The organism is Desulfurivibrio modestus, from assembly GCF_044068625.1.
Taxonomy (GTDB): domain Bacteria; phylum Desulfobacterota; class Desulfobulbia; order Desulfobulbales; family Desulfurivibrionaceae; genus Desulfurivibrio.
Genome location: NZ_JBIPKH010000004.1, coordinates 1 through 56,284 on the forward strand (window position 1 = coordinate 1; position 56,284 = coordinate 56,284).

50 protein-coding genes (1 of these 50 cut by a window edge) are annotated in these 56,284 nt (G+C 63.5%); 26 read left to right on the forward strand and 24 right to left on the reverse strand.

The window, feature by feature from the left end; genetic code table 11:
* Positions 1-19: 19 nt before the first annotated feature.
* From ACHHRT_RS03800 to ACHHRT_RS03820, 5 genes are all read left to right on the forward strand, one after another.
* Complete coding sequence (locus ACHHRT_RS03800) at positions 20-1,066, forward strand: polyamine ABC transporter substrate-binding protein (protein ID WP_395498161.1); 1,047 nt, start codon at positions 20-22, stop codon at positions 1,064-1,066.
* 7 nt (positions 1,067-1,073) lie between these two features.
* Positions 1,074-3,527, forward strand: a complete 2,454-nt coding sequence (locus ACHHRT_RS03805) for a bifunctional diguanylate cyclase/phosphodiesterase (protein ID WP_395497858.1) — start codon at positions 1,074-1,076, stop codon at positions 3,525-3,527.
* 164 nt (positions 3,528-3,691) lie between these two features.
* Positions 3,692-5,887 carry a catalase/peroxidase HPI gene (gene katG, locus ACHHRT_RS03810; protein WP_395497860.1) on the forward strand — a complete coding sequence of 732 codons (2,196 nt, stop codon included), beginning with the start codon at positions 3,692-3,694 and terminating at the stop codon, positions 5,885-5,887.
* A 384-nt stretch (positions 5,888-6,271) separates the two neighbouring features.
* On the forward strand, positions 6,272-6,415 hold the full coding sequence (locus tag ACHHRT_RS03815; protein ID WP_395497862.1) for a hypothetical protein: 144 nt from the start codon (positions 6,272-6,274) through the stop codon (positions 6,413-6,415).
* Between the two features lie 231 nt (positions 6,416-6,646).
* A complete protein-coding gene (locus ACHHRT_RS03820; RefSeq protein ID WP_395497864.1) occupies positions 6,647-7,096 on the forward strand; it encodes a YaiI/YqxD family protein in 450 nt (149 codons plus the stop codon).
* 59 nt (positions 7,097-7,155) lie between these two features.
* Here the strand turns inward: ACHHRT_RS03820 and ACHHRT_RS03825 are convergent, their stop codons facing one another.
* On the reverse strand, positions 7,156-7,386 hold the full coding sequence (locus tag ACHHRT_RS03825) for a hypothetical protein (RefSeq protein WP_395497866.1): 231 nt from the start codon (positions 7,384-7,386) through the stop codon (positions 7,156-7,158).
* Positions 7,387-7,719: 333 nt separating this feature from the next.
* On the opposite strand from ACHHRT_RS03825, the gene ACHHRT_RS03830 reads away from it, so the two are divergent.
* Positions 7,720-7,923, forward strand: coding sequence for a DUF3299 domain-containing protein (locus ACHHRT_RS03830; RefSeq protein WP_395498163.1), 204 nt, complete (start codon positions 7,720-7,722; stop codon positions 7,921-7,923).
* On the opposite strand, the gene ACHHRT_RS03835 is transcribed toward ACHHRT_RS03830, so the two are convergent.
* The 6 genes from ACHHRT_RS03835 to ACHHRT_RS03860 are packed head-to-tail and all read right to left on the reverse strand — an operon-like array spanning position 7,910 to position 13,553.
* Entirely contained in the window at positions 7,910-9,307 is a 1,398-nt protein-coding gene (locus ACHHRT_RS03835) for a Ni/Fe hydrogenase subunit alpha (protein WP_395497868.1), read from the reverse strand. The two genes, ACHHRT_RS03830 and ACHHRT_RS03835, sit on opposite strands and share 14 nt — an antisense overlap.
* Positions 9,308-9,327: 20 nt before the next feature.
* The gene (locus tag ACHHRT_RS03840) at positions 9,328-9,858 is read right to left on the reverse strand and encodes an NADH-quinone oxidoreductase subunit B family protein (RefSeq protein ID WP_395497870.1); all 531 of its coding nucleotides are present in this window, start codon (positions 9,856-9,858) and stop codon (positions 9,328-9,330) included.
* Complete coding sequence (gene hoxU, locus ACHHRT_RS03845) at positions 9,855-10,586, reverse strand: bidirectional hydrogenase complex protein HoxU (RefSeq protein WP_395497872.1); 732 nt, start codon at positions 10,584-10,586, stop codon at positions 9,855-9,857. Before hoxU ends, ACHHRT_RS03840 begins: the two co-directional genes overlap by 4 nt.
* Positions 10,583-12,241 carry a NuoF family protein gene (locus tag ACHHRT_RS03850; RefSeq protein ID WP_395497874.1) on the reverse strand — a complete coding sequence of 553 codons (1,659 nt, stop codon included), beginning with the start codon at positions 12,239-12,241 and terminating at the stop codon, positions 10,583-10,585. The genes hoxU and ACHHRT_RS03850 overlap by 4 nt, the downstream gene beginning before the upstream one ends.
* Complete coding sequence (locus ACHHRT_RS03855; protein ID WP_395497876.1) at positions 12,238-12,756, reverse strand: NAD(P)H-dependent oxidoreductase subunit E; 519 nt, start codon at positions 12,754-12,756, stop codon at positions 12,238-12,240. The genes ACHHRT_RS03850 and ACHHRT_RS03855 overlap by 4 nt, the downstream gene beginning before the upstream one ends.
* A gap of 14 nt (positions 12,757-12,770) precedes the next feature.
* On the reverse strand, positions 12,771-13,553 hold the full coding sequence (locus ACHHRT_RS03860) for a carbonic anhydrase (protein WP_395497878.1): 783 nt from the start codon (positions 13,551-13,553) through the stop codon (positions 12,771-12,773).
* A 253-nt stretch (positions 13,554-13,806) separates the two neighbouring features.
* On the opposite strand from ACHHRT_RS03860, the gene grpE reads away from it, so the two are divergent.
* From grpE to clpB, 6 genes are all read left to right on the forward strand, one after another.
* Positions 13,807-14,391: a nucleotide exchange factor GrpE gene (grpE, locus tag ACHHRT_RS03865; protein WP_395497880.1), complete on the forward strand. Its 585-nt coding sequence runs from the start codon at positions 13,807-13,809 to the stop codon at positions 14,389-14,391.
* Between the two features lie 60 nt (positions 14,392-14,451).
* A complete protein-coding gene (dnaK, locus tag ACHHRT_RS03870) occupies positions 14,452-16,374 on the forward strand; it encodes a molecular chaperone DnaK (protein ID WP_395497882.1) in 1,923 nt (640 codons plus the stop codon).
* A 141-nt stretch (positions 16,375-16,515) separates the two neighbouring features.
* On the forward strand, positions 16,516-17,481 hold the full coding sequence (trpS, locus tag ACHHRT_RS03875; RefSeq protein ID WP_395497884.1) for a tryptophan--tRNA ligase: 966 nt from the start codon (positions 16,516-16,518) through the stop codon (positions 17,479-17,481).
* A gap of 13 nt (positions 17,482-17,494) precedes the next feature.
* Positions 17,495-17,755, forward strand: a complete 261-nt coding sequence (locus tag ACHHRT_RS03880) for a lipopolysaccharide assembly protein LapA domain-containing protein (RefSeq protein ID WP_395497886.1) — start codon at positions 17,495-17,497, stop codon at positions 17,753-17,755.
* A 193-nt stretch (positions 17,756-17,948) separates the two neighbouring features.
* Entirely contained in the window at positions 17,949-18,995 is a 1,047-nt protein-coding gene (locus tag ACHHRT_RS03885; protein ID WP_395497889.1) for a GGDEF domain-containing protein, read from the forward strand.
* 223 nt (positions 18,996-19,218) lie between these two features.
* On the forward strand, positions 19,219-21,813 hold the full coding sequence (gene clpB, locus ACHHRT_RS03890; RefSeq protein ID WP_395497891.1) for an ATP-dependent chaperone ClpB: 2,595 nt from the start codon (positions 19,219-19,221) through the stop codon (positions 21,811-21,813).
* A gap of 88 nt (positions 21,814-21,901) precedes the next feature.
* Here clpB and ACHHRT_RS03895 read toward each other — a convergent pair whose 3' ends face one another.
* The 4 genes from ACHHRT_RS03895 to ACHHRT_RS03910 all read right to left on the reverse strand — a co-directional run bounded on the left by ACHHRT_RS03895 (position 21,902) and on the right by ACHHRT_RS03910 (position 26,354).
* Positions 21,902-22,372 (reverse strand): NapC/NirT family cytochrome c, encoded by a 471-nt coding sequence (locus ACHHRT_RS03895; RefSeq protein WP_395497893.1) that lies wholly within the window; start codon positions 22,370-22,372, stop codon positions 21,902-21,904.
* Positions 22,373-22,451: 79 nt separating this feature from the next.
* Positions 22,452-23,948, reverse strand: coding sequence for an ammonia-forming cytochrome c nitrite reductase subunit c552 (locus ACHHRT_RS03900; RefSeq protein ID WP_395497895.1), 1,497 nt, complete (start codon positions 23,946-23,948; stop codon positions 22,452-22,454).
* A gap of 64 nt (positions 23,949-24,012) precedes the next feature.
* Complete coding sequence (locus ACHHRT_RS03905; protein WP_395497897.1) at positions 24,013-24,594, reverse strand: hypothetical protein; 582 nt, start codon at positions 24,592-24,594, stop codon at positions 24,013-24,015.
* A gap of 107 nt (positions 24,595-24,701) precedes the next feature.
* Complete coding sequence (locus tag ACHHRT_RS03910; protein ID WP_395497899.1) at positions 24,702-26,354, reverse strand: ammonia-forming cytochrome c nitrite reductase subunit c552; 1,653 nt, start codon at positions 26,352-26,354, stop codon at positions 24,702-24,704.
* A 248-nt stretch (positions 26,355-26,602) separates the two neighbouring features.
* Here ACHHRT_RS03910 and ACHHRT_RS03915 point away from each other — a divergent pair, with 248 nt between their 5' ends.
* On the forward strand, positions 26,603-27,613 hold the full coding sequence (locus ACHHRT_RS03915; RefSeq protein WP_395497901.1) for a tRNA dihydrouridine synthase: 1,011 nt from the start codon (positions 26,603-26,605) through the stop codon (positions 27,611-27,613).
* 36 nt (positions 27,614-27,649) lie between these two features.
* On the opposite strand, the gene ACHHRT_RS03920 is transcribed toward ACHHRT_RS03915, so the two are convergent.
* The 3 genes from ACHHRT_RS03920 to ACHHRT_RS03930 form a co-directional block, all read right to left on the reverse strand.
* Positions 27,650-28,594 (reverse strand): cation diffusion facilitator family transporter, encoded by a 945-nt coding sequence (locus tag ACHHRT_RS03920; protein WP_395497903.1) that lies wholly within the window; start codon positions 28,592-28,594, stop codon positions 27,650-27,652.
* Positions 28,591-29,889 (reverse strand): radical SAM protein, encoded by a 1,299-nt coding sequence (locus tag ACHHRT_RS03925; RefSeq protein WP_395497905.1) that lies wholly within the window; start codon positions 29,887-29,889, stop codon positions 28,591-28,593. Before ACHHRT_RS03925 ends, ACHHRT_RS03920 begins: the two co-directional genes overlap by 4 nt.
* A gap of 93 nt (positions 29,890-29,982) precedes the next feature.
* Complete coding sequence (locus tag ACHHRT_RS03930) at positions 29,983-30,393, reverse strand: single-stranded DNA-binding protein (protein ID WP_395497907.1); 411 nt, start codon at positions 30,391-30,393, stop codon at positions 29,983-29,985.
* A gap of 236 nt (positions 30,394-30,629) precedes the next feature.
* On the opposite strand from ACHHRT_RS03930, the gene selA reads away from it, so the two are divergent.
* The 3 genes from selA to ACHHRT_RS03945 are packed head-to-tail and all read left to right on the forward strand — an operon-like array spanning position 30,630 to position 34,527.
* Complete coding sequence (gene selA, locus ACHHRT_RS03935; RefSeq protein WP_395497909.1) at positions 30,630-32,069, forward strand: L-seryl-tRNA(Sec) selenium transferase; 1,440 nt, start codon at positions 30,630-30,632, stop codon at positions 32,067-32,069.
* Complete coding sequence (locus tag ACHHRT_RS03940; RefSeq protein WP_395497911.1) at positions 32,066-33,790, forward strand: tetratricopeptide repeat-containing diguanylate cyclase; 1,725 nt, start codon at positions 32,066-32,068, stop codon at positions 33,788-33,790. Before selA ends, ACHHRT_RS03940 begins: the two co-directional genes overlap by 4 nt.
* Before the next feature lie 50 nt (positions 33,791-33,840).
* Positions 33,841-34,527, forward strand: coding sequence for an LOG family protein (locus ACHHRT_RS03945; protein WP_395497913.1), 687 nt, complete (start codon positions 33,841-33,843; stop codon positions 34,525-34,527).
* Positions 34,528-34,531: 4 nt separating this feature from the next.
* Here the strand turns inward: ACHHRT_RS03945 and ACHHRT_RS03950 are convergent, their stop codons facing one another.
* The 4 genes from ACHHRT_RS03950 to ACHHRT_RS03965 are packed head-to-tail and all read right to left on the reverse strand — an operon-like array spanning position 34,532 to position 38,531.
* Positions 34,532-35,764, reverse strand: coding sequence for a DUF945 family protein (locus ACHHRT_RS03950; RefSeq protein ID WP_395497915.1), 1,233 nt, complete (start codon positions 35,762-35,764; stop codon positions 34,532-34,534).
* 7 nt (positions 35,765-35,771) lie between these two features.
* Complete coding sequence (locus ACHHRT_RS03955; protein WP_395497917.1) at positions 35,772-36,884, reverse strand: phosphotransferase enzyme family protein; 1,113 nt, start codon at positions 36,882-36,884, stop codon at positions 35,772-35,774.
* Positions 36,885-36,918: 34 nt separating this feature from the next.
* Positions 36,919-37,350: an ATP-binding protein gene (locus ACHHRT_RS03960; RefSeq protein WP_395497919.1), complete on the reverse strand. Its 432-nt coding sequence runs from the start codon at positions 37,348-37,350 to the stop codon at positions 36,919-36,921.
* Positions 37,347-38,531, reverse strand: a complete 1,185-nt coding sequence (locus tag ACHHRT_RS03965; RefSeq protein ID WP_395497921.1) for a SpoIIE family protein phosphatase — start codon at positions 38,529-38,531, stop codon at positions 37,347-37,349. The genes ACHHRT_RS03960 and ACHHRT_RS03965 overlap by 4 nt, the downstream gene beginning before the upstream one ends.
* A gap of 181 nt (positions 38,532-38,712) precedes the next feature.
* Between ACHHRT_RS03965 and ACHHRT_RS03970 the strand changes: the two genes are divergently transcribed.
* From ACHHRT_RS03970 to hypE, 6 genes are read left to right on the forward strand one after another with little or no spacing between them, the layout of a single operon-like run.
* Positions 38,713-39,102 (forward strand): hydrogenase maturation nickel metallochaperone HypA/HybF, encoded by a 390-nt coding sequence (locus ACHHRT_RS03970; protein ID WP_395497923.1) that lies wholly within the window; start codon positions 38,713-38,715, stop codon positions 39,100-39,102.
* A gap of 18 nt (positions 39,103-39,120) precedes the next feature.
* Positions 39,121-39,855, forward strand: coding sequence for a hydrogenase nickel incorporation protein HypB (gene hypB, locus ACHHRT_RS03975; protein WP_395497925.1), 735 nt, complete (start codon positions 39,121-39,123; stop codon positions 39,853-39,855).
* Entirely contained in the window at positions 39,848-42,229 is a 2,382-nt protein-coding gene (hypF, locus tag ACHHRT_RS03980; protein WP_395497927.1) for a carbamoyltransferase HypF, read from the forward strand. Before hypB ends, hypF begins: the two co-directional genes overlap by 8 nt.
* 9 nt (positions 42,230-42,238) lie before the next feature.
* Complete coding sequence (locus ACHHRT_RS03985) at positions 42,239-42,523, forward strand: HypC/HybG/HupF family hydrogenase formation chaperone (RefSeq protein WP_395497929.1); 285 nt, start codon at positions 42,239-42,241, stop codon at positions 42,521-42,523.
* Positions 42,520-43,632: a hydrogenase formation protein HypD gene (gene hypD / locus ACHHRT_RS03990; protein ID WP_395497931.1), complete on the forward strand. Its 1,113-nt coding sequence runs from the start codon at positions 42,520-42,522 to the stop codon at positions 43,630-43,632. Before ACHHRT_RS03985 ends, hypD begins: the two co-directional genes overlap by 4 nt.
* Entirely contained in the window at positions 43,629-44,705 is a 1,077-nt protein-coding gene (gene hypE / locus ACHHRT_RS03995) for a hydrogenase expression/formation protein HypE (protein ID WP_395497933.1), read from the forward strand. Before hypD ends, hypE begins: the two co-directional genes overlap by 4 nt.
* 19 nt (positions 44,706-44,724) lie before the next feature.
* Here hypE and ACHHRT_RS04000 read toward each other — a convergent pair whose 3' ends face one another.
* From ACHHRT_RS04000 to ACHHRT_RS04020, 5 genes are all read right to left on the reverse strand, one after another.
* Positions 44,725-45,549, reverse strand: coding sequence for an inositol monophosphatase family protein (locus tag ACHHRT_RS04000; protein WP_395497935.1), 825 nt, complete (start codon positions 45,547-45,549; stop codon positions 44,725-44,727).
* Positions 45,550-45,621: 72 nt separating this feature from the next.
* Positions 45,622-47,127, reverse strand: a complete 1,506-nt coding sequence (locus ACHHRT_RS04005; RefSeq protein ID WP_395497937.1) for a DEAD/DEAH box helicase — start codon at positions 47,125-47,127, stop codon at positions 45,622-45,624.
* An 82-nt stretch (positions 47,128-47,209) separates the two neighbouring features.
* Positions 47,210-48,985 carry an ATP-binding cassette domain-containing protein gene (locus ACHHRT_RS04010; protein ID WP_395497939.1) on the reverse strand — a complete coding sequence of 592 codons (1,776 nt, stop codon included), beginning with the start codon at positions 48,983-48,985 and terminating at the stop codon, positions 47,210-47,212.
* 5 nt (positions 48,986-48,990) lie between these two features.
* Entirely contained in the window at positions 48,991-49,494 is a 504-nt protein-coding gene (locus tag ACHHRT_RS04015) for a hypothetical protein (protein WP_395497941.1), read from the reverse strand.
* Positions 49,495-49,584: 90 nt separating this feature from the next.
* Positions 49,585-50,280, reverse strand: a complete 696-nt coding sequence (locus tag ACHHRT_RS04020) for a DUF6901 family protein (protein ID WP_395497943.1) — start codon at positions 50,278-50,280, stop codon at positions 49,585-49,587.
* A gap of 30 nt (positions 50,281-50,310) precedes the next feature.
* Between ACHHRT_RS04020 and ACHHRT_RS04025 the strand changes: the two genes are divergently transcribed.
* From ACHHRT_RS04025 to ACHHRT_RS04040, 4 genes are all read left to right on the forward strand, one after another.
* Positions 50,311-51,804: a phospholipase D-like domain-containing protein gene (locus ACHHRT_RS04025; RefSeq protein ID WP_395497945.1), complete on the forward strand. Its 1,494-nt coding sequence runs from the start codon at positions 50,311-50,313 to the stop codon at positions 51,802-51,804.
* Positions 51,804-53,384, forward strand: a complete 1,581-nt coding sequence (locus tag ACHHRT_RS04030) for a two-component system sensor histidine kinase NtrB (protein WP_395497947.1) — start codon at positions 51,804-51,806, stop codon at positions 53,382-53,384. The genes ACHHRT_RS04025 and ACHHRT_RS04030 overlap by 1 nt, the downstream gene beginning before the upstream one ends.
* Positions 53,385-53,467: 83 nt before the next feature.
* Positions 53,468-53,878 (forward strand): response regulator, encoded by a 411-nt coding sequence (locus ACHHRT_RS04035; protein WP_395497949.1) that lies wholly within the window; start codon positions 53,468-53,470, stop codon positions 53,876-53,878.
* Between the two features lie 139 nt (positions 53,879-54,017).
* The gene (locus ACHHRT_RS04040; RefSeq protein WP_395497951.1) at positions 54,018-54,446 is read left to right on the forward strand and encodes an FKBP-type peptidyl-prolyl cis-trans isomerase; all 429 of its coding nucleotides are present in this window, start codon (positions 54,018-54,020) and stop codon (positions 54,444-54,446) included.
* A gap of 24 nt (positions 54,447-54,470) precedes the next feature.
* Here ACHHRT_RS04040 and ACHHRT_RS04045 read toward each other — a convergent pair whose 3' ends face one another.
* Positions 54,471-56,284, reverse strand: the 3' portion of a protein-coding gene (locus ACHHRT_RS04045; protein WP_395497953.1) for a methyl-accepting chemotaxis protein. 106 nt of this gene lie beyond the right edge of the window; the window shows 1,814 of its 1,920 coding nt (coding positions 107-1,920); its start codon lies beyond the right edge, outside the window; it ends in the stop codon at positions 54,471-54,473.

Below are 56,284 nucleotides of genomic sequence, written 5' to 3' on the forward strand. Positions count from 1 at the left end.
AGCCAGGAGGTGTAGCGTGATGCGTAAAATTGCCCTGCTGTCATTGTCTCTGCTGTTGGCCCTGGTGGTTCCCGTCCTGGCCGCCGAACCGCAACGGGAGTTGATCCTGCTCAACTGGAGCGACTACCTGGACCCCGACTTGGTTAAGCGCTTCGAAGCGGCCCACAACGCCAAGCTGACCCAGGTCCTTTACGCCAGCGACGAGCAGCGGACCGAACAGTTACTGGAGACCGACGGGAGGGGTTATGACCTGATCCTGACCTCGGGGATCGATTTGGGGGTTTATGTCCGGCGCGGCTGGGTGGCCCCCCTTGAGGTCGAGCGACTGCCCAACCTGAAGCATATGTCCCCCAGGTGGCGCCGGGTGTTTCCCGATGCCGAACGCTACGCGGTGCCTTACTTTTGGGGCACCCTGGGGATCGCCTATCGCCGGGATCTGGTGGACACGCCGGTCACCAGTTGGCGGCAACTCTTCGAGCCGGCGGCGGAACTGCGCGGCAAGATCGCCATGCTCAGCAGCCCGCGGGATGTTGTCGCCGCGGCCCTCAAGGCCTTGGGCTTCTCGGTCAACAGCGAGGACCGTGAGGCCCTGGAGCGGGTCAGGGGGGTGTTGCGGGCCCAGAGGCCCCATGTTCACAGCTATCTCTACATCTCCATGGACGAGGAGTCCTCGCTGGTCAAAGGCGAGGTGGTGGCCGCCATGGCCTACAACGGCGACGCCCTGATGCTGGCCCAGCATAACGAGAACATCGTTTATGTCCTGCCCGAGGAGGGGAGTGTCATCTGGGTCGATTATTTAGTCGTCGCCCGCCATGCCAAAAATCCCGCTCTGGCCCACGCCTTCCTGAATTTTATCAATGAGCCGGAAAACGCGGCCCAGATGGCGAATTTCGTCTACTACGCGACCCCGAATCTGGCCGCCGAAAAGCTGCTGGACCCCGAGTTCCTTGCCGATCGGACCATCTATCCCGATGAGAGCAGTTTGCTCCACTCGGAATTTTACCAGCCCCTGAGCCCCCGTGGCCAGAGACTCTGGTACATTGCCGTCAAGGAGATTCTGCAATAGGAGGCCCATGAGGCTCACGAGCAAACTGTCATTGTTGCTGCTGCCGCTGGTGGCGATCCCCTTGCTGATTGTCGGGGCGGTGGCCTATCTGCGGTTAAGTGCCGTGGCCGAGGAGCGCAGTGGCGCCCAGATCGAAACCCTGCTCGAGCAGATCCGGTTCCAGGTGGAAAACCGGGTGGCCACGGCCCGTTCCAACCTCTTTCTGTTCAGCGACTACCCCCTGATCAGGAGATACTTTCTTGCCGAAAGCGAGGAGGAACGCTATCTGGTGTTGTTTCATCCGGTGCAGCGGCAGTTGCTGAACATTCAGCGGAACTATCCTGAATACTACGAACTGCGCATCCTGCTGCCGGATGGTTTCGAGGATCTGCGGGTGGTCAATCGTGAGCTGCCCAACCACTCTGAAGAGGCTTTCGACGGCCCGACCCTGCAGGAGATCCGTGGGGCTCCCGATAATGTCGTGGTGCGGTTTGCCCGCAATCCGGACAATGATGAACTGGCCTGTTACATAATCAAGCGGATCAGCCTGGCCAACGAGGCGGTGGATGATCCCGGCACCCCTCCGACACTGCGCGGCTATTTCAGTATCACTCTGGATAGCATGTTCCTGCTTCGCCAGCTGGAGGAGAATCTGCTGGGCGAGCGGAGCGGTCTCTTCCTCACCGATGACTTGGGCCGCCTCCGTTATCTGCCGGCCCACCTCGGTTGGCTGGGGGGGCAGAATCTGCCCCTGCTCTGGCTGCATGACGGGGAGCGGGACCGGTTGACGCAAAGGGTGGAGCTGGCCGCCGGCAGCTTCCAGGTCAGGAGTCAGCGGCTTTACGGCAAGCTCTGGCTCCACGCCATCATCTGCGAACGGGAACTGCACACCGCCAGCCACGCCCTGGGGCGGAAGGTGGGCTGGATCACCCTGGCGGCCCTGCTGATCTCCCTTAGCCTGATCTTCCTGGGCTTGACCAAACTGGTACTTGGCCCGGTGGCCCGGCTGCGGCAGGGGATCAAGCTTCTTTCCGCCGGCGGCGAACTGGTGCAGGTCCCGGTGGAGAGTGGGGACGAGCTGGGTGAGCTGGCCCAGGAGTTCAACCGCATGGGTCTGGCCCTGAAGGAGTCCAACGAGCAGATTCGCAACCTGGCCTATAACGACTACCTCACCGAATTGCCCAACCGCTTCCTCTTCCTCAAGACCCTGCGCCAGGCGATGAATGTCGCCCTGCGCGAAAAAGGGCAACTGGGCCTGCTGTTTATCGACCTGGATAACTTCAAGAATATCAATGATATTCTTGGTCATCACGTTGGCGATCAGCTCCTCAAGGAGGTGTCGCTGCGGCTGCGGGATAATCTGCGGGGCGTCGATCTGGCCGGCCGGGTTGACCCGGGAGAGTTCAAGCACGAGCTGGCCCGGCTGGGTGGCGATGAATTCACCGTCCTGATCCACGGGGTAACTTCGGCGGTTGGTATCAGCAAGGTGGCCAGACGCCTGATCACGGCCATCGAGCGCCCCTTCATTTTTGAAGGGAATCAGTATTTTATCAGCGCCAGTATCGGTATCGCCATCTTCCCCGCCGACGGCGACAACTCGGAAGATCTGATCAAACATGCCGATATGGCCATGTACCAGGCGAAGAAGCTCGGCAAGGGTCGTTTCGAATTTTATTCCAAGGAGCTCAGTAAATTGGTTCTGGAACGAACCCATTTGGAAAGGCGCCTGCGGGCCGCCCTTGATGAGGAGGCCTTTGAACTCTTCTACCAGCCGATCATCGACAGCCAGAGCCGGAAGGTGGTCATGCTGGAGGCGCTGATCCGCTGGAACGATCCCGAGCTGGGGCGGGTCGCCCCCGGTTACTTCATCCCCCTTGCCGAAGAGATGGGCCTGATCAATGCCCTGGGCGAATGGGTGCTGCGGACGGCCTGCAACCATTTGCGGGAGTGGCAGGAGCAGGGGCTGGTGGGCCTGCTGGTCGCGGTGAATGTTTCCGGTCGCCAGTTGGAGAAGCCCGAGTTTGCCGACCAGGTCCGCGACAGCCTGAACTTCTGCGGCGTTCCCCCAGAATCGCTGCATCTGGAACTGACTGAAAGCGCCGTGATTCAAGGGGAGGTGGGGGTACTGGCGACCTTGAGCAAGCTGAGGAAGATCGGTGTGCGTATCGCCCTGGATGATTTCGGCACCGGTTATTCCTCCCTCAGCTATCTCCGCCATCTGCCCATCGATATCCTCAAGATCGACCGCAGCTTTATCCAGGGGCTGGGCCAGCAGAACAACAATATCATTCTGTCGGCGATCATCACCATGGCCCAGGCCCTGAACCTTAAGGTCGTGGCCGAGGGGGTGGAAACCCAGGAGCAGTTCGCCTTCCTGCGAAAAGAACGTTGCGACCTGGTCCAGGGCTATCTCTTCCAGCGCCCGGAATCGGTGGCCAAGATCACCCCGAAGTTGATCTGCGGCAAACTCAAGCTCCACTGATTCGCCCGAACTCTTTTAGGGATCGTGCGGAGCGGCCCTGGCGGTTTTTTCGTTGACAAGCCACAATGGGATCGCTAGTTAAATATAGTAATAGTCTCTAAAAGCAAAAAGCTGACAAGCTTTCCGCTGCCAGCTTTTAACTAAAACCCTACAGGAGAACACCCATGAGTGAAATGAGCAAGTGCCCGGTAACCGGCAAAACCGGCAGCGCCACCGCCGGCAGAGGCCCCGCAACCCGTGACTGGTGGCCCAATCAGCTTAATCTGGGCATCCTGCACCAGCACGCCCCGGCCTCCAACCCCCTGGGGCCTGATTTCAACTACGCCGAAGAGTTCAAAAAACTCGATCTGCCGGCGCTGAAGAAGGACTTGGTCGCCCTGATGACCGACTCCCAGGAGTGGTGGCCGGCCGACTGGGGCCACTACGGCGGCCTGATGATCCGCATGGCCTGGCACAGCGCCGGCACTTACCGCACCGGGGACGGCCGGGGCGGCGGCGGCACCGGCAACCAGCGTTTCGCTCCGGTCAACAGCTGGCCGGACAACGCCAACCTGGACAAGTCCCGCCGCCTGCTCTGGCCCATCAAACAGAAATATGGCAACCGGATCTCCTGGGCCGATCTGATGATTTTAGCCGGCAACTGCGCTCTCGAGTCCATGGGTTTTAAGACCTTCGGCTTTGGCGGCGGTCGCACCGACATCTGGCAACCGGAAGAGGATATCTACTGGGGGGCCGAGGCTGAATGGCTGGGGGACAAGCGCTACAGCGGCGATCGGCAGCTGGAAAACCCCTTGGCCGCCGTGCAGATGGGCCTGATCTATGTCAATCCCGAAGGCCCCAACGGCAACCCCGATCCGGTGGCCTCGGGTCGGGATGTGCGGGAAACCTTTGCCCGCATGGGGATGGACGACGAGGAGACGGTGGCCTTGACCGCCGGCGGCCATACCTTCGGCAAATGCCACGGCGCCGGGCCGGCTTCGCACGTGGGCCCCGAACCGGAAGCCGCGCCCATGGAAGAGCAGGGGCTGGGCTGGAAGAATTCCATGGGCAGCGGCAAGGGCGGGGATACCATCACCAGCGGCATTGAAGGGGCCTGGAAGCCCAATCCCACCAAATGGGACATGGGCTACCTCAACACCCTGTTCAAATACGAGTGGGAACTGGTCAAGAGTCCGGCCGGGGCCAATCAGTGGCTGGCCAAGGATGTGGCCGAAGAGGACATGATCCCCGATGCCCACGACCCGTCCAAAAAACGTCGGCCGATGATGACCACCGCCGATCTGTCCATGCGGTTCGATCCGATCTATGGGCCCATCGCCCGGCGCTACCAGCAGAACCCCGAGGAGTTCGCCGATGCCTTCGCCCGGGCCTGGTTCAAGCTGACCCACCGCGACATGGGGCCCAAGGTTCGTTACCTGGGCCCGGAAGTGCCGAAAGAAGACCTGATCTGGCAGGATCCGGTTCCCGCCGTCGAGCATCCCCTGATCGACGCCCAGGATATTGCCGAGCTTAAGGCCAAGGTTATGGCCTCGGGCCTCACCGTCGCCGAACTGGTGGCCACCGCCTGGGCCTCGGCCTCCACCTTCCGGGGCTCGGACAAGCGCGGCGGCGCCAACGGCGCCCGCGTCCGCCTGGCACCGCAGAAGGATTGGCAGGTCAACCAGCCGGCCCAACTGGCCAGGGTGCTGGGGGAGCTGGAAACCATCCAGCGGGAGTTCAACAACGCCCAGGCAGGCGGCAAAAAAGTGTCGCTGGCCGATCTGATCGTGCTGGGCGGTTGCGCCGCCGTGGAATCGGCGGCTAAAGCCGGTGGGCACAGCGTCGAGGTCCCCTTTACCCCCGGTCGGATGGACGCCTCCCAGGAGCAGACCCACCTTAAATCTTTCGCGATCATGGAACCCGAGGCCGACGGTTTCCGCAACTACCAGAAGCAGACCTACACCGTTTCGGCCGAGGAGATGCTGGTGGATAAGGCCCACCTGCTGACCCTGAGCGCCCCGCAGATGACGGTGCTGCTCGGCGGTCTGCGGGTGCTGGGCGCCAATTACCAGAGCGCACCGCACGGGGTGTTCACCAACCGGCCCGGCCAGTTGACCAACGACTTCTTTGCTAATCTGCTGGACATGAACACGGCCTGGCAGCCCACCTCCGAGACCCGGGACACCTTTGAGGGCCGCGACCGCAAGAGCGGCGAGCTTAAGTGGACCGCCACCCGGGTGGACCTGATTTTCGGTTCCAACTCCCAGTTGCGGGCCCTGGCCGAGGTCTATGCCCAGGATGACGCGCGAGAGAAGTTCGTGCGCGACTTCGTCGCCGCCTGGAACAAAGTGATGAACCTGGACCGCTTCGACCTTGCCTGATGCGTTACAGGTAAAAGCCCGTAAGCCCGGCTTCGGTGCAGCGACCGGTATTCCGTCGCTGCACCGGAGCACCATGGGTGCGGTGAGATCACCTTGGGAGGGAGGAGCAACAAAAATTTCATCACCTGATCGAAAACTTCATCGCCACGCTGATTCAGGACCCGGCGGTTTCGCAGGCGGAAAAATCGCAGATCCTCTACCCGTGCGCCGCCAACGTCATCAGGCAACATCCCCATCTCGGTTACGAACTGATTCAAGCCATGCTGGCCATGAAGGAGGAGATGGTGGGCCACTTCGAACAGAAAAAATTTATCTCGTTCATCCACCTGCTCAGCGGGAAAAAACCGGAAGATAGCCAATTGTTCAATTAGTCAGGAGAAAAAGATGAAATTCGATGAATACTTCGCGACCACCCGGGGCCGGGGGGTTCTGGCCACCGCCGCCGCCGACGGCAAGGTTGACGCCGCTGGGAAGAGGAGAGCGAAAACAGGCCCGGCGCCAGGGAATCCTGCCGGGCGGGGGGCTTGATTTTTTGCTGTCTAATCCATGGGTTCCATGTCACGCCCACAGCATTTGGGGACATCGGCACCTTTTTTTACATTCATGTACTTGTTGCAAGTGGCGCAATAATAGGCCCCGTCGCTGGCAGCTTTTTCATCGGACCACTCGGTTTTGCCCCCCGGCATATCCTCGATTCACCAGCAGTCGCATGCGCATTGGGCCCCGGCAAAAGTATGAAACCGAACTGGAGATTTGTGGGTGCAGATACTGGTCGATTGTGATGCCATGCCCGCCGTGATCCGGGAGATTCTATTCCGGGCCGGGGAGCGCTTTAAGATCACCGTGACCCTGGTGGCCAACCAGCGTCTGGCGCCGGTGCGGTCGCGCTTTGTCAAAACCGTTGTCGTTCCGGCCGGCCCCGATGCGGCCGACGACCGGATCGTTGAACTGGTGGTAGCCGCCGATCTGGTGATCACCGCCGATATCCCCCTGGCCGACCGGGTGGTCAGCAAGGGGGCCTTTGCCATTAACCCCCGGGGGGAGCTTTACACCGAAGAGAACATCAAGGAACGCCTGGCCACCCGTGACCTGCTGACCGAGCTGCGCGGTGATGGGGTGATCACCGGCGGCCCGCCCACCTTCAGCCAGAAAGATCGGCGCGTCTTTGCCGATCAGCTTGACCGCTTTCTTACCCGGTACTGCCGATGAGGTTTAGTCCGTGTTTATGCCCGTAAGCTTTGAGTAGGGGGGCAGTAAGCCTTCGGAGCCTATTTTCTCTTTTTTTGTTTGCCGGGGGGGTACTTGGCTTTGTGGGTGTCGAAATCACGGTATGGGCGATCGCTGTCCATCTCGATAACCACCGGACTGCCCAACTGAACCCGCAAGGCCCGGGGGAGGGTGGCGCTTATCTGCCAGGCCCCGCCGTCCAGATAGTAGTAAACCTTGCGGTCCATGGCAAAATAGACCTGGATCGCCGGATAGTAGCGGTAAGTGTGCACCTGCTTACGCCTGTGACCGTGGGCGGGGGCATGGTCTGGTGGGCCTGGGGCCGGCTGGACAACCACAGGGCCGGGATGAGGCGGCGTCACGATGACGGGTCTCGGAGGCCCCGGCACTCGACAAGCCGATGCCGCCAAAGCCAGAAGTGCCAGAATGGTAATAAAAAAAATCCCTTTAACGCTGCGCATAGTGGTTGATCCCTCCAGAGCGATCCATCATTTTAGCTAAACCGAGTAGCCCCGATCCTAACTGCTAGGGACTGGTGAAAGATTCAGGCCGTTTTTCTTAATTGCTGCCCCGCTTGAAGTCAACCAAATTAAGAATGACCAACGATCCCACCGCCGGCCAACCAGATCGTTTACGTCAAGGCCCGTAAGCCCGATCAGCTTTTCCCGCTTGAACTGTTCGACACCGTCTGGGTTCAGGGCACCATGCAAACGGAGAGCTTCAGCAGTGAACTGGGCCGGGCGGGCTACAGCATCATCGCCGACAGCGTCGAACCCTACCAGGAAGATGCCGTGATCATGCCGGAATGATTTCCACCGCGAAGGACCTGGTGCCCTGGGCGTGGGTGGAGCAGCTCAGGCAGGGGTCGTAGCAGCGGATCAGGGCCTCGATCCGGTTGAGGGCCCCTTCGTTGGCCTCCCCGTTTTTGATCAGGGCCCGGGCCGCTCCCAGGATTCCCCGGTTGATGGCCAGGTTGTTGTGACCGGTGGCGATGATCATGTTGACCCCGCTGATCCGGCCCTGGTCGTCGATCCGGTAATGGTGGACCAGGGTCCCCCGGGGGGCCTCGCAGATCCCCACCCCCTCCGGGGCGTTGGCTCCCGCCACCGCCCGTACCCGTTTTTCCAGAATCTGGGGCTCGGCCAGCAGTTTGCCGATCATCTCCAGGCCGTGGATTATTTCGATCAGTCTGGCGTAATGGTAATGGAAGGCGCTCTGGGGCAGGCCGTCCTGGCCCGTGGCTTGGCGAAAGCGACCCAGGGCCTGGTCGGCCAGATCGGTGCCGCACGCTGAGGCCATATTTAAGCGGGCCAGGGGCCCGACCCGGTAAACCCCCTGTTCCGGGCCCAGGGGCCGATAATAAGGGGATTTGAGGTAGCTGTCCGTTTCCGCCGCCTCGGCGATGATCTCGGCATAACGCTCGGCGGCCAGCTTTTCCACCAGGGGCTGGCCGGCGGCATCGAGCAGCCGCAGGGGACCGTCATAATACTCCAACTTGCCGTCGGGGCCGGCCAGGGCCATAAAGCCGGTGGCCGGCGGGGTGAATTGGGCGATCTCAGCGGCAAAACGGGGGAGCAGCTCTTCCAGCCGGGTCAGGTTGCGGCGGGCTTTCGTCAGCATCTCCGGCAGTTCGGCCGCAAGCTCCGCTCGGTTTTCCGGGGTAAGGGGGCGGCTGACCCCGCCCGGCACCACCCAGTTGGGATGGATCCGTTTGCCGGCCAGCCGTTCGATGATCTGCTGGCCGTAGCGGCGCAGGGCGATGCCGTCCCGGGCCACTTCGGGGAAGGCGGCGGCAATCCCGAAGAGGTTGCGCTGTTGGGGGTCGGCATCCATGCCCAGCAGCAGGTCCGGCGAGGAGAGATGGAAAAAGCTCAGGGCGTGGGACTGGACCAGTTGGGCGTAGTTGAGCAGCTGGCGCAGCAGCACCGCCGCCGGGGGAATCTGCACCGCCAGCAGTTGGTCGCAGGCCTTGGCCGAGGCCAACTGGTGGCTGACCGGGCAGATCCCGCAGGTGCGGGAGGTCAGCCCCGGCATCTCCTCCAGGGGGCGGCCGACGCAGAAGGCTTCAAAACCCCGCACCTGGGTGATATGGAGGCGGCAGTCCCGCACCGAATCGTCGTCGTTAAGATAGATCGAGATCCGGGCATGGCCTTCGATGCGGGTTACCGGGTCGATCGCGATGGTTCTGGCCAAGGTTTTTTCCCTCTCACTATTCAACCGAATTTAAGGGTCGGCAGCCGGCCGAGGTCCCGCTGTTCCAGCACGGCGATCAGGGTCTGGGCGATGGCCCCGGCCGGGGGCGGGCAGCCGGGGAGAAAGAGATCCACCTTGATCACCTGGTGCAGGGGCAGGCTGCGGGGCAGCAGTTCCGGCACCTTCTCCGTGGGAATCCCCGGGTTGTGATCGACCTTTTGCCGGTAGATCAGTTCCAGCAGCTCGTCGCGATCCAAGGGGTTGCGCATCCCCGGCACGTTGGCGGTCACCGCGCAGTCGCCCAGGGCCACCACCAGCCTGCTGCGGCTCCGGACCAGTTGGGCCTTGGTCAGATCGTCGGTGGTGCTGACCGCCCCCTCCAGCAGGGCCAGGTCAACCTCCGCCGGGAAATCCTTGCGATCCACCAGGGGGCTGTAGAGCAGTTCCAGTCGGGGGGCCAGCTCCAGCAGCAACTCATCCATGTCGAGCAGGGACATATGGCAGCCGGAGCAGCCGTCCAGCCAGATGGTGGCCAGGCGCAGCCTGTTCATTCCCCGGCCTCCTCGGTTTCCTGGTTGCGCATGGCGGTGAGCAGCGGCAGCCGCAGGTTGCGCTTGACCATCTCGCCGCCGGCCTTGCCCCGTTCAAAAAGGGCCCCGGTGGGGCAGACCTGGACGCACTTGCCGCAAGAGGTGCAGCTTTCCGCCTCGCCCCAAGGCTGGTTGAGATCGCTGATCAACTGGGAGTTCAGGCCCCGGCCCATCACATCCCAGGTATGGGCCCCCTCCACCTCGGCGCAGACCCGAACGCAGCGGGTGCAGAGAACGCAGCGGTTGCGGTCCAGGGTGAAGCGGGGATGGCTGGCATCCACCTGGCGGGGGGGATAGAGGCCGGGCAGCCGGACATGGTCCACCCCCAGGGCCAGGGCCAGCTCCTGCAGCTCGCAGTGACCGTTGACCACGCAGACCGCGCAGACATGGTTGCCCTCGCTCAGGATCATCTCCAGGAGCAGCCGCCGTTGTTCAAGCAGGGCCGGGGTTTGGGTTCGCACCACCATCCCCTCGCTGACTTTGGTCACGCAGGCGGGCAGGGGCCGGTGGCTTCCCGCCACCTCCACGATACAGAGCCGGCAGGCTCCCACCGGATGCAGGCCGGCCAGGTGGCAGAGGGTGGGGATGGCGATGCCGTTTTCCCGGGCCACCTCCAGGATGGTCTGCTCCTCGCCGGCCCCGCAGTCGCGCTCGTCGATTTTCAGGGTGATGATCTTGCCGCCGCTCATTTTGCCCTCCTTGCAGCGTTTGGGTCGGCCAGCAATTGCTCATATTCGGGGCGGAAGAAGCGCAGGGTGCTGAGTACCGGATTGGGGGCGCTCTGGCCCAGACCGCAGAGGCTGGTGGCCCGGACCATGGCGCAAAGTTCCTCCAGCCGAGTCAGATCATCGCTTTGGGCCCGGCCGGCGGCGATCTTTTCCAGCAGCAGCAGAATCTGCCGGGTTCCCACTCGACAGGGCACGCACTTGCCGCAGGATTCATCGACGCAGAACTCCATGAAGAACCGGGCCACATCGACCATGCCGGCGTCTTCGTCCATCACGATCATCCCGCCGGAACCCATGATCGATCCTTCGGCCTGCAGCGATTCGTAGTCCACCGGCAGCCGGAAATGGGCCGCCGGGATGCAGCCGCCCGAGGGGCCGCCGGTCTGGACCGCCTTGATCCGGCTCCCGTTTGGGGCTCCACCCCCCATCTCCTCGACAATCTCCTGCAGGCTAATCCCCATGGGGACTTCGATCAGGCCGGTATTGCTGATTTTGCCGGCCAGGGCGAAAACCTTGGTGCCCTTGCTCTTGGCGGTGCCCATGGCGGCAAACCATGGGGCGCCCCGGTTGATGATGGCGGTGATGTTGGCCAAGGTTTCCACGTTGTTGATCAGGGTGGGGCAGCCCCAGAGACCATGCTCGGCGGGATAGGGCGGCCGGGGCCGGGGCTGGCCCCTTTTCCCCTCGATGGAGGCGATCAGGGCGGTCTCTTCGCCGCAGACGAAGGCTCCGGCCCCCAGCCGGATCTCCACTTTGAAGTGGAAGGCGCTGCCGCCGATGTGGTTGCCCAGCAGACCCAGCTTTTCCGCCTGGCCAATCGCCTTTTGCAGCCGGGCCACCGCCAGGGGGTATTCGGCCCGGACGTAGAGATAGCCGAAATCGGCCCCCGTGGCGTAGGCGGCGATGGCCATCCCCTCCAGGACCCGGTGGGGGGCGCTTTCCAGGACGCTGCGATCCATGAAGGCCCCGGGGTCGCCCTCGTCGGCGTTGCAGATCACATATTTGCGGCCCCCTGGTGGGACGGTGGCCTTGGCCACGGTGGCCCATTTCAGCCCGGTGGGGTAGCCCCCGCCACCCCGGCCCCGGAGGCCGCTGCGGGTGATCTCGTCGATGATGGCGGCGGGTTGCCGATGGTGGAGGCAGTCGAGCAAGGCCCGGTAGCCGCCGGCGGCCAGATAGGATTCGATCCGTTCCGGGTCGATCCGGTCGAACTGATCGAGGACCACCTTGACCTGGCGGCTGAAAAAGGGCTGGCTGGTGTCGCAAAGTTTGGCGGCCAGGGCCGTTTCGGCCGCCGCCGGTTGGGGGGTGGTTGTGTCGGCCAGGGAGGCGAGGAGGGCGGGGGCATCCTCCGGTGTAAGCTGCCGGTAGAGTTTTTGGGCCGGCTGGACGCTGATCAGTGGCCCTTGTGAACAGAGGCCCATGCAGCCAACCCCGTCGACCCGGCAGGATCTGGCCGGATTTTGGGCCAATTCCCGGCGCAGGGCCGTCAGTAATTCACCACTGCCGCAGGAGAGGCAGCCGCTGGCGGTGCAGACCCCGATTTGGTGATCCTTGGCCGCCACGGCCTCCCGTTCGGTCGCGGCCAGCTTTTCCAGCTCTTCGGGGGCGGTCATGGTTCCTCCGCCCCCTTGGGGCCGTTGAGGCCGTGCAACAGCTCCAGCAGGGCTGCAGGTTCGGCCTGGCCGATCACCCGTTCATCCAGCACCACCGCCGGGGCCTGGCCACAGGCCCCGACGCAGCGGGCGGTGAGCAGGGAGAGGCGGCCGTCCTGGCTGGTCTCTTCCGCCTTGATCCCGAATTCGCGACTGATCTCCCCAAGGTTGGCGGCCGCCCCCTTGATATAGCAGGCGGTGCCCAGGCAGACCACGCAGGTATGGCGGCCCTTGGGCTTTAAACGAAAAAAGTGGTAGAAGGTGGCCACCCCGTAGACCTTGCTCAGGGGCAAAGTCAGGGCGGCGGCGATGGCCCGCATCGCCGGCAGGTCGATATAGCCGTAGGATCTCTGCACCGCGTGCAGGGCTTCGATCAGGCCGCCGGCCTGGTAGCCGTTACGACGCATGGCGCTCTCCACCAGGCGCCAGCGCTGGTCTGGTTTGGGGCTTTGGGGGGTGGCGGTCTGGTTGATCAAGGGCTTGGGCTCCGCTAAAATTTTCGTCCCACGTAGTCGCGCATCTCCCGGTTCAGGCGGATCAGGTGGGGGGATGCCTTGATCTTTTCCGCCTCGGTTTCGCCGTTGAGATTGATCAGGTGGAGCCGCCCGGGCCCGGCCTGATACTGATTGGCCAGGTCGATAACCGCCCCCACCACCACCAGACGGCCGCTCTGGACCCGGTCGCCGTAGCGTTCCAGGGCCCGGGCCACCTGGTAATCCACGTTGGCCTCCACCGCCCGGAGTCGGGCGGCGGCAAGTTCTTCCTCGCCATTGGCCTCCCGCCCGGATCGGGGCAGCCGGCTGAGGGCCGGATGGAGCCGGCTCAGTTCGCGGCGGATCGCCTCGCCGAGATGGTCGTAGCCCTCGGCAAAGAGCTGGATCGCCGTGCTGTCGGTGTTGCCGGTGATCAGCAGAACCGGGGCGTAGAGGTGACGAACGGCGTAGTCGATGGCCCCGGCAGCCGGCTCCAGCTGGTTGGCCAGGTTGCGCACGGTGTAGACCCCGCCCGCCTGGTCAGCCCAGACCTGGATGCTGTTGAGTCGGGGGTCGGGGTCGGCCAGCCAGACCAGCTGGGGGGACTCGCTGATCTTTTGGCCGGGGGCGTTTTCCGCCACCCCTGCCATGACCTGCTGGTTGGCGGCCATGATCCGGCCCAGCACCGAATAGGGCGGAATGCCGGCCCGAATCTTGGGCACCGGTTCCATGGCCAATCCGGTTGCCGCCGGCCAGATCAGGCCGATAATCAGCATGATGATAATCCGGTTTCCAGCCATGGATTCCTCCTCGCGGTTGGTGACGCCGATGGTTGTCAGGCGGGTTGCCGGCGCTTAAGCCCTGGGATTTCTCATTTAAACCAATTGTTTGAAAACTCTACGCTCAAAAAAAAGAATTGTCAAATGTCGCGACCGCCGGAAATAAGCTCCGACCGCCTTGACAAGGTCGGTTGACGTACTTACAGTCCCTGCAATCGCCGGGTTAGCCGGTTTGATGTGTTTACTTTATTGCTCAAGGGAGGATGCTGTGTCGATGAAGCACGAGGAGCAGGGCCGGGAGCGGGAGCAGAGCCCGACGGCGGCAAGCGGCGACGAATTGCAGGCGTCGGAGCAGGGCCGGGACCAGGCCGGCGGTGAGGGTGAGGATCTGCTCAGCCAGTTGAGCGCGGCCCACAGTGAGGCCCGCGACCTGGAAGACCGGATGCTGCGCCTGGCCGCCGAGTTTGAGAACTTTAAAAAGCGGATTCGCCGGGAACGGGAGACCGATTTTAAATACGCCGAGGAGAATCTGCTGCGGGAACTGCTCCCCACCGTGGACAATCTGGAGCGGGCCATGGAGCAGGGGCGGGAGAGCGCCGACGCCTCCGCTCTGCTGGAAGGGGTGGAGATGACCTATCACGGCCTGTTGGCCACCCTGGAAAAATTCGGCCTTAAACCCCTGGCCGGCAAGGGTGAACCCTTCGATCCCAATTACCACGAAGCCCTGGCCATGGAGGCCAGCGCCGAGGTTCCGGCCAACACCATCCTCAATGAGTTTCAGAAAGGTTATTTATATAAAGACCGGCTGCTGCGGGCCGCCAAGGTGGTGGTCTCCAGCGGCCCTGCGACGGACAAATAGTAGGTTGTTGAATCAGTCAGAAAAACTGTTTTGCGAATCCATTTTTAAGGAGATTTGATCATGGGTAAAATAATCGGAATTGACCTGGGCACCACCAACTCCTGCGTGGCGATCATGGAGGGCGGTGAACCCAAGGTGATCACCAACGTTGAAGGTAATCGCACCACCCCGTCGGTGGTGGCGTTCAATGATGCCGGGGAACGGCTGGTGGGCCAGGTGGCCAAACGCCAGGCGGTGACCAACCCCACCCGGACCCTGCATGCGATCAAGCGGCTGATCGGACGTAAGTTCACCGACGCCGAGGTGAAAAAGAGCATCGAGATCAGCCCCTTCAAGATCGTTGAGGGCAGCGATGGCGATGCCGCCGTCGAGGTGGACGGCAAGAAATACGCCCCGGCGGAGATCGCCGCCATGGTGCTGACCAAGATGAAGCAGACCGCCGAGGAGTACCTGGGCGAACCGGTCACCGACGCGGTTATCACCGTTCCGGCCTACTTCAACGACTCCCAGCGCCAGGCCACCAAGGATGCCGGCAAGATCGCGGGCCTCAATGTGCAGCGGATCATCAACGAGCCCACCGCCGCCTCCCTGGCCTACGGCCTGGACAAGAAGAGCGAGGAAAAGATTGCCGTTTTCGACCTGGGCGGCGGTACCTTCGACGTTTCGATCCTGGAGATCGGCGACGGGGTGTTCGAGGTTAAGTCCACCAACGGTGACACCTTCCTCGGCGGGGAAGATTTCGATATGCGGATCGTCAACTGGCTGGCCGACGAGTTCAAGCGCGACCAGGGGATCGATCTGCGCCAGGACAAGATGGCTCTCCAGCGTCTGCGGGAGGAGGCGGAAAAGGCCAAGCAGGAACTCTCCACCACCATGGAGACCAGCGTCAACCTGCCCTTCATCACCGCCGACGCCTCCGGGCCCAAGCATCTCAATATCAAGCTGAGCCGGGCCAAGCTGGAGTCCCTGGTGGAGGATCTGGTGGAGCGCACCGTCGCCCCCTGTAAAACCGCGCTCAAGGACGCGGGTCTGAGTGCCTCCGATATCGACGAGGTGATTCTGGTGGGCGGCATGACCCGGATGCCCAAGGTGCAGCAGAAGGTCAAGGAGATCTTCGGCAAGGATCCCCACAAGGGGGTCAATCCCGACGAGGTGGTGGCCATCGGCGCCGCCATCCAGGGCGGGGTACTCAAGGGCGATGTTAAGGATGTGCTGCTGCTGGATGTCACGCCGCTCTCGTTGGGGATCGAGACCCTGGGTGGGGTGATGACCAAGCTGATCGAAAAGAACACCACCATCCCCACCAAGAAGAGCCAGATCTTCTCCACCGCGGCCGACAACCAGCCGGCGGTGTCGATCCATGTCCTCCAGGGTGAGCGGGAGATGGCTTCCTACAACAAGACCATCGGCCGTTTCGATCTGGCCGAAATTCCGCCGGCCCCCCGGGGCGTGCCCCAGATCGAGGTGACCTTCGATCTGGATGCCAACGGTATTCTCCATGTTTCGGCCAAGGATATGGGCTCCGGCAAGGAGCAGTCGATCAAGATTCAGGCCTCCAGCGGACTCTCCCAGGAGGAGATCGAGCGGATGAAGAAGGACGCCGACGCCCATGCCGATGAGGACCGCAAGCGCAAAGAGCTGGTGGAGGCCCGCAATCAGGCCGACTCCATGATCTACGCCACCGAGAAGAGCCTGAAGGATCTGGGCGACAAGGTGGATGCCGAAACCAAGGGCAAGGTGGAGAGCGAGATCGCTTCCCTGCGCAAATTGATGGAGGGCGATGACGCCGAGGCGATCAAGAAGGGTACCGAGAGCCTGACCCAGGCCTCCCACAAGCTGGCCGAGATGATGTACGCCCAGGCTGGCGGTCAGGCCGGAGGTCCCGGTGGGGAAGCCGGCGGCGGTCCGGAGGACGGCGGTACGGGCGGCGGCAAGAAGGATGACGATGACGTGGTCGATGCCGACTACGAAGAGGTCAAGTAACGGTTTGGCCTTGCCGCTGAACGGTTTTTAATTTTCCTCCTCCTGGCGGGGATGCGGGCGCAGAAAATCGTTGCCGGCATCCCCGTTTTTTTTTACCTTCCCGCAACCGTTTTCCATTTTCCCTCTTTAAAAGGAGCCAGCATGCGTATTCTTTCCGGCATCCAGCCTTCGGGGCAACTGCATATTGGTAACTACTTCGGCATGATGAAGCCGATGATTGCCAGCATGGCCGAGCATGAGCTGTACGCTTTCATCGTCGATCTCCACGCCCTGACCTCGGTCCAGGATGCCCAGCGCCTGGCGGCGGGCACTTTGGAAGCAGCCACCGATTTCCTGGCCCTGGGGTTGGACCCCGAGCGCTGCATTTTCTGGGTTCAGTCCGACGTGCCCGAGGTGACCGAGCTGACCTGGGTGCTCTCCTGTATCACCCCCATGGGGCTGTTGGAGCGCTGCCACTCCTACAAGGATAAAACCGCCAAGGGGATCGCCGCCAGCCACGGGCTTTTTGCCTATCCGGTGCTGATGGCCGCCGACATCCTTCTCTACCAGGCCCAGCGGGTGCCGGTGGGCAAGGATCAGAAGCAGCATCTGGAGGTGGCCCGGGATATCGCCAGTAAGTTCAACGGCACCTTTGGGGAGACCTTTGTGCTGCCCGAACCGGTGATCGATGATAAACTGGCCACCGTTCCCGGCCTGGACGGCCAGAAAATGTCCAAATCCTACGGCAACACCATCCCCATCTTCCTGGAGGCCAAGGCGCTCAAGAAGCGGGTGATGGCCATCGTCACCGACTCCACCCCGGTGGAGCAGCCCAAAGACCCGGAAAAGTGCAATCTTTACAATATCTACAAGCTGTTCGCGCCGCCGGAGCGCCTGGCCGAGGTCCATGGTCTCTACGTCAACGGCGGGGCGATGTACGGCAAAATAAAGCTGGAATTGACCGAGATTTTGTGGGAACATTTCCGGCAGGCCCGGGAGCGACGTGACCAGTTTCTGGCCGATCCTGGTTCGGTGCGGGAGATTTTGCGCCGGGGTGCCGTCAAAGCCCGGGAAAAAGCGGCCGCCACCCTGGAGCTGGTACGCCAACGGGTGGGGCTGAAATACTAAAGGGGAGATCGCTGTGCTTGCAGATTCCCGGAGCAAATTCAAATTGCTGCTGGCTTTGCTGCTGGTGGCGCTGGTGGCGGTGCTGATCATCCAGAACGTGGAGCCCACGGAGGTACGGTTTCTCTTTATCACCGTGATCATGCCCCGGGCCGCCCTGTTGGCCATCACCCTGCTGGCGGGGATCGCCATCGGCATCTTGATCTCCCTGGCCCTCAGTGGTCACCGCTCGGACCGCCGTCTCAAACACCTGGAGATTGAGCCGCCCTCGCAATAATCTTCCCCTGCCGGGCGGCAAATTCTGCCGCCTACCCCTGCCCCTGGCCCTGCTGGGGAATTTTCTTTTATCTCCATTTTTTCGATTGTTTTTGTTGGTCAATCTTTTTTGACGCCCTTCGGCGGCTCGTGGCATGGGTTTTGCTTGAGTTTTCCGGCAAAGATCAACAACCCCACGAGCAAGGGAGAGTGCCATGAACACCGCCGTCGCCATACAGCAAGAAGCTAATGTCCCCTTCGCCGGTTTTGATTACCCGGCCCGCGAAACTGAGGTCAACACTCTTTTAAGCCAGCTTGACCATTACCGGCGCCAGAGCGCCTGGTTGGCCATGGTCAATAAACTGCACGCCCGCCTGGCCCGGGCCACCGACCTGGGCGGGATGCTGGAGGCCTACTCGGTCTGGCTGATGCCCCGGGTTGAGCACGACCTGCTGGCCTTTCGCAGTGCCGACGGCAGCCGTGAGCACATCATCTGCTCCTCCCATGGTCCGGTGCGGCGCAAGATTATCCGGGCCGCCAAGGTCATGCTGAACCGGGAGCCGGCCGATGCTGCGGCCCCTTGTCTTAAGATGGGCGACTTTTTCGGCTGCCGCTGGCAGCTTGATCTGCCGGCCGAGAGCGGGGTGTTGATGGTGATGCGCCGGGGGGGCGGGATTGACGAGCCGGGGGTGGATCTGCTGGCCCGGACCATGGAAATTCTGGCCGAGCCCCTGCAGCGGGCCCTGGAATATGAAACCCTGTTTGAGCAGGCCCGCCGGGATTCCCTCACCGGGCTGGCCAATCGTCGGGTTTTTGACGAACGGATCGAGGCCATCATGGAGGCCTCCCGGCGTTACGGTCATTCCCTGACCCTGCTCAGCATGGATCTGGATTGTTTTAAACAGCTCAACGACAGCCAGGGTCACGCCGAGGGAGACCGCGCCCTGGTGCGGATTGCCGCTACCCTGAGCAGCATGGTTCGCACCAGCGACCTGCTGGTGCGGATGGGTGGCGATGAGTTTCTTCTGGTGTTGCCCGATAGTGATGCCGAGGCCGCCAAAAAATTGGCGGAGCGGATCCAGCAGGCGGTTAAAGGGTTGGGTTTCGGGGCCGAGGAGCGGCATCAACTGGGAATCAGCATCGGTATCGCCCCCTGGCGCCGCCAAACCCTGCAAGAGTGGCTGCATCTGGCCGATGAAGCCCTGTATGAGGCCAAGAGTGCTGATAGCAGCTGGGTCTGTTTCGATAATGGGGATATCTAACCGGTGACCGGCCGGCCGCCGCCGGCTGGTTGTCCATCCCTCCTCAACCCCAACCCCCCTCCCATCTCCCTCCATCCGAGGAATCCGCCGGGCGGCCCGACCTGGCGCCGGCGGATTTCCCCTCCTTGACAGGCTGGGGAGCCATTCTTACCTTCCCATAAGCGATCAGCGGCGTCCGTTTGGGTCGATCGTGGCTACTTATGCTTTGCAAGGGAGAATCGGGATGAAATTTGACAAATTTACCATGAAATCGCAGGAAGCGGTCCAGGAGGCCCAGAGCCTGGCTCAGAATCTGCAGCATCAGGAGCTGCAGCCGGAGCACCTGCTCAAGGTCCTGCTGGACCAGCCCGAGGGGGTGATTGCCCCGGTGCTGCAGAAGATGGGGGTGGGTCGGCAGCAGGTGGCGGCCGAGGTTGAGACTTTGCTGGGGCGCCTGCCCAAGGTCAGCGGCGGCGGGGCCGGTCAGCTTTACGCTTCCCCCTCCCTGCAGCGCTTGCTGGATCGCGCCTTCAAGGTGGCCTCCGAAATGCAGGATGAGTATGTCGGCCAGGAACACCTGATCCTGGCCCTGCTCGATGACAAGGATACCGGCGCGGCCAGGGCCCTGATCAAGGCCGGGGTCAGCCGGGATGCCTTTCTCAAGGCCCTGGTGGCGGTGCGGGGTAGTCAGCGGGTCACCGACCCCAATCCCGAGGGCAAGTACCAGGCCCTGGAAAAGTATGCCCGCAACCTCACCGACGTGGCCCGCCAGGGCAAGCTCGATCCGGTGATCGGCCGCGATGACGAGGTCCGAAGGGTGGTCCAGGTCCTCTCCCGGCGGACCAAGAACAATCCGGTGCTGATCGGCGAGCCCGGAGTGGGCAAGACCGCCATCGTCGAAGGGCTGGCCCAGCGGATCGTCAACGGCGATGTCCCCGACACCCTGCGCAACAAGCAGGTGATCGCCCTGGACCTGGGGTCCTTGGTGGCCGGGGCCAAATACCGCGGCGAGTTCGAGGATCGGCTCAAGGCGGTACTCAAGGAGATCCAGAAACGGGAAGGGGAGATCATCCTCTTTATCGACGAGATCCATACCCTGGTGGGGGCCGGGGCCGCCGAGGGCTCCATGGACGCCTCCAATATGCTCAAGCCCGCCCTGGCCCGGGGGGAGCTGCACTGCGTCGGGGCCACCACCCTCAACGAGTATCGCAAGTATATCGAAAAGGATGCCGCCTTGGAGCGCCGTTTCCAGCAGGTCCTGGTCCGGGAGCCCAGCATCGAGGATACCATCGCCATCCTGCGGGGAATCAAGGAGAAGTATGAGGTCCACCACGGGGTGCGGATCAAGGATTCGGCCACCGTGGCCGCAGCCGTGCTCTCCAACCGTTATATCACCGACCGTTTTTTGCCCGACAAGGCCATCGACCTGATCGACGAGGCGGCTTCGCGGCTGCGGATCGAGATCGATTCCATGCCAACCGAGATTGATGAGGTGGAACGCAAAAAGATCATGCTGGAGATCGAGCGGGAGGCCCTCAGGAAGGAGAGCGATAAATCCTCCCAGGAGCGCCTGGCCAAGGTGGAGGCGGAACTGGCCGACTGCAACGAGAACCTCAACGGCATGAAGGGCCACTGGAACCTGGAAAAGGAGACTATCCAGCAGATTCGGGCGATCAAGGCCAAAATCGACGAAACCCGGATCGAAGAGCAGCAGGCCGAGCGCCAGGGAGATCTCAGCCGGGTGGCGGAGATCCGCTATGGCCGGATTGTGGAGCTGGAGAAGGAGTTGGCCGCTAAAAACCAGCGGTTGGCCGAGATTCAGCAGGATCGCAAGATGCTCAAGGAGGAGGTGGACGAGGAGGATGTGGCCGCCGTGGTCGCCAAGTGGACCGGCATTCCCACCGACAGGCTGCTGGAAGGCGAGAAGGAGAAGCTGGTGGCGGCCGACCGGGAGCTGGCCCGCCGGGTGGTGGGCCAGCAGGAAGCGATCGCCGCCATCGCCAACGCGGTGCGCCGGGCCCGGGCCGGACTCCAGGACCCCAACCGGCCCTTGGGTTCCTTTATCTTCCTGGGTCCCACCGGGGTGGGCAAGACCGAGCTGGCCCGCAGTCTGGCCGCCTTTCTCTTCGACAGCGAGAAGGCGATGATTCGCCTCGATATGTCGGAGTTCATGGAGAAACACTCGGTGGCCCGGCTGATCGGGGCCCCTCCCGGCTACGTCGGTTACGAGGAGGGGGGCTACCTCACCGAGGCGGTGCGGCGCAGGCCCTATTCGGTGATTCTCTTTGACGAGATCGAAAAGGCCCATCCCGATGTCTTCAACGTCCTGCTTCAGATCCTCGACGACGGCCGGATGACCGATGGCCAGGGACGAACGGTGGACTTCAAGAACACCATCCTGATCATGACCTCCAACCTGGGCAGTCAGTTGATCATGGATCTGGGCGAGGAGCGGCGCGAGGAGATCAAGGCCCGGATCGACGAGATCCTGCATGCCCAGTTCAGGCCCGAGTTTTTAAACCGGATCGACGAGATCATCATCTTCCACGCCTTGAGCCGCCAGGATCTGGGGCGGATTGTCGAGATCCAGCTGGAACTTCTCACCCGGCGCCTGGCCGACCAGCACTTCCAGATCGAGCTGACCGAGGCGGCCAGGGAGTTCCTGATCGAAGTGGGCTACGACCCCAGCTTTGGCGCTCGCCCCTTGAAGCGGGCGATCCAACGCCATATTCAGGATGCCCTGGCCATGAAGATCCTGGAGGGCGGCTTTGCCGAAGGCGATACCATTCGCATCGACCGACCGGCGGGTTCTTCGGCCTTGAGTTTCAGTAAAGGATAAGGGTTCGCCCCATCGCGAAAAAAAAGCCCATGCTCCCCGCGACGGGGAAGCATGGGCTTTTTTTACCGGGCCGGGGCCCGCTGGCCAGCTACAGATTCCAGCGGCTGGGGACGTTGCGCTGCTCCCGCATTCTTTTGGCGTGACCGGGCTCGTGGCACTCCACGCAGCCCACCGCGTATTTGCGGTACTCCTCGTGCCGCTCTTTGAAGACCGGCCGGCTCTCCAGGATCTCCTCGGTCATGTGGCAGCCGACACAGTTGTCGGTGATCGCCTCCTTGTAACTGGGAAGTTTGTCGTTATGGGGGTTTACCTGGCCGCTGAGGGTCAGGTAGCTCTTGCGCAGCCCCTTGGTTTTATCGGTGATGGTACCCTTGGTATGGCAGGAGATGCAGCCCACATAGGGATGATCGCCATGGTCCCAGGAAACCTTCTCGTAGGCGTGGCAGCTGATGCAGAAGCTGTCCGAGGAAGTTTTCCGGGCCATGACGCTACCGGCTATCACGATAACCAGGGCGGCCACGCCCACAATTATCCAGGCCTTCTGGCTTAGTTTGTTCATATTTCGGCTCCCTGGGGGAAGAACCCGGCCACAGGTTCGTTCCCCTCATAATTGCAAAGTTCCGCCGGCCCTTGAGGGCTTAGCGCAGTTTCTTGTTGCCGTCCCAGACCAGCTCGGCTTCCGGGAGTTTGGGCAGATACTTCAGCCACGGATGGGAGTCCAGGTGGGCCTGGCTCTGCTGAAGCTTACGGCTGTGCTCCATGATTGGCGGCACCAGCTCCTGGATCGGGGCATCAAGCTTGGCGGCGATGGCGTAATTGGTGGCGCGGATCGCCAGTTGCACCGCCTGGTCGCTGTACTGCTGGGATTTGGCCAGGGTGTCCATGGCCTTGGTGGGATTATGGAAGCCGGCGGAGTTTTCAGCCGAAACATAATCCCAGAACCACTGGCCCTTGCGCACCATCTCCCGGGCTTCGGCCAGAATCTTCTGGTTCACCCCCGGGTGTTCCATGGCCTGGCGCACCGCTTCGTGGGCCCGCACCGATTTCTCCTGGGCGATATTGAGCTGGCGCCAGACCCGCTGCTGGTGATACTCCACCCGGTTGCGCATCCAGTCGGGGGTCTTGTCGGCATGGCAGGTCAGGCAGGCGGCCTTGATCCCCTCCTCGCTCTTGAGGGGGGAGGTCCAGTGGTGGGAGCTGATGGTGACGTTGGTGCCGATCTTGACCCGCGGCATGTGACAATCGGCGCAGGTTACCCCGGCGGCGGCGTGGACGCTGTCGTGGAACATCTCATATTCGGGGTGCTGGGTCTTGATCATCCGGGTCTTGGAGACCGCGTGGGTCCAATCGACAAAGGCCCCCTTGAACCCGTCGGGGTTGGCCTGGCCGTCGGCATAGAACTCATACATCTGCTCCGGGTTCAGCCCCTTGTCCCAGGGCAGGTGGGGCTTGGCCGCCACTCCGTGATCCTTGGTTTCAAAGTAGTACTCGTTGTGGCATTGGGCGCAGACCAGGGAACGCATCTCGTCCCGGGAGGCCTCTCGCCAGTCCTTGCCCTGCCGGGCCAGGGCCTCGGAGAGGGGCACGCTGGTGATTACCAGCTCCATCTTGTTTTCCGGATCATGGCAGTTTTGGCAACCGATGGAGTGCTTTTCGTAATCGAGTTGGGTCCGGTAGTCGTGGAAGTTGGAGGACCAGAAGGCATCGCCGTGGGTTTTGAGCAGATCGGGCATGGCGGTGGTCTTGCAGTTCCAGCAGGTGGCGGGCAAGCCGGCCTGCTCGCTGTAACGGTCCACCCGGTCGATATGCATAATGTCTTCCAGGGCGTTGGAGTGGCCCCGGGCCCGCTTGTATTCGTAGCTGAAGGGATAGCCCAGCCACAGGTTCTTCAGATAGGGCTGGGCGTGCTTGTAGCCCACGGGCAGGGGATTGATGCCGTCATGCTTGTCGTGGGGCACCGAGCCCGCATACTCGGTCATTTGGGTGGATTCGTTGTTTTTCAGGTAGGACTTGTACTGGGGCAGGTTTTTGAACTTGAGGTTGCCCTCCCCCAAGTCCGGGGCAGCCGCCAGGGCCGCCGTCACCGGCACCAGCAGCAGGGCCGCGGCGCTGATTGCGAACAGTTTTTTCTTCATGATAAACTCTCTCCTTTGGTTTGATAAGCACCATCAAGCCAATTCGGCGGATGGTGATGGTTGCTTACTCGCTGGCCAGCTTGACCACATATTTGGCCATCAACTCTTCAAGAAAGGCGTCGAAGAGCTCACGCTGTTTTTCCATGACCAGAAAGCGGCGGATATTTTCCCGCACACTGGTAAGAGGCATGATTTCGCCGCTGACGGGGTTGGTGAATTCGTCGGTCTGATGTTCCTCGTAATACTCCCGAACCTCCCGGTCGCTGATCGTGATCCCATCCTGGATCTTCTCCTCCAGAAACATCTCCACCAGGGCCAGGCGGCTCAGATACTCCACCCGCTGCCGGTAGGCCGGACTTTGATCCAGGCCGGCGGCAATGGCCTCCTGGCGGAACATCTCCCGTTTAATCATCTCATCCAGCAGGCGCTCCTCGCCGCCGGGTACGGTGTAGTTGAGCCGGCGGCTGGCCGGCATGCCGGCCAGCTCATTGGCCAGATCCTGACTGGTGATGAAACTTTCCCCCACCTGGACAAGGTGGCCATCGGCGGGAGGCGGCCCGGCATTGGTCCCGATTACTTCCCGCTTTTCCTGGCCACAGCCGGCAGCCAGGAGGGTCAGCAGTAAAATCGCGATCAGGTTTTTCATCTCAAAAAAATTTCCTCGTTGGCCGGCGGCGATTGCTGGGCTGGATGGAGAGCGGGTGGGATGACCTCTCCCGCCCGCCCTCCGTTAAGTTGTGGTTGATGGTGGGATTAGCGCATCTTGGCAATGGTCTGGCGCCGCTCTTCGATCCCCTTGTTGAGGATGGCGATCCCTTTCTGGGATTCGGTCATCGAGTGGGTCAGCGACTTGCGGGCCTGTTGCGGGTTGTGGAAGCCGTCGGAGTTCTCGGCCACCCACCATTCCCAATGGGTGTTGGCTTCGGTGTGGTGCTTGCGGGCTTCGGCCAGCACCTGCTCGGGTACTCCCAGATCCTGGGCCCGGACGAAGGTGTCGATCAACTCGTTGAGCCAGAATTCCGCCTTGTTGATCTTGCCCCGGGTGTAAGCTTTGATGGCTCCAATGGTGTAGAGGGCGCGCTCTTCGTTCCATTCGCTGTGGCACTTCAGGCAGGTGGCCTGGAGATTGTAGCGGGGGCTGGTCTGGAAGTGGGAGGTGTATTCGACTCCGGCCTTGGAGACCAGCCGCGGCATATGGCAATCCTTGCATTCCACTCCGGCCCTTTCATGCTTGGAGTCCCAGAACGTTTCCGTTTCCGGGTGCTGCAGCTTCATCTGGTCGGCGCCGGTGACGGCATTGCGGAAGTCGATGAACTTGAACTCCTCGTACATCCGGCGGTTGTAGTCAAAAACATTGGACCACTGCATCAGGTTGGTCCGCTGATCGGCCATGGTAACCGGTTTGCCGGTTTCGGCGTCGATGCCGGGGTTGCAGTTGTACTCCACGTGGCATTGGGCGCACATCATGGTGGAGTCGGGCTGGCTGAGCAGGCCGATGGCCCGGTAGCCGCCGCGGAATTCAACCTTTTCCACGGTGATCCGCTGGCTCTTCTCCGGATCATGAGGATAGGTGCCCTCGCCCCGGTCGACGATGGCCTGAATCTGGGCGTCACGGGTGATCCGGGGCTGGGTGGAGTGGGGATCGTGGCAGGTGAAGCAGTTCAGGGCATGGTTCAGGCTGCGGGCGAAATCCACCACGTTGGAGGTCCGATCCCACTTGGCCTTGGGATGGGGGTCACCCATGTAGGCCCAGTTGAGGATGTTGTCCTGGGATTTACAGAACATGCAGACCGGGTTGGCCGCGGTGGCGGTCATCTGCATAAAGGGTTTCTGGTTGTTGGTTTCCGGCTCAACATCATAAAGCACTTCCCAGGCTCCCCGTTGGGCGGCGGCGCCATCGCCGATCAGCTCCCAGCTCTTGAGCTGGAAGCGGCCGCCGTAGGCCCGATCCACCAGGAGATGGTCAACCAGCATGAAGACATGGCTGCGGGGTTCGGCGTGTTCACGGGTAAAACCGTGGGGCTTCATCAGGCTGTCGTAACGGGAGGTGCGGCCGGTGGGGTTGGCCTTTTCATGTTTGGGCTCCCGCTCCCAGTTGACCTGGAGCATGGAGTTGAACTGTTCGGCGTGGCATTGACCGCAGGTGCGCTGATCCACCGAGGTGACCGGTTTGTTCATCGGCCCTCGCAGGTGCTGATCGGTTTCGCTGTGGCAGTAACCGCAGTTGATGCCGGCATGTTTGCCGCTGAGGTGAAACTCCTTGATGTTGCCGTGGCACTGGTAGCAGGTGTCGATGTTTACCGGCTTGACCGCCGCCTGGACCCCGGCGGCGCTGATCAGCCCGATTCCCCCCGCCACGGCCAGGGCGGAAAACACTGCCCGAAGAGACTTGCGCTTGCTGTTCATGTTAACCTCCTACCGGTTTTGAACAGTTATCTTGGCGGCGGAGAAACTCCCTCCCCCCCGCCATCCTCTCTCATTTTCCATCTCCATATTATTCGGTTTAGCCGTAAAGATGTGGTAAACATGGGGTAAATTGTTTGCCGGCCGGGAACTTTTTACGTATTACTGTATAGTTAGAATTAATCCTGGCGCGCAATCCTAAAGGTCTCAGTTTACAGTCTGGTGTATCACCTGCTTTTGGTAAAAGTCAAATGACGAATGGTTGTAAGGAAAAGCGGCAACAGCCAAGGGGGTTGGCGGCCCTGCACTTTGCCGGTTTGGAGATCGATCCGCCCCTGCTGCTGGCCCCCATGGCCGGCCTGACCCACTCGGCCCTGCGGCGGCTGCTGTTGGAGCTGGGGGGAGTGGGACTCTTGACCACCGAAATGTTGGCGGCCAAAAGGCTGCCCCACGATAATCCCCGCCTCTCTCCCTACCTGATTCGCCACGAGAGCGAGCGCCCCCTGGCCTATCAGTTGCTGCTGATTCGCCGGGAGGACGCGGCGCCGGCGGTGGAGACCCTGCATCGGCTGGGGGCCGAGGCCATCGATCTCAATCTGGGTTGTCCCGCTCCGGAGATTCGTCGGCTGGGAGGCGGCAGCCGGCTGATGGAGGAACCGGCCGCCGTCGGTCGTCTGGTGCGGGAGGTGCGGCGGCGCACCGGTTTGCCCCTCAGCGCCAAGATTCGCCTGGGGGAGGAGCTGGATCCCCGCCGGTTGCGGGATTTCTGCCTGATGCTGGAGGGGGAGGGGATCGATCTGGTGACCGTCCATGCCCGGCTGCGGGGAGAGTCGTTTGGTCGCAAGCCCCGCTGGGAGTGGGTGGCCAGGGTTAAATCGTGGCTTAAGATCCCGGTGGTGGCCAACGGCGGCATCTTTTCGGTGGCCGAAGCAGCCGAATGCCTGGCGACAACCGGGGCCGATGGTTTGATGATCGGCCGGGCCGCCGCCACCCATCCCTGGATTTTCCGGGAGATTGCCGCTTATTGCGGTTATCCGCCCGCCCCGGAGCCCGACCGGCCCGCCCTTTACCGCCGCTTCATCGCCTTGCTGGAGGAGAGTTTCCCCCCCGAGCGCCGCCTGGGCCGCCTCAAGGAGTTCACCCACTATTACGCCCGCAACTACCGCTTCGGCCATTGGCTGGCCGCGAAGGTCCAGGCCAGTGAGACCATGGAGCAGGCCGTTGAGCGCGCGGCTGAATTCTTCCAGCAGAACAGCCAGTAGACCAGGCCGGGGGCGGGCGAGTCGACGAAGCGCGGTCTAACCGTGGGAGCCGGATCGGTGGCCGCAAGATGGGTTGTGGCCGGTGGTTTGCCAGGGAGTGCAGAGGTTGGCCGGGTCCTGATGGATGGTGATGTCGGCCCCGGGAAAGGTGGCTTCCAGCCGTCGTTGGATCCGGCGGCAGATGGCGTGGGCTTCGAACAGCGGCAGGTGGGCGGCCAGGTCCAGATGAAACTGGATGATCTTGGTCTGGCCCGACTGGCGGGTGCGCAGATCGTGAAAGCCCAGGACCCGCTCCTCGGACAAGGCGATCTCCCGGATCCGGCTTTTGATCTCTTCGGCCAGTTCCCGGTCCATCAGATGCTGGATCGCCTCATGGACGATTTTGCCGGCGCTGTACAGAATATAAAGAGCGATCCCCAGGGCCAGCAGCGGATCGGCCCGCAACCAGCCCTGTTGGGCCAGCAGCAGGGCGGCGATGGTCACCAGGCTGGCCAGGATGTCGGTGACATAATGGAGGGAGTCGGCCTTGATCGCCACCGAGCCGGTGCGGCGCACCACCCGCCGCTGGAAGATCACCAGGGCGATGGTCAACGCCAGGGCGAAGATCATCACCCCCAGCCCGGCATCCAGGTTGTCGAGATCACGGGGGTTGAGCAGCCGGTTGACGGTATAGATGGCCAGGAAAACGGCGCTGCCGGCGATGAATGAGGCCTGGGCCAGTCCGGCCAGGGATTCCGCTTTGCCATGGCCGAAGCGGTGGTCCCGGTCCGCCCCCTTAAGGGAATAGCGGACGGCCAGCAGGTTGATGGCCGAGGCGGCCAGGTCCATCAGGGAGTCCACCAGCGAGGCCAGCAGGCTGGCCGCCCCGGTGAGGTGCCAGGCCACCAGCTTGACGGTGATCAGGATCAGGGCGGTGGCCACCGAAGCGGCGGTCACCAGCTTCAGCAGCCGGGCGTTTTCCTGGAGTTGCTCGCCGCTCATTTCTGTCTACCAGGCGGGTTGAAGTAGCCGAACTCCAGGTGGGGGAACTTTTGGACCAGGGCCCTGTGCCAGGGGGCAATCCCCATGGCGGGACCGGTGGCTTGAAACTCAAGGGCGTCCAGATACCAGTCCATGTCCATATTGAGGTTGCGCAACTGGATAAAGTCGGGCCGGTGGCGGGCGATCAGCTCGCACAGGGCCTCAAACTCCGTCGGATCATCGGAAAAACCCGGCAGGACAAAGTAGTTCAAAGAGACGAATTTCCCGTCCCTCTTCATCAGGTCGATGGACTCTTTGACCTGGGTCAGGTTGAAATCCAGCGGCCGGTAGTAACGCTGGTGGTATCGCTCCTGGGCGCTGTTGAGACTGACCCGGATGGCGTCCAGGCCGGCGGCGCTTAAACGGGCCACCGCCTCGGGCCGCCCGGCATTGGTGTTGCAGTTGATCCGGCCCCGTTGGGTGCGGCGCCGAATCCTGCTGATTGCTTCGGCGATCACTTCGGCCTGGAGCAGGGGTTCCCCTTCGCAACCCTGGCCGAAACTGACCACATGCCCGGTCTTTTCCAGGTGGCTGGTCGCGATTTCGGCGATCTCGGCCGGAGTGGGCACGAAAGCGATCCGTTCCTGGGTGGAGGGGCAGCAGCCCGAGGGCTGCAGGGAGATACAGCCCAGACAGCGGGCGTTGCAAACGGGCGAAGTGGGCAGGGGGGCTTCCCAGCGATCCATGAAATAGTTGACCGCCGCCGGGCAGCCATAGGTGAGGGAGCATTTGCCCAGATGCTGGATCAGGCGGTTGTCGGGCCGGGCCGCCAGCCGGCGCCGGGTTTGGCGGCTGATCTCCCGGGGCCGGTAACGGTTGGGCTCCTGGCGGCGATCATGGTCGCTGCGCCAGGCACAGACCCAGAACCTGCCCCGGTGCCAGCCCACCGCCGTGTAGGCGAAGAGGGGCAGGGCCGGGGCCTGGTCATTGATTTTCTGATATGCGGCCCAGAGGACGGAGGTGTGGGCCGGGGCCATAAAGGCGGCCACCGCCTGGACCGGGGCTCCGGGCTGTTGGGGATCTTCCTCCAGCAGCAGGGGCTCGCCGCTGACCGGGTCAAACCCCACCGGATGCCGATCCGGGAGAACAAAAAGTTCGCTGCCGGCCGGCAGCGGGATCAGGGTTTCCAGGGCGGGAAGCTGGAAATCGCCGCCGCTGCGGCCGGCCATCAGCAGGTCGGGCAGATCCTTGATCCGGCCGGCGGCATCGGCATAAACCAGACTGGGAGTTTTATCGGGCCGGGATGGACGAGGCATTTTAACGGTTTGGCTCCGGTGCTGGTCCCGCATGGCAGGAGTCGGCAGCAACTCCTCCTGGTAAGATTCAAAGCTGTCGGCCCGTGGTCCGAATCAGAAGGGGACGTCGTCACCCATGGAGGGTTCGGGGAAGGGGGGTTCATCGCCGGCCTGGGAACCGTAGCCGCCGCCACTGCCGCCCTTGGGCGAGAGCATTTTCATCTCCCGGGCCACGATTTCAGTGGTGTAACGTTCCGCCCCATCCTTGTCCTGCCACTTCCGGGTCTGAATGCGCCCCTCGATATAAACCCGGGACCCTTTGGAGAGGTATTCGCCGCAGATCTCCCCCAGGCGCTTGAAGGCCACGATCCGGTGCCATTCGGTCTGCTCCTCCTTGCTGCCGTCCTGCTTTTTCCAGGTTTCGGTGGTGGCGATCCGGAAGGAGGCGACGGCATCGCCGCTCTGGGTGTAGCGGACTTCGGGGTCGGCCCCCAAGTTACCGATAAGAATAGCTTTGTTGATCATGATTGCTCCTCGCTGACTTGGTCGATGGAATTGATGGAAGATCCGGGCATTCTAAGAAAGGGCTGATCGACTGTCAACTTGTATAATCAACCCCGGCTCTGCCGCCACGTGGTGGGCCAAGGATAATATTTGACCCTCCCCCCTATCACTGGTAAATTGCCGCGAAATTCACCGTGCATAAGGAGGGAAGGGGATGCAGGAGAATAAAATTTCACTCCCGTTCGGGGTGTTCAACCATGGCCGATGACCGGAAGCTGACAGCCAAGGGACAGACGGCCGGTAAAGCTCTGTTGCGGGCCATTCCCAAAGTGGATGAGGTTTTGGCCTGGTTGGCTGGGGAGAAGGCCCCCTTGCTGCTGGTCAAAGGGGAGGTACGGCGGCTGCTGGAAGAGTTCCGCGGCCGGATTCTGGCCGGGGAGGTGGTGGAGCCCGGAGAACTGGAGCGGGAAAGCTTGCTTCCCCTGCTCCGGGAGCGGATCGGCCGGCGGCTGCGGAACAATTTTCGGCCGGTGATCAATGCCACCGGGGTGGTGGTCCATACCAATCTGGGGCGCTCGCTGTTGCCCGCCGGGGCCATGGCTCAACTGACGGCGGTGGCCGGCAGCTATTCCAATCTGGAGTTTGATCTGACCACCGGCAAGCGGGGCAGCCGTTACAGCCTGGTGGAAGAGTTGCTCTGCGAACTGACCGGGGCCGAAGCGGCCCTGGTGGTCAACAACAATGCCGCCGCGGTGCTGCTGGTGCTGGAAACCCTGGCGGCCGGGCGTGAGGTGATCGTCTCCCGGGGGCAATTGGTGGAGATCGGCGGCTCCTTCCGGATCCCCGACGTGATGGCCCGCAGCGGCGCCCGCCTGGTGGAGGTGGGGGCCACCAATCGCACCCATCTTCGCGATTATCAGCAGGCCATCGGGGAGCAGACCGCCCTCCTGCTCAAGGTTCACACCAGCAACTACCGCCAGATCGGTTTCACCTCCGAGGTGGGAGCCGAGGAGCTGGTGGCCCTGGCCGCCGACCATGGCCTGCCGGTGATGGAGGATCTGGGCAGCGGCTCCCTGGTTGATCTCTCCCGTTTCGGTCTGGCGAAGGAGCCCACGGTGCAGGAGGTGTTGCGGGCCGGAGTTGATGTGGTTACCTTCAGCGGCGATAAACTGCTGGGCGGCCCCCAGGCCGGTCTGATTCTGGGCAAGCGGGAGATCGTTGATCGGGTCAAGAAAAACCCCCTCAACCGGGCCCTGCGAATCGACAAATTCACCCTGGCCGCCCTGGAGTCGGTATTGCGCCTCTATTATGACGAGGAGCGGGCCCGGGTCGAGATTCCCACCCTGCGGATGCTGACCACTCCGACGCCCGAGATCCGGCGGCGGGCCCAGCGCCTGCGCCGGCTGCTGGGCCAGGAAGCGGTCGAGTATTATCGGATCGAGCTGCTGGCCATCGATTCCCGGGTGGGGGGCGGCGCCCTGCCGGAGATGGCCCTGCCCAGTTGGGCCGTGGCCTTAAATCCCCGGACAATTAGCCTGAGCAGGCTGGAAAGGGCTCTGCGGGCCGCCACTCCGCCGGTGATCGGCCGGATCGAAAACGAGCGGTTCCTGCTGGATCTGCGGACCGTGGCCGACCAGGAACTCACCGCCCTGGCCGGGGTTCTGCGTGATGTTCTGCCCAAGGAAGAGGTTTTATGAGTTTACCCCTGTTTGCCCCCGGTCACCAGCGGGGGCTTGATCCTGTCACCGGACTGCCCGATGGGGCGGCCCTGGCCGATTTTCTTGTCGATAAGGGGTCCGATAACGCCGCCCATTCGCCGGTATCGGATTTCCTGCTCCTGCTCGAACTCTACCCCCAGGCCCGCGACGCCCAGCGGAGTCTGGCCGCCATTCAACGTTCCGGGGCTTATCTCCAGGGGCTGTTCGGCTCGGCCTCGCCGCTCTACTCTTTGGGTTTAGGGGTCTTTGCCCTGATCTGGCCCGGAGTTGAACCCGACGAGGCCCGGCGGATGGCCGATATGCTGTTGCGCCGGCTGCGGCGGGAGGAGTTCGGTCGGGCCCATATCGGTTTGGCCCGCCTGCGCCATAACGGCAAGGATGAGGCCGCGGTGGTGGATAAGGCCTGGCAGGCCTTGGCGGTGGCCCGTAAGCGCGGACCATTCGGGTTGTGCGTGGCGGGTAGTCAGCGGATCTTCCCTCCCCTGGGTCCGGCCGAACGGGGCCGTTTGAGTCGCCTCTGGCGTGGCCGGGAACGGTTTGCCCTGCTGGATATCAAGCAAGATCAGCCGGCGGTGAGCAACTATTTCACCAAGCGGGTGCGGGCCGCCTTGCCCCCGGAGACCCCGGTGCTTTTCTTGAATCAGCGGGAGGTGATGGTCTATCTGGAGGGGGGCGACCAGCTGGGGGCCCAGGCCTGGCTGGATCAATTCCGCCGGCGGATGGAGGAGAGTGGCGGACTCACCTTTTCGGTGGGGATCGCCCTCTACCCCTGTCCCGGGTTTCGTAAATCCCAGCTGCCGGTGAACAGCCGCAAGGCCCAGCTCCATGCCGAACTGCTGGGGCCGAACTCGGTGGCGGTGTTCAACGGGATCAGCCTCAATGTCAGCGGCGACGCCTATTACAACGAGGGGGATATCCGCCGGGCGGTGGCGGAATATCGCCAGGGGCTCAACCTGGATCCGGCCAACGTCAACCTGCTCAACAGCCTGGGGGTGGCCCTGGTGCAGCTCAAACAGCCCCGGGCGGCCCTGGCCTGTTTCGAAAAAGCCCTGGCGGCGGAGCCGGAAAATTTCATGGCCCTGTGCAACCTGGGCTTTGTTCATCTCTCCGCCGGGCGGGACCGGGAAGCCATCATCTGTTTTGAGCGGGCTCTGCCGGTCGATGGCGGTTCTTTTGACCTGCTGCTCCAGTTGGGCAGGCTTTACTGCCGTAAGCGGCGTTACGCCGAGGCGGCCGAGCTGTTGCGGCGTTGCCTTGGCGATCCGCAGATCGCGGAGCGGCAGGAGGGCGACCAGGCCGCGGCCCAGCGTCTGCTGAGCCAGGCCCTGTTGGCCCTGGACCAAAAGCGGCCGGCCATGGAGGCGGCCCAGAAGGCGTTGCAGCTCAATCCCCGTGACCCCGAAGCCCTCAGCCTGCTGGGGGAGCTGTATCTGTTGAATGGCGAGGGCGAGGAGATTGCCCTCTCCCTCTGCCGGCAAGCGGTGGAACTTGATGGAGAGCGGGGTGACTGCTGGCGTCGGCTGGGTTGGGTCCATTGGCGCCGGGGCGAAATTGCCGCCGCCGAAGAGGCCTTGGCCCGGGCCTTGCGCCTTTCCCGCCATGATATGGCGGCTGCCGCCTGGCTGGCGGAGATTTACCGCGGCCAGGGCCGGGTGCGCCAGGCGGAGCGGATTGCCGCCCGGGCCGGCAGGATGCGGTGAGTTTTCCCATGACCTTGTCTAAGACAGTAAATCAAAATAACGAGGAAGCAATGATGAAAATAACCAAAGCCGGACTGGTGGATGAGCGGCAGCAGTATTCCCTGGACAACTTCAAGGTGGGTGACTCCTGGCGCCTGTTCAGGATCATGGGGGAGTTTGTCGACGGCTTCGATACCCTGGGTAGCGTTGGCCGGCCGGCGGTCTCGATCTTCGGTTCGGCCCGCACCCCCGTGGATGACAAATATTTCGAGCTGGCCGACAAAATTGCCTACGATCTGGCCATGGCCGGTTACGCCGTAATCACCGGCGGCGGCCCCGGCATCATGGGGGCGGCCAACCGGGGGGCGGCCAAGGCCGAGGGGATCTCCATCGGCCTCAATATCAACCTGCCCTTCGAGCAGGACCCCAATGGCTTTGCCAACGTCCCCCTCAACTTCAAGTATTTCTTCGTCCGCAAGGTTATGTTCATCAAGTACTCCATGGCCTTCATCGGCATGCCCGGCGGCTATGGCACCCTGGACGAGCTTTTCGAATCCCTGACCCTGATGCAGACCCGGCGGATCAAAGCCTTCCCGGTGATTCTGGTGGGCTCCGAGTTCTGGGGCGGACTGGTGGAGTGGATGAAGGAGAAGATGCTCGCCAGCGGCAAGATCGATGCCGATGATCTCCTCTACTTCCAGGTCATGGACGATCCTGAGGAGGTGGTGCGTTATATTAAACGCACCGTGGTGTTGTAGGAGTTTAGCGAATTAGCTTGAAGATCGCCTGGGGGGAGGCGGAGCGGTGGTTGATCGACAGTTCTCCCTCCCGGTAGCTGACCTGCAGCCGCAGGGGTTCTTCCTCGGCCGCCGCCGGAAGGTTGCCGTCGTGGTCCGGTTGCCATCGGGTTCCCAGCTCGTCGGCAATCGGGCCCAGCAGGGCCGGGGGGAGGGCGGCTTCCAGCTCCAGCTCAAGGCCGGTGAGCAGCATGGCCGGATGAAAGAGGCGGGATTGATCTTCATCCTGGCCTCGATAGGCCAGGGAGAGGCGGCCGCCGGCCTGGCCCCCCGGGGCGGAGAGGGCGGCGTTGCTGATCTCCAGAATCGGATCTTTGCTCAGCAGTCTGGGTAGAGCCTCCACCAAAGTTTGGGCGGCTGAAGGCGAGATCTCCCAAGGTTTTTCTCCCCGGGCCACTTCGGCCAGCCAGGGGGTCAGGCTCAGCAGTTTGCTTAAGGCCTGCCGGTCCAGGTTGTGCCAGGCCAGGTCCGCCGCCAGCGACTCATATTCGATCCCTCCGGCCCGCAGGTTGCTGGCGGCCAGGCGTTGGCCGCCCCCCAGGGTTGCTTCCCCGGCCCCATCCCCTTCCACACGGTAATGAAAAACCGTGCTTAAGCTGCCCAGGGCCAGCTGGTAGGGCCCCAGCTCCAGGTGGAGCCGGTCCAGGGTCAGCTCCCCCCGCATACCGCTCAGATCCGCCGGGTAGAGCAGATGGCCGCGTAACGCCCCCAGGCTGGTGGGTTGGCCGGAGGCTGCCGCCGCCGGGGCGAGCTGGAGGAGGGTTTCGGCCCTGCCCCCCAGGGTGATGGTGGTATCGGCAACCAGGACTCTCCCTTGGGGGTCCGGGAGCGGTATTTGGGAGTTGATTGCCGCCAGCAGGGGTTTGCGGGCCGGCAGGCCCCAGCCGGAGGCGCCTCGCAGGGGAAACGGGCCATGCCGGATGCGATGCTTGGCGGTCAGTTGCCAGCGGGGTGTGCCGTCGCGGGCTCGGCCGCGGGGCAACTCCAGGGCGGTCACCGCGATGGAGGAGAAGATCCCCCGGCGGTATTGCAGAATCTCCAGCTCGGCGATGGTTTTACGGTCCAGCTCGCCGATGGTGTGGCGGAAATGTTTTTCAATTCCGCGCCCGGTCCAAAAAGCGCTTCCCGCCAGGAGCAGGAGCAGGCCGGCCAGTAGCGCCGGCAGCAGGCGCTGGATTTTGGGAAGCGGGATGGCCATGGCGGTTTCAGGTCAGTTCAGTGATTATCTTTTGCAGGTCGGGCTGTTGGCGCTCGATTGATTCGACCAGGTGGAATTGATTCAGGGCCCGGCGCAGGTTATGCTGGGGGTCGTCCACTTTAAAATAACGGTTCCCCTCCAGATAGTCGCTGAAAAAACGCAGGCCCAGCTCAAAGGTGATCAGGTGGGCCGCCGGGTAAATGAAGGCGAAGTCGGCGCTGGTCAGCAGGGGGCGCATCTCCTCCAGGTAGCCGCTCAGCAGGGCCCGGGCCAGTTCGAGATCGAATTCCGCCCCCGTCGGGGAGGAGCTGCTTTCCCCGGCCCGGTTGCAGCAGGAGCGCAGACAGTCACCGATATCGTAGTGAATAAGGCCCGGCTTGATGGTGTCGAGATCCACCAGGGCCAGGGCCAGGTCGTTGTCACTGCCGAAGAGAATGTTGTCGAGTTTGGGGTCGCCGTGGATCACCTGTTCCACCAGCAGGCCCCGGGCCCGGGCCTGCTCCAGGGCCAGGGCCTGGCCCTGGAGCCGATGGATGAACTCGCGGCAGAAGACCACCTCCGCCCCATCGTGGCCGGAATCGGCCGGGGTGGGCAAGCCCTGGTAGTGGGCCAGCGCCCAGGGCAGGATATGCAGGGTGGGCAGCGGGTCATGGAGGAGAGCGGGGGGCAGGTCGGCCAGCAGGCGATGGAAGCGGCCCAGGGCGCCACCGGCCTCGAAGGCCTGGCCCTGGTGTTCGATGGCGCTGAGGGTCCGACTGTTTTCGATGAACTCCAGGGCGCGCCAACAGGCCCCCTGTTCATCGTAATGGTAATCCTGCTGTTGCCGGGTGGGCAGCAGTTTGATGGCCTGGCGGCGGATGGCGGCACCGCTTTGCTCCCCTTGCCGGCGCAGATGGTCGCTGACCAGGCGCAGATTCTGGAGCAGGGCCGCCGGTTGGGGGAAAACCGCCGGGTTAAGGCGCTGGAGCAGGAAGGCGGTCCCGTCGCGGCAGCGGACCAGATAACTGTCGTTGATCAGTCCCCGGCCGTGGGGGGTTAGGGCGACAATGTCGTCGGCCGCCGCGAAGCTGGCGGCGATGGTGACGGGGTCGGGCTGGGGGGAGATTGGGTCCTGTTTCACGGTCAGCTCTGCTTACCTGCTGTTACCGCCAATGTCAAGGCGCGTGACCCGATCGGTGGGGGCGGGCGAAGGTGACGATCAGGTGTCGGCCCCGCTTTTGCCAACCCACCGAGCTGGCAAAGCTCTTAATGATGAAGAGCCCCCGGCCGGTTTCGGCGATCAGGCCCTCGTCCCTGGTGGGATCGGGAAGAGCCCGGAAGTTGAAGCCCGCGCCGGCGTCTATCACCTCAAAACAGAAATCATTGGCCAGGCGCCAGCGAAACAGGATGGGCAGGTCGGGCTGCCGGCGGTTGCCGTGTTTCCAGGCATTGATGATCGCCTCACCCAGGACCATGCGGATCTTGGGCAGCACCTCCCCGTAGCCCTGCCGGAGCAGTTCCGGTTCGACCAGCCGCCAGCATGCTTCCACCACCTGGTCGATATCCTGAAACCGGTCGGGCCGGAAGGCGCGCTCGCCGGAGATCACGGCGTCCCTCGGTAATGGATGGCCAGTATGGTGAGATCGTCGGGGAAGCGGATCTGGTTGGAGTTGATCAGCAGCCGCTCCAGCAGGGTGTTCAGGGCTGAATCGTCGGTGGGGAAGCCCTGCTGGGCAAGCAGGGCCAGCAGACCCTGGTTGCCCAGCATCTCTCCATTTTGCTGGTGGTTGTCGATCTCGATGGCGCCGTCGGTGTAGAACAGCAGGCCGTCGCCCGGCTCCAGGGGCAGCCGGTTAACCTGATAGGCATGGTCGGCGAGCAGCCCCAGGGGCAGGCTGGCGGACTTGATCAGTCGGGGCTCTCCCCGGCGGTGCAGAATAAAGGAGGGGCTGCCGGCGGCACAGAGATGGGCCGCCTGATCCTTTAGGTCGATCAGGCCGAAAAGCCCGGTGGCGAAGGATTCGCCGTCCCGCAACAGGGAGCAGAGTGTGTGGTTGATGGCCTCGACCAGGGTGGCCGGCTGGGTCAGCAGATGGCGGTTGCTCTCCCACAGGGAGTGGAGATGCATGGTGTAGAGCCCGGCGGCGGTGCCGTGGCCCATCAGATCGGCAATACAGAAGGCGTAGCGCTGGTCGTCCAGCTTTTCCACCGTGTAATAATCGCCCCCCAGCACTCCGTGGGGCAGGTATTTGGCGGTAAAGCCCAGGCGGGGATGATCGTTGGGGGGCAGCTGCATGGAGCGGGCCTGGATCAGCTTGGCCCGCTCCAGGTCGCGGATCTCGGCCGAATAGTCCCGGAAAACCTCCACCCCCCCGATCACCTGGCCCTGCTGGTCGTAAATGGGTGAGACATTGACCTGGACCGGAAGCCGCCGACCCTCCCGGTTGACCAGAAACAGCAGGCTGGGGGAGGTGGTGGCGGTGCCGGTGACCATGGCCCGGTGCAGGGGGCAGCGCTCCTTGCCGCAGAGGAGATGACCATCCTTGTCGGTGTGGCAAAGCAGATCATCATGGCATCTCCTGCCCAGGACCTCCCGGGTCCGCCAGCCGGTGATCCGCTCGGCCGCCCGATTCCAGTAAACGATTTTCCGTTGCCGGTCGGTGACATAAACCCCGTCGCCGATCGCCTGCAGAATCTGCTGGGCGGAGTAGGGGAGCAGCCCGGGCTCGCCGTTGCCGGGGAGGTCGGCCGGTGACGGACAAGGGCAGGTTGGTTCTATTTTTGGCATGGGCGGGGCTCCGGGATGATCTGGGCGGGGAAACCGTCACCGGTCAACGTTGCCGTTTGGTGCCTTGAATGTTATCTTGAGTTTGTTTAAGGTCAAGATATTTTTGCCAAAATCTGGCGCTAAAACCTTGAAAAATATGCAGTGGACGGGTAGGGATTCATAATAGTTATTTTCAGCGACTATGCTGATAATTCCCGAGGGCCAAGGCCGGGAGGGAGCGCTACGCGAAATGCACGAGATGTCCATTGCCATAAGTATCGTCGAGCTGGCGGAGCGAGAAGCGCGGTTGGCCGGGGCCCGGCGGATCAGGCTGGTCGAGGTGGAGGTGGGGGCCCTGGCCGGCGTGATGAGTGACGCTTTGCGGTTCTGCTTTGCGGCGGCCTGCCGGGAAACCTTGGCCGACGGGGCGGAACTGCGGGTGGTGGAGGTGGCGGGCCGGGGGGTCTGCGCCAGTTGCCGGCGATCCGGGGCCATGGCCGAAGCGATGGCGCTTTGTCCGGTCTGCGGGGGGATCATGCGGGCCAGCGGCGGCCGGGAGTTGCGCCTGGCCGCCATCGAAGTTGATGATTGAACGGCAAGGGAGGGAGAGATGTGTGACGATTGCGGCTGCCACCATGGCGATGATCAGGTGACCATTACCGGGCCGGCCGGGCGGCGCCTGCGGGTGGAAAAGGAGGTTCTGGGGCTCAATGACGCCCAGGCCGCCCATAATCGGGAGCATTTCCGGCGTCGGCGGATCCTGGCCCTCAACTTGGTCAGCTCGCCGGGTTCCGGCAAAACCACCCTCCTGGAGCGGACCATCCTGGGCCTGGCCGCCGGGCCCCCCCTGGCGGTGATCGAGGGGGACCAGCAGACCCTGCTCGATGCCCAGCGGATCGAGCGGACCGGGGCGCCGGTGGTACAGATCAACACCGGGGCTGGTTGCCATCTCGACGCCGCCATGGTCCATCAGGCCCTGCATCGCCTGGAGCTGGAGGACAACTCGCTGCTCTTCATTGAAAATGTCGGCAACCTGGTTTGTCCGGCCATGTTTGACCTGGGCGAGGCGGCCAAGGTGGTGATCATCAGTGTCACCGAGGGTGAGGACAAGCCCCTGAAATACCCCGCCATGTTCGCCGCCGCCGGGGTTTGCCTGATCAACAAGATAGATCTCCTGCCCCACCTGGATTTTTCGGTGAGCCGCTGCCTGGAGTATGCCCGGGGGGTTAATCCCGCCCTGCGGTTTTTCACCCTCTCGGCCCGCAGCGGCGAGGGGATGGAGGCCTGGTTGGCCTGGTTGCGCGCGGAACACGCGCGGCAAGGGGCTTTGGGGCTTGATGGCTGAATCGGCAGCGGAGACCGGGGTGGAGCTGACCGGCCGGGAGCCACGTCGGCGCTGGTGCCTGCGGCTTGGCGGCATCGTCCAGGGGGTGGGGTTTCGCCCCTTTGTCCATCGCCTGGCCCACCGTTATGCCTTGGGCGGGCGGGTGTACAACGATGCCGCCGGGGTGGTGATCGAGGTGGAGGGACCGGTCGCTGATCTGACCGCCTTTGCCGCCGCGCTGGTCGCCGAGCCGCCCCCCGCCGCCCAGATCGGCGAGCTCAGCCGCCGACCGGTGGAGCCGGTGGGGGAGATAACCTTTATCGTCGAAGCTTCCGCCGCCGCCGGTCCGGGTCGGGCCGGGGTGGCCCCCGACCTGGCCCTCTGCGCCGACTGCCACCATGAGCTGCTGGACCCCAGCGACCGCCGTTACCGCTACCCCTTCATCAATTGCAGCAACTGCGGTCCCCGCTACACCATCATCGAAAAAATCCCCTATGATCGGCCCAACACCTCCATGGCGGCCTTCACCATGTGCCCGGCCTGCCGGGCCGAATATGAAGATCCGAGTCAGCGCCGCTTCCATGCCCAACCCAACGCCTGCCCCCTCTGCGGCCCCCGCTTAAGCCTGCTGCTGGCAACCCCGGCGGGGGATTTTCAGCCTTTGGGCGGCGGGGCGAGCGGGACAAAGAGCCCGGCGGATGCCGAGTCGGCCATGGCCCGGCAACTGTTGCGGGAGGGCAAGGTCGTGGCCATAAAGGGGATCGGCGGCTTTCACCTGGTGGTGGCGGCCGACAACGAACAGGCGGTGCAAACCCTGCGGCGGCGCAAGGGGAGGGGGCAAAAACCCCTGGCCCTGATGGCTCGGGATCTGGCCACGGCCAAAGCCCTTGTCCACTTGAACCCGGACGAGGAAGCGGCCCTGACCAGTCCGGCTCGGCCCATTCTGCTGGCGGTGAAAAAAACGGGGCGGGGACTGGCGGCGGTGGCCCCCGGCAACAACCGCTTCGGGGTGATGCTGCCCTATGCCCCGCTCCACCATCTGCTGCTGGGGGATGATCTGCCGCTCTTGGTGATGACCAGCGCCAATCGCGGCGGGGAACCGATCTGTATCGGCAACCAGGAGGCACAACGGCGGCTGGCCGGGATCGCCGACGCCATTCTGTTGCATGACCGGGAGATTTTGCGCGGCAATGACGATTCGGTGCTGATGGTGCCGGATGCCGCCGCAGCTCCCATTTTTCTCCGCCGGGGCCGGGGGCATGCCCCCGGCATCCTGCCCCGGCTCCACGATGGGCCGCCGGTGCTGGGGGTGGGGGGTGAGCTGAAAAATACGCTCTGCCTGGCGGGTCCGGAGCGGGTGGTTTTGAGCCAGCACCTTGGTGATCTGCAAAATCTGGAAACCTACCAAGTCTTTTGCCGTACCGTCGCCGACCTGACCCAACTTTTCGCCCTCACCCCGGGGATGGTGGCCTGCGATCTCCATCCCGACTACCTTGCCAGCCGTTGGGCCCGGCAATGGGCCGAGGAGCAGGGGGTGCCCCTGGTGACGGTCCAGCACCACCACGCCCATCTGGCCGCCGCTCTGGCCGAGCATCGCCATGATGGCCCGGCCATCGGCCTGATTCTCGACGGTACCGGTTACGGTTCCGATGGCACCATCTGGGGGGGGGAGATCCTGCTGGGGGACGCCGCCTCCTTTAGCCGCTTCGGCCACCTGGAAACCCTGCTCCTGCCCGGCGGGGAGGCCGCGGTCAAAGAGCCTTGGCGAACGGGTCTGGCCTACCTGGAGCAGGCTTTTGCCGGGGATATTCCCCGGCTGCCCTGGCTGGCGGCCCCCGCTACCGGGGAGTTTCCCCGCCAGCAGGAGTTGCTGCTGGCCATGCTGCACAAAAAAATCAACTGCCCTGCCACCAGCAGTTGCGGCCGTCTCTTCGACGCGGTGGCGGCCATCGGCGGAGTTTGCCTTCGGATCAGCTATGAGGCCCAGGCCGCCATCGAGCTGATGCAGCTGGGTGGTGGCCTGGCCGGTCCCGATTATGACTGGGGCCTGGAGGAGGAGGGTGAGGGGATAGTGCTTGCCATTCGCCCCCTGGTGCGGGATATTGCCCGGGCGGTGGCGGCCGGGGAGGAGATCGGCCGGATCAGCCGGCGTTTTCACTACACTTTGGTCCAGCTTTTTGCCGCCGGCGTGGCGCGGGCGGCGGCGGTGAGTGGGCTGAAAACGGTGGTTCTTGCCGGCGGGGTGATGCAGAATGAGATAATACTGCGGGGGCTGGAGCGGGAACTGGCGGCGGCGGGTTTTAAGGTGCTGATCCCCCGGAGCCTGCCGCTCAACGACGGCGGCATCGCCTACGGGCAGGTGGCGGTGGCGATCGCGCGGTCAGCAAAAACATAGGGTGAAGAGATGTGTCTGGCGGTCCCGGGTCGGGTGGTGGAAATTTTTGTGGAGAATGGACTCCGGATGGGGCATGTCGATTATGCCGGGGCCTTGAGCAAGGTCTGCCTGGAGTACGTGCCGGAGATCGCCATCGGTGATTATACCGTGGTGCATGCCGGCTTTGCCCTTTCGATCCTCGACGCGGAGGAGGCGGCTAAAAGTTTTGAGGTCTGGCGGGAGTTGCAGGCGACGGCGGCCCGGGAGGGGGTCGATCTCTTCGGCCGCCCCCTGGAGAAGGATGGGGCCGAATGAAATTCCTCGACGAATACCGGGACCCGGAGCTGGCCCGGGGCCTGTTGGCCCGGATTGGCGCCAGCGTCAGCCGCCCCTGGGTGATCATGGAGATCTGCGGGGGGCATACCCACGCCATTATTCGCCACGGCCTGGACCGGCTGCTGCCGCCGGAAATCGAACTGGTTCACGGTCCGGGCTGCCCGGTCTGCGTGACCCCCGTAGCCCTGATCGACCGGGCCATCGCCTTGGCCCGGCGGCCGGAAGTTATTTTTACCAGCTTTGGCGATATGTTGCGGGTGCCGGGCAGTGCCACCGGCGGCTTACCCGCCAGCCTGCAGCAGGCCCGGGCCGCCGGGGCCGAGGTGCGGATGCTCTATTCGCCGCTGGAGGCGGTGGAGTTGGCCCGGAAAAATCCCGACCGCCAAGTGGTCTTTTTCGCGGTGGGTTTTGAAACCACCGCCCCCGGCAACGCCATGGCGGCCTTGCAGGCTTCCCGCCTGGGGCTCGATAATTTCAGCCTGCTGGTCAGCCATGTGCTGGTGCCGCCGGCCATCGCCGCCCTGCTGGCCGCCCCCGACAACCGGGTCCAGGCCTTCCTCGCCGCCGGCCATGTCTGCACGGTGATGGGCTGGGAAGAGTATGAACCGCTGGTGGCCCGCCATCGGGTGCCCATGGTGGCGGCCGGTTTTGAGCCGGTGGATATCCTGGCCGCCATCCTGATGCTGGTTGAGCAGCTGGAAGCGGGCCGGGCGACGGTGGCCAATGAGTATACCCGTTCGGTGCGCCGCCAGGGGAATCCGGCGGCCCGCGAGGCGGTGGCGCGGGTGTTTCAGGTAAGCGACCGGGAATGGCGGGGCCTGGGCATTATCCCCCAGAGCGGTTTGGCCCTGCGGTCGGAATTTGCCGCCTTCGACGCCCAGCAACGCTTTGAGCCGTCGGCTTGCCCGGTCCCGACAGATTCACTTTGCCTCGGCGGCGAGATTCTGCGGGGGGTGAAAAAACCGCCCCAATGTCCGGCCTTTGGTCGTGAATGCCGGCCGGAACATCCCCTGGGCGCGACCATGGTTTCCAGTGAAGGCGCTTGCAGTGCTTACTACCAGGCGGGCAAGCGCGGGGTGGCAGCGTGAAGAGGGTCAAGTCGGAGAATTTTTTCTGCCCCTTGCCGCTGGCCGGTGGCGAGACGGTGCAGCTGGCCCATGGCGGCGGCAGCCGGATGGCCGCTGAACTGATCGAAAAGCTGCTGGTGCCGGGCTTTGACGATCCGGTTCTCTCCCGTCTGGAGGATCAGGCCACCCTGGATCTGGTCCTGGCTCCGGGTGAGCGGCTGGCCTTTACCACCGATTCCTTCGTGGTCGATCCCCTCTTTTTCCCCGGCGGCAGCATCGGCGAGCTGGCGATCAACGGCACCATCAACGATCTGGCCATGGGTGGGGCCCGGCCGCTCTATCTCTCGGTGGCCCTGATCATCGAGGAGGGCTTGCCCCTGGCCGATCTTGAGCGGGTGCTGGCCGCCATGGCCACGGCGGCCCGGGCCGCGGGCGTCCGGGTGGTTACCGGTGATACCAAGGTGGTGGGCCGGGGGGCCTGCGACAAGCTCTTTATCAATACCAGCGGAATCGGCCTGGTGCCGGTGGGGGTTGACCTCTCCGCCGCCAATTTGCGGCCCGGCGACCGGATTATTCTCTCCGGCACCATGGCCGATCACGGTATGGCGATCATGAGCTGCCGGGAGGGTTTGAGCTTTGTCAGCCCCCTGGCCAGCGATACCGCCGCCCTCCACGGTCTGGTGGCGGCGATGCTGGCGGTGGCGCCCCCGGCCGCCGGCGGCCTGCGGGCGATGCGCGATCCCACCCGGGGAGGGGTGGCGGCGGTGTTGAGTGAGCTGGCCCGGGCCTCCCGGGTCGGGGTGGTGATCGCCGAGGAGCGGTTGCCGGTGGCTCCCCCGGTGCGGGGGGGCTGCGAGGTTCTGGGAATTGACCCCCTCTTTGTCGCCAACGAGGGCAAACTGCTGGCGGCGGTGGCGGCGGAGCGGGCCGATGAGCTGCTGGCCGCCATGCGGGCCCATCCCTTGGGGAGAGAGGCCGCGATCATCGGCGAGGTGACGGCGGCCAACCCCGGGCTGGTGGCCCTGCGCACCATTCTGGGAACCAGCAGGATTATCGATCTGCCCGCCGGTGAACAGTTGCCGCGGATCTGTTGAACTCTGCCCCAAAACGGGTTCAGTCGCCGGCGATGATCTCCAGCAGCTCCTGGTGGATCAGTTCGTTGCTGGCCAGCAGTTCCGGCTTGAAAGGGGAAAAGTCCCGACCGGCAAAATCGCTGAGCCGGCCGCCGGCTTCCCGCAGCAGGATGGCCCCCGCCGCCGTATCCCAGGGCTTGAGGTTGATCTCCCAGAAACCGTCCAGGCGGCCGCAGGCCACATAGGCCAGGTCCAGGGCCGCCGCTCCGGCCCGGCGGACCCCCTGGCAGCGCAGCAGCACCTTTTTCAGCACCCCCACCACCTCATCGGCCTTCTCCTCGATACTGTAGGGAAAGCCGGTGGCCAGCAAGGATTTCTCCAGGGTTTTGGCCCGGGAAACCTTGATCGGCCGGCCGTTGAGCCAGGCCCCGGCTCCGGCGGCGGCGCAGAAAAATTCCTCCAGAATCGGATTGTAGATCACTCCGGCCCGGCAAACGCCCCCTTCCATATAGCCGATGGAGACCGCGAACCAGGGGTAGGCGTGGGCAAAATTGGTGGTGCCGTCCAGGGGGTCGATGATCCAGGCCGGTCCGGTCGGCGGCGCATGCCAATCGGCGGCCGACTCTTCGGCCACCACCGTCGCCTCGATCCGGCTTTTGGCCAGAACCTTGAGGATCGCCTGTTCCGCCGCCAGGTCGGCTTCGGTTACCAGATCGATCCGGCCCTTGTGCTTGATCTTGACCGGGGTGTTGTACAAACGGCGCAATACAGTTCCCGCCGCCAGGGCCGCCTCACCGGCGGCGGTGAGTACGGCGGCCAGCGAGCGGTCCTGGCAGCGGACCAGTGAACGTTGCAGGCGATCCATGGAAGTTGCTCCCGGGTCTTTTTCCCGTGGTCAGGAGATTGATTACGAGAAATTTATCTTTGCCGCCCCCAATCAGCGTTCACCCCAGGTTTTCTTGCGCCGGGGCGGGCCGGGGGGGCGGGACTTAAACGGTCGGCTGCCGCGGGCCGGGGCGCCGGCCTTGCGGGGGTAACCCCGGGAGACCGGTTTGCGCTCCCGGGGGGGGCGCTGTTCCCGTTCATATTGGGGGGCAGCGGCCGCCGGCGGTGCCGGCTGTTCCTGGAACTGCAGCGGCCGCTCCTTCTGGAGCAGGTAGGCCAGGGCGGCGGCGACCTCCTGGAGGGGAACTTCGTGCTCCTCCACCATCTGTTCGATCAGGTCAGAGAAAAAATCCCGCCCCTCCCGCTCCTGCATGGCGGTGGCGATCTGCTCCTTGAACTGGCCGATGCGGCGGTCGGTGACCTCCTGGCGGGTGGGGAGATTGAGCTTGGTAATGGTCTGGCGGGTGGCCTGCTCGATGGCTCCGAGCATCCTCATCTCCCGGGGGGCCACGAAGATGATCGCCTTGCCCTCGCGCCCGGCCCGACCGGTGCGGCCGATCCGATGAACATAGGACTCGGTGTCGTAGGGGACGTCGTAGTTGACCACGTGGCTGACCCGCTTTACATCCAACCCTCGGGCCGCCACGTCGGTGGCCACCACGATATCCAGGGTGCCGCTTTTAAGCTGTTCGATGGTTTTCTCCCGCAACACCTGGGTCATGTCGCCGTTCAAGGCGGCGCTGGAGAAACCCCGGGCCACCAGTTTTTCCGCCAGCTCGACGGTGGCCACCTTGGTGCGGACGAAAACGATCATCGCCTCAATCTTCTCCGCCTCCAGAATCCGGGTCAGGGCGTCCAGTTTCTGCATCCCCTGGGCCAGCCAGAAATATTGGGAGATGGTTTCCACCGTGGAGGTCCGGGTCTTGAGCCGGATCTCCACGGGGTCCTTGAGATGGCGGCGGGCCACCCGCAGCACCTCCGGCGGCATGGTGGCGGAGAAGAGGGCCACCTGGCGCCCGGCCGGGGTGTGCTGGAGGATCTGCTCCACGGCGTCGATGAATCCCATCTTGAGCATCTCGTCGGCCTCATCCACCACCAGGCAGGCGAGGCGGTCCAGTTTGAGGGTGCCGCGGCGGAGATGGTCCTGGATGCGTCCGGGAGTGCCGACGATGGCCTGAACCCCCCGTTGCAGCTGGCGCAGCTGCTGGGTCATGTTCTGACCCCCGTACAGGGGCAGTACCTGGAAGCCGGGGAGGTGGCGGGAGTAGGTCTGCATCGCCTCGGCAACCTGCAGGGCCAGTTCCCGGGTGGGGGCCAGGACCAGAATCTGAGGATGTTTGAGATGCAGTTCCAGGCGGCTCAACAGAGGCAGGGCAAAGGCGGCGGTTTTGCCGGTGCCGGTCTGGGCCTGACCCAAGAGGTCACGACCGGCCAGCAGCGGCGGAATGGCGGCGGCCTGGATGGGGGTCGGGGTTTCATAGCCCACCTCCCGTACCACCTGTTGAATGGCTGGAGCCAGCGGTAATTGGCTGAAACTGATCTCGCTTTTTTCTGTCATGGTAACCTTCCGTGAAGTGTATGGGGCAGGGCGTAACAGACCATTAGAACCGATCTGCCGCAATATTGCACCCTTTTCCTCGCTAAGCCAGACTTTCCAACTCCTCCCAGCGCCGGTAGGTTTGGGCCAGTTTTTGCTCCAGGGCGGTTAGTTCGGCCTGGTGAGCGGTGATCCGCCCCGGGGGCTGGCGGTAGAAATCGTCCGCCGCCATGGCGGCCAGCAACTCGCCCTGGCGGCTCTCCAGCTCCTCGATGGCGGCAGGCAGGGCCGCCAGTTCGTGGGCCTCGGTGAAGGTCAGCTTGCGCCGGCCGGCCGGTTTGGCGGCCGGCTCGCCACTCTTTTTAGTCTGGGGGGGAGCGGCCGGGAGCGGGGGCTCGCGGCGCTGACGCAGCCAGTCATCGTAGCCGCCGGCGTATTCGGTGACCTGCCCCCCGCCCTCGCAGACCAGGGTGCTGGTCACCACATTGTTGAGGAAGGTGCGGTCGTGGCTGACCAGCAGCAGGGTGCCGCTAAAATCGAGCAGCAACTCCTCCAGCAACTCCAGGGTTTCCACGTCGAGATCGTTGGTGGGTTCGTCCATCACCAGGACATTGCAGGGGCGGGTGAAGAGGCGGGCCAGCAGCAGGCGGTTTTTCTCCCCGCCCGAGAGGATGCCCACCGGAGAGCGGGCCCGGTCGGGGGTGAAAAGAAAGTCCTGCAGATAGCCCATGATATGGCGGGGCCGGCCGTTGATCAGTACGGTGTCGTGGCCGTCGGCCAGATTGTCGGCCACGCTGCGGGCGGGATCAAGCTGCTCCCGGTGCTGGTCGAAGTAGCAGACCTCCAGGTTGGTGCCCAGCCGCACCTCGCCGCTCTGGGGGGAGAGTTCGCCCAGCAGCAGTTTGAGCAGGGTGGTCTTGCCCACCCCGTTGGGCCCGATGATCCCCACCTTGTCGCCGCGCATGATGGTGGTGGTCAGCTCACGGACCACCGGCAGATCGTCATAGGCGAAGGAGATCTTTTTGGCCGCGGTCACCAGGCGGCCGGAGGTGGTGCTCTCCTGGAGCTGCATCTTGACCCGCCCGCTCTGCTCCCGCCGGGCCGCTCGCTCCCGGCGCATCTTGAGCAGTGCTTCGACCCGGCCCTGGTTGCGGGTCCGGCGGGCCTTGATCCCCTGGCGGATCCAGGTCTCCTCCTGGGCCAGTTTACGGTCGAATTTGGCCGCCTGGGTGCTTTCCGCGGCCAGCAGCTCCTCCCGCCGGCGCAGGTAGTTGTCGTAATCGCCGGGCCAGCTGGTGATCCGGCCCCGGTCCAGGGCGATGATCCGGGTGGCCAACCGGCGCACCAGGGCGCGGTCATGGGTGATGAAGACCACCGCCCCGGTGAAGGCCAGCAGGAAATTCTCCAGCCGGTTGATCGCTTCCAGGTCCAGATGGTTGGTGGGTTCATCCAGCAGCAGCAGCTCGGGATCGTTGGCCAAAGCCCGGGCCAGCAGTACCCTTCTTTTCAGGCCGCCGGAGAGTTGGGCAAACTCCTGCTCCGGCGGCAGTTCCAGCCGGCTGAGGACCTTCTCCAGGTGCCGCGTCTCCCGTGCCCCGCCCGCCGCGATGGCGGTGGCCGCCACCTCCCGCACCGTACCGTGCAGGCCGGGGGGGACCTCCTGCTCCAGGCGAGCGCTGCGCAGACCCTTGCGGCGGATCACCTCGCCACCGTCCACCTCCAGCTCCTGGTTGAGGATCCGCAGGAGGGTGGATTTGCCTTCCCCGTTGCGGCCCAGCAGGCAGAGGCGCTCGCCCGCTTCGACCTGGAGATTGACACCATCCAGCAGGGGGCGCCCGCCGAAGGCCAGGGTCACCTGTTGTAAACTAATGAGGGCCATGGGAGTTATTCGTGGTCGTCGTAATCGTCGTCGAGCAATTGAGGGGTGATGTAAATCACCACCCGCTCTGCCCTCAACGAGTAAGAGATGTCGAGCAGGTCCCGCCAGCGGAAAAAGAGGGGCTGGTAGGAGGGGCGCAGTTCATAGCCGATGAGCTCGCCGGCGGGCCCGAGTATCCCCCGCAGGCTGGAGTGGCTGAAATGGGGGCTGCAGTTGACGAAATCCCGGGCCTGGGCCAGAGCTTTGTCGGCCTTCAGTCCGGAGTGGAGGCGGTATTGAAATTCCGGGGAGTAAGGCGTTAGCGTGTAGGGCTGATCTTCCCGGCGGAGAAAGGCGACGGTGGCCGGGTCGTTGCCGAAATTGCAGCCATGCAGGATCAGGGTGTAGGTGGTGTCGGACATCACCTCGGAGGCCGGGCGAAGTTCAACCCGGGGTCCCGGGGCGCAGGCGGCCAGCAGCAGAGCGGTGAGCAACATCGGCAGGCAGGGGCCGGCAACGGTAATTTTCACGGAGCATTCCTCTTTAAATGGTGGTGTCTTGACGACAGTTTGCTACACTAGCATAATTGTCGCCATCGGGGAAGGATGGCGAAGGGGCCCTCAGCCCGGTTCGAAGAGGTAGGCGATCTCGTCCAGGGACTGTTTGATCGCGTAGGGCATGGCCTTGGCGTACATGTCCAGCAGGACGATGGCGTTGACCGAGGAATCGGTTCTGGAAGCATGGCGCAGCCGCTGGGCCATGGCCCGGTTGACCTCCTGGATGTTCTGGTAGATCCGGTTGAGCCCCTCCAGGGAGAGGTCCGGCTCCCGGCCTTGGAGCTGTTGGAAATACTGGGTCAGCAGGTAGGTGGAGGCCGCCCGGTAGATGGTTTCCTCCTCGCTGGCCAAAGGGAGGTGGAAGCGGGCCATCGGTTTGAAGAAAAGGGTGTGCGGACAGTTGCTGCCCGCCAGCAGCAAGCCCATCAAGGAGCTGACCGCCCTTTGGATCGTGGTTTGCCCCGAGATGGTGCGCTCGCCGGTGATCACCTCCAGGAAGACCTGGTCGTGGGAGAAGAGGTGCTCGAACTGGGCCACCAGCGGCATCAGGGCCAGGGCGGCGGGGCAGTGGACGGTCTGGTCCGGGTCCAGGGGGCAGTTGGGGCAGCGATCCTGGGTCAGCCGGGTCCAGGCGGGCGGCGGCAGGTCATCCCGCAGCAAGGTAATCGTGCGGGCGTCGAAACGCAGATCCAGAACCACCGGGGCGCTGCCGGTCAGGGTGAAGCGGTAGCTGATCTGGAACTGGGAGGTGGTGGTCATGCCGGCCATCATACCTGAATGGGACGACCGATGAAAGCCTTGTTGATAATGCTGCTGTTGATCTGGTGCCTGGGGACGATTTACGGCCTCCGCAAGGCCTTGCCCCCGGGGATCTCCAGCACCGGCCCCTGGCGGGATGGTGCTGGGCTGATTTTTCTTTATGACCTCAGTTATGGGCTGGACGGTCGCCGGGTCCACGAGGAACGGATCGTGGCGGCCATGCTGGCCGAGATTGCCCGGGCGGAACAATTCATCGTGGTCGATATGTTCCTTTTCAACCGCTGGGGAGCGGAGTGGGATGGCGGCAACGGCCTGGCCCCGGGCCAGGCCTCACCGGTGGAGCGGGTTACCGGGGCCCTGCTTGCCGCCCGGCAGGCCCGGCCCCGGTTGGCGGTAATGTTTATCGCCGACGAGGTTAACACCGGTTACGGCTCCTATTCCGAACCCCACCTGGCCCGCCTGGCCGCCCATGGGGTCGAGGTGGTGATCACCGATCTGAGCGAATTGCGGGACTCCAATCCCATCTATTCCGGGCTCTGGCGGCCCCTGCTGCAATGGTGGCGGCCGGTGGAGGGACGGGGTCGGTTGCCCAACCCCTTTGCCCCCGAGGCCCCGGCCATGGGTCTGGCTTCCTGGCTTAAGCTGCTCAACTTCAAGGCCAATCACCGCAAACTGCTGCTCACCGAGAGGGCGGCCCTGGTCAGTTCCGGTAATATCCACGATGCCTCCGCCCGCCACAGCAATATCGCCTTTCTGGCCTCCGGAGAGATTATCGGCGATCTGCTGGCGGGTGAACTGGCGGTGGCCCGCTTCTCCGGGCACGATTCGCCGGCTTCGGCAATGGTGGAGGCGGCGGAGTTGCCCGGGGGTGGAGGACGGGGCCGGGGGGGGCGGAATGAGGCGGCGGCCGGGGAGGGCGGCGCGGCAAGGGAAGGGGTCAAGGTCAGGATGCTTGGTGAAGGGGCGATCCGGCGGCAGTTGCTGGCCGCCCTCCAGGGGACCCAGCTGGGGGATCTGATTTGGATGGGGCAATTTTATCTGGCCGATCGCCGGGTCATGGCCGCCCTGGCTGCCGCCGCCCGCCGGGGGGTCGAGGTCCGCCTGATTCTCGACCCCAACCGTGACGCCTTCGGCCGGGATAAACGGGGAATTCCCAACCGCCAGAGCGCGGCCCGCCTCCTGGCCGCCGCCGGCGACCGCCTGCGGATTCGCTGGTATGACACCCGGGGGGAACAGTTTCACGTCAAGCTGACCATGGTGCAACGGGGAGATCGGGCGGTGATCATTGGTGGTTCGGCCAATCTCACCCGGCGGAACCTGGCCGATTACAATCTGGAGACCTGCCTGGAGATTCGGGCCGGGGTGGAGGCGGCGATTTCGGTGGCGGTGGCCGACTTCTTTGCCCGCCTGTGGGATAATCGGGCCGGGGAATATACCCTTGACTATTCCGCATTTGCCGAAAGATCAACGGCTAAGGCGGCGTGGGCGGCCTGGCAGGAGTTCAGTGGCATGGGGACCTTCTGATGATCTGGCTCTATCCGGTCCTGCTGGGGGCGGTCGTGGCGGCACTGGTGACCACCTTTTTCTGCTTGAAACGGGAGCGACGGCTGACCCGGCGACGGACGGAGGCGGCCCTGCACCGCCAGTTGGAGGAGTTCTTCGCCATCTTCCAGGCCGTTGAGGGCGGGGCCTATGTCGCCGACATGGAGAGTCATGAGATTCTGGCCATCACCGGTCGCAATCAGGAGCTGTTCAGTTCGGACCTGGTGGGTAGTAAGTGCTATCAGCGGGCGGGTCTGGGGGGTGGGCGAGGCCCTTGTCTCTTCTGCTCCAACCGGATTTTGGTCAATCCCGACGGCACCCCGGCCCGGCCGGTGGTTCGGGAATTTCGTAACCCCGCCGATAACCACTGGTATCTCTGCATCGACCGGGCCATCCACTGGCCCGACGGGCGCTTGGTCCGCCTGGAGATTGCCATCAACATCACGGCCCGCAAGCAGGCCGAGGAAAATCTGCGGCGCAGCGAACATAACTTTCGGGAATTGGTTGAAAATTCCCTGGTGGGGGTTTTGTTGGTCCAGGATGGGGAGATCATCTATCAGAATCCCGAGCAGCGCCGCCTGCTGGGCAATATGCCCAATTCGCTGCTGCTCAAGGATTTCACCGCCATCCACCCCGATGATCTGGGCAAGGTCTGGGAGAGTTACCGGAAGATCGACAGCGGGGCGGTCGCCCAGGTTGATCTGGAATTTCGCCTCTACAGCAGCGGGCGACGGCGGGAGGGTGAACTGGTCTGGGTCTACTGCCGGGCCCGGCCCATCGATTTTCAGGGGCGCAAGACCATGCTGATCAGCATGGTGGATATCAGCCAGGCCAAGGAGTTGGAGCGCCTGCTGCGGGTGCAGGACAAGATGTCTTCCCTGGGAAGGGTGGCCGCCGGGATGGCCCATGAGATCCGTAACCCCCTCTCGGGGATCAATATCTACCTGGGCACCCTCCAGCGGATGTACGGCCGTCCGGAAATGGGCTCCCGGGTGGAGGAGATATTTCAGCGGCTAACGGCGGCTTCCGCCAGGATCGAGGCGGTGATCCAGCGGGTGATCGATTTTGCCAAGCCCGGCCAACTGCAGGTCCGGGCCATTGATCCCAACCAGCCGGTGCTGGCGGCTCTGGAGCTGGCGACGGTACTCCTGGAGCGGCGGGGCATCAAGCCGGAGCTGGAAGCGGCCTCCGATCTGCCACTCTGTCGGATCGATCGCCAGCAGCTCGAGCAGGTGCTGCTCAACCTGCTGACCAACAGCGCCGAGGCGATGGAGCAACTGCCCCCGACGGCCCCGCGCCGCCTGCGGGTGCAAACCCTGATGGCGGATGATATGGTTGAAATCCGGGTGGATGACAGTGGGCCAGGCATTCCGGTCGGGGTGCGGGAGCGGATTTTCGATCCCTTCTACACCACCAAGGGCGACGGGACCGGGATTGGGCTAAATATCAGTCATCGGATCATCAGCGATCACGGGGGGCGTTTGGTGCTGGCCGAGAGCGCTCTGGGCGGGGCCTGTTTCCGGATTTTGCTGCCTCCGGAGAGTGGGTCGAGAAAAAGGTGACAACCGGTTGAGGTTGTGAGAGAATAACGAGATGAGTTGTTGCTGCGGAGCGGGGACCGGGTAAAACGCGGGAGGCTGCCGGGATGATTGCCGAGAAAAGCACCTTGTTTGAGGAGCTGCGCCACCTTAAGCTTCTCCTGGTCGAGGATGATGAGCTGTTGCGCAACTCGCTGGAACTCTTTTTTGAGAATGAGGGCTGCCGGCTCCTGGCTCGGGAAAGTGCCGAGGAGGGCCTGGATATTCTGCGGCGGCAGCCCTTTGATGTGGTGATCACCGATTTCCGCCTGCCGGGGATGAATGGCCTGGATTTTCTCCGGGCCCTGCAGGAGTTGCAGCCCGCCGCCCAGAAGATCCTGCTCACCGCCTATATGAACGAAACTGTCTTGGCCGAGGCCTTCCGGCTCGGGGTGCATGAGTTTATCGAGAAACCCCTCTCCACCGATGATGTCGAGGACGCCTTGGTGCGAATTCTCAATCGCCGCGGTGGGGGATAGGGCGAAGCGGGGGGTGGAAAAATTTGTAAAAACGGATAAGGGTGTGATTCTCTGCTGATCTGTGGTATGGTGGGCGCAATATCTCGGCCCGACGGGTTTTCCGCCGGGCCGTTAACTTTAGATCAAGGAGAAAATTTCCATGACCCAGGCAAAAACAGGTGACAATGTCCAGATCCACTATACCGGCAAGCTGACCGACGGCACCGTCTTCGACTCCTCCCAGGGCCGTGAGCCCCTCTCTTTCACCCTCGGCGGCGGCGAGGTTATTCCCGGATTTGACCAGGCGGTGGCAGGGATGAAGGTCGGGGAGGCCAAAAATGTCACCATCCCCATGGACCAGGCCTACGGCCCCCGTCTTGACCAGTTGATTATCGATATCCCCCGCAGCCAGGTGCCGCCGGATCTTAACCCCGAAGTGGATCAGAATCTGCAGATGAGCGGCCCCAACGGGGAGACCGTGGTGGTCCGAGTGGTGGAGGTGGCCGCCGACTCCATCAAGCTGGACGCCAATCCCCCCCTGGCCGGCCAGGATCTCAATTTCGACATCGAGCTGGTGGCCATCGCCTAAAACGGCGCGGCTTTTGCTCCGGAGCTAATCTTTATCGTAACCGAGCCGGGGGCGTTGGCCACGGCCCTCTCCCCGCTCGGTTTTGGTCATCTGGCCGGTGGCCTTGGCCCCGAAGACCAGATTGCCCAGCTCGATCACCACCCTTTTCAGTTCGCCGGACTGGGCGCTCAACTCCTCCGAGGCGGCGGCGGCCTCTTCAGCGGCGGCGGCCACCCTTTGGGTGGCGTCGGCATTTTCGTTGGTGGCCTCGGTGATCTGCTGCACTCCCTTGGCCTGCTGCGTGGTGGCCTCGGTGATGGCGCTGTTTTTGTCTCCGATGATGGTGGCGGTCTCGACGATATCGTCGAAGTCGCTGTTGACCTTCTTGAGGGAGCCGGCACAGGTGGTGATCCGGGCCACGGTGGTGTCCAGCAGCTGCTGGATCTGGTTGGCCTCCTGGGCGGTCTTCATCGCCAGGTTCTTGACCTCGTCGGCCACCACCGCGAACCCCGCCCCCGCCTCACCGGCCCGGGCCGCCTCCACCGCCGCGTTCAAGGCCAGCAGGTTGGTCTGGAAGGCTATGGAATCGATGGTGGAGATGATCAGCCGGATCTGGCCGCTGTCCTTTTCGATCTGGGTCATGTTTTCGGTCAACTCCGCCAGGGCCTTGAGTGACTGCCCCGACTTTCTGATATTTTCCCGCATCAATAGCTCCGAGCCCTCGGTGAGTTCCACGGTCTGGGCGCTCTGGGCGGCGATCTCTTCCAATGCCGCCGAGGTTTCCTCGACGCTGCTGGCCTGTTCCGAGGCGGTATCCGACAGGGATTGACTGCTGGCCGAGATCTCGAGGGCGGCGGCGGCCACCTGGCTGGAGCTGTTGTCCACGTCCCGGGCCGCCCTTTCCAGAATCCGGGAAAGCCGGATGGTTAACGGCCAAGTCACTCCGATTCCGAAGGCTACGCCGCCCAGGACCACCAGGATTACCCGGATTCTCAGGCCCCAGACCGTGGCCAGCAGGCCTTCGTCGGTGACCAGGTTGGCCCGGGCATGCTCGCGGGTGCGGTGGAGAACGGCTTGTACCTCTTCCAGGGCGGTCAGGGTCTCCTGGGAGTAAGTGGTCTGGGCGGCCTGATATCCCGCCAGGTTGCCGTCCAGCCAGGCCAGGGTGTCGTCCAGGGCGGTCAGGGTGGCTTGGGCGGCGGGCAAGGTGCGGTCATTGAACAGATTGAGGGCGGTCTGCCGTTGACCTTTGGCCAGCCAATCGTTGATTTCACTCACGCTCTGGTGCAGCTCGACATGGGGGCGTTCCACCGCGTTCCAGAAGGCGGCCAGTTCCGGGCTCTGCCGGCGGCGACTGCTGAAGTCGTCGGAGTAGAGCCAGCTCCCCAGGCCACAAAGGCGGGGATCGGTCTGGACCTCAATCCTGGTAACCTCGGGGTCAAGGAAGATATCCTTAATGGCGTTGACCCAGTTGAGGTGGGCGATCTTGATCTCCCGCAGGAAGTTGGTCAGATGGTGGTCAGCGGGCCGGAACTGCTCGCCGATTTTGCTCGCCGTCTGGTGGAGCCGCAAGTGGGGCTGCTCCAGTTCCCGCAACAGGGGGGCAAGGCTGGGCAACAGGGTTTCGGCCGCTTGCCGCCCCTCGCCATGGAGCCAGCGGCCCAGGGCGCACTGGCGATGATCGGTGGTCACGTTCAGCTGGGTGACCGAATCGTCGGTGAAAAGGGTGGCAAGCCGGTTGGCCCAGACCAGATGGTCCACTTCCCGCTGGGCCAGGGCAGAGTCCAACTGGTTGCTGGCCGCCATCTCATGGGCGTCCCGGGTGATGAAGTTGACGCCGATGAAGCTGGCCAGGCCGC

Coding starts and splice junctions, on each gene's coding strand:
- ACHHRT_RS03800 (WP_395498161.1), top strand. CDS start 20: ATGCGTAAAATTGCCCTGCTGTCATTGTCTCTGCTGTTGGCCCTGGTG.
- ACHHRT_RS03805 (WP_395497858.1), top strand. CDS start 1,074: ATGAGGCTCACGAGCAAACTGTCATTGTTGCTGCTGCCGCTGGTGGCG.
- katG (WP_395497860.1), top strand. CDS start 3,692: ATGAGTGAAATGAGCAAGTGCCCGGTAACCGGCAAAACCGGCAGCGCC.
- ACHHRT_RS03815 (WP_395497862.1), top strand. CDS start 6,272: ATGAAATTCGATGAATACTTCGCGACCACCCGGGGCCGGGGGGTTCTG.
- ACHHRT_RS03840 (WP_395497870.1), bottom strand. CDS start 9,858: ATGAACAGGCTGCGCCTGGCCACCATCTGGCTGGACGGCTGCTCCGGC.
- hoxU (WP_395497872.1), bottom strand. CDS start 10,586: ATGAGCGGCGGCAAGATCATCACCCTGAAAATCGACGAGCGCGACTGC.
- ACHHRT_RS03850 (WP_395497874.1), bottom strand. CDS start 12,241: ATGACCGCCCCCGAAGAGCTGGAAAAGCTGGCCGCGACCGAACGGGAG.
- ACHHRT_RS03860 (WP_395497878.1), bottom strand. CDS start 13,553: ATGGCTGGAAACCGGATTATCATCATGCTGATTATCGGCCTGATCTGG.
- grpE (WP_395497880.1), top strand. CDS start 13,807: ATGAAGCACGAGGAGCAGGGCCGGGAGCGGGAGCAGAGCCCGACGGCG.
- dnaK (WP_395497882.1), top strand. CDS start 14,452: ATGGGTAAAATAATCGGAATTGACCTGGGCACCACCAACTCCTGCGTG.
- trpS (WP_395497884.1), top strand. CDS start 16,516: ATGCGTATTCTTTCCGGCATCCAGCCTTCGGGGCAACTGCATATTGGT.
- ACHHRT_RS03885 (WP_395497889.1), top strand. CDS start 17,949: ATGAACACCGCCGTCGCCATACAGCAAGAAGCTAATGTCCCCTTCGCC.
- clpB (WP_395497891.1), top strand. CDS start 19,219: ATGAAATTTGACAAATTTACCATGAAATCGCAGGAAGCGGTCCAGGAG.
- ACHHRT_RS03895 (WP_395497893.1), bottom strand. CDS start 22,372: ATGAACAAACTAAGCCAGAAGGCCTGGATAATTGTGGGCGTGGCCGCC.
- ACHHRT_RS03900 (WP_395497895.1), bottom strand. CDS start 23,948: ATGAAGAAAAAACTGTTCGCAATCAGCGCCGCGGCCCTGCTGCTGGTG.
- ACHHRT_RS03905 (WP_395497897.1), bottom strand. CDS start 24,594: ATGAAAAACCTGATCGCGATTTTACTGCTGACCCTCCTGGCTGCCGGC.
- ACHHRT_RS03910 (WP_395497899.1), bottom strand. CDS start 26,354: ATGAACAGCAAGCGCAAGTCTCTTCGGGCAGTGTTTTCCGCCCTGGCC.
- ACHHRT_RS03915 (WP_395497901.1), top strand. CDS start 26,603: ATGACGAATGGTTGTAAGGAAAAGCGGCAACAGCCAAGGGGGTTGGCG.
- ACHHRT_RS03920 (WP_395497903.1), bottom strand. CDS start 28,594: ATGAGCGGCGAGCAACTCCAGGAAAACGCCCGGCTGCTGAAGCTGGTG.
- ACHHRT_RS03925 (WP_395497905.1), bottom strand. CDS start 29,889: ATGCCTCGTCCATCCCGGCCCGATAAAACTCCCAGTCTGGTTTATGCC.
- ACHHRT_RS03930 (WP_395497907.1), bottom strand. CDS start 30,393: ATGATCAACAAAGCTATTCTTATCGGTAACTTGGGGGCCGACCCCGAA.
- selA (WP_395497909.1), top strand. CDS start 30,630: ATGGCCGATGACCGGAAGCTGACAGCCAAGGGACAGACGGCCGGTAAA.
- ACHHRT_RS03940 (WP_395497911.1), top strand. CDS start 32,066: ATGAGTTTACCCCTGTTTGCCCCCGGTCACCAGCGGGGGCTTGATCCT.
- ACHHRT_RS03945 (WP_395497913.1), top strand. CDS start 33,841: ATGATGAAAATAACCAAAGCCGGACTGGTGGATGAGCGGCAGCAGTAT.
- ACHHRT_RS03950 (WP_395497915.1), bottom strand. CDS start 35,764: ATGGCCATCCCGCTTCCCAAAATCCAGCGCCTGCTGCCGGCGCTACTG.
- ACHHRT_RS03965 (WP_395497921.1), bottom strand. CDS start 38,531: ATGCCAAAAATAGAACCAACCTGCCCTTGTCCGTCACCGGCCGACCTC.
- ACHHRT_RS03970 (WP_395497923.1), top strand. CDS start 38,713: ATGCTGATAATTCCCGAGGGCCAAGGCCGGGAGGGAGCGCTACGCGAA.
- hypB (WP_395497925.1), top strand. CDS start 39,121: ATGTGTGACGATTGCGGCTGCCACCATGGCGATGATCAGGTGACCATT.
- hypF (WP_395497927.1), top strand. CDS start 39,848: ATGGCTGAATCGGCAGCGGAGACCGGGGTGGAGCTGACCGGCCGGGAG.
- ACHHRT_RS03985 (WP_395497929.1), top strand. CDS start 42,239: ATGTGTCTGGCGGTCCCGGGTCGGGTGGTGGAAATTTTTGTGGAGAAT.
- hypD (WP_395497931.1), top strand. CDS start 42,520: ATGAAATTCCTCGACGAATACCGGGACCCGGAGCTGGCCCGGGGCCTG.
- ACHHRT_RS04000 (WP_395497935.1), bottom strand. CDS start 45,549: ATGGATCGCCTGCAACGTTCACTGGTCCGCTGCCAGGACCGCTCGCTG.
- ACHHRT_RS04005 (WP_395497937.1), bottom strand. CDS start 47,127: ATGACAGAAAAAAGCGAGATCAGTTTCAGCCAATTACCGCTGGCTCCA.
- ACHHRT_RS04010 (WP_395497939.1), bottom strand. CDS start 48,985: ATGGCCCTCATTAGTTTACAACAGGTGACCCTGGCCTTCGGCGGGCGC.
- ACHHRT_RS04020 (WP_395497943.1), bottom strand. CDS start 50,280: ATGACCACCACCTCCCAGTTCCAGATCAGCTACCGCTTCACCCTGACC.
- ACHHRT_RS04025 (WP_395497945.1), top strand. CDS start 50,311: ATGAAAGCCTTGTTGATAATGCTGCTGTTGATCTGGTGCCTGGGGACG.
- ACHHRT_RS04030 (WP_395497947.1), top strand. CDS start 51,804: ATGATCTGGCTCTATCCGGTCCTGCTGGGGGCGGTCGTGGCGGCACTG.
- ACHHRT_RS04035 (WP_395497949.1), top strand. CDS start 53,468: ATGATTGCCGAGAAAAGCACCTTGTTTGAGGAGCTGCGCCACCTTAAG.
- ACHHRT_RS04040 (WP_395497951.1), top strand. CDS start 54,018: ATGACCCAGGCAAAAACAGGTGACAATGTCCAGATCCACTATACCGGC.